At 64.1% G+C, this 54707-nt stretch carries 59 protein-coding genes and 1 tRNA gene (1 of these 60 running past the window's edge); 32 read left to right on the top strand and 28 right to left on the bottom strand.

The features are described from left to right. On the top strand, positions 1-961 hold the 3' portion of the coding sequence (locus ACH488_RS14215) for an MFS transporter (RefSeq protein ID WP_397325140.1). Its footprint begins 338 nt before the window's first position; the window shows 961 of its 1299 coding nt (coding positions 339-1299); its start codon lies beyond the left edge, outside the window; it ends in the stop codon at positions 959-961. Positions 962-1032: 71 nt separating this feature from the next. Further along, positions 1033-1812, top strand: a complete 780-nt coding sequence (locus ACH488_RS14210) for an isocitrate lyase/phosphoenolpyruvate mutase family protein (RefSeq protein WP_397325138.1) — start codon at positions 1033-1035, stop codon at positions 1810-1812. An 84-nt stretch (positions 1813-1896) separates the two neighbouring features. Here the strand turns inward: ACH488_RS14210 and ACH488_RS14205 are convergent, their stop codons facing one another. Then, entirely contained in the window at positions 1897-2820 is a 924-nt protein-coding gene (locus ACH488_RS14205) for a LysR family transcriptional regulator (protein WP_397325137.1), read from the bottom strand. Between the two features lie 152 nt (positions 2821-2972). Between ACH488_RS14205 and ACH488_RS14200 the strand changes: the two genes are divergently transcribed. Beyond that, a complete protein-coding gene (locus ACH488_RS14200; protein ID WP_397325135.1) occupies positions 2973-3311 on the top strand; it encodes a hypothetical protein in 339 nt (112 codons plus the stop codon). Positions 3312-3437: 126 nt separating this feature from the next. Here the strand turns inward: ACH488_RS14200 and ACH488_RS14195 are convergent, their stop codons facing one another. Beyond that, complete coding sequence (locus ACH488_RS14195; RefSeq protein ID WP_397325133.1) at positions 3438-3686, bottom strand: hypothetical protein; 249 nt, start codon at positions 3684-3686, stop codon at positions 3438-3440. A 205-nt stretch (positions 3687-3891) separates the two neighbouring features. Next, complete coding sequence (locus ACH488_RS14190; RefSeq protein WP_397325131.1) at positions 3892-4410, bottom strand: hypothetical protein; 519 nt, start codon at positions 4408-4410, stop codon at positions 3892-3894. Positions 4411-4596: 186 nt separating this feature from the next. On the opposite strand from ACH488_RS14190, the gene ACH488_RS14185 reads away from it, so the two are divergent. Together ACH488_RS14185 and ACH488_RS14180 are read left to right on the top strand one after the other, a co-directional pair. After that, a complete protein-coding gene (locus ACH488_RS14185) occupies positions 4597-5193 on the top strand; it encodes a dihydrofolate reductase family protein (protein ID WP_397325130.1) in 597 nt (198 codons plus the stop codon). 126 nt (positions 5194-5319) lie between these two features. After that, positions 5320-6351 carry an LLM class flavin-dependent oxidoreductase gene (locus ACH488_RS14180; protein ID WP_397325129.1) on the top strand — a complete coding sequence of 344 codons (1032 nt, stop codon included), beginning with the start codon at positions 5320-5322 and terminating at the stop codon, positions 6349-6351. Here ACH488_RS14180 and ACH488_RS14175 read toward each other — a convergent pair whose 3' ends face one another. Further along, on the bottom strand, positions 6352-6552 hold the full coding sequence (locus ACH488_RS14175; protein WP_397325127.1) for a hypothetical protein: 201 nt from the start codon (positions 6550-6552) through the stop codon (positions 6352-6354). Positions 6553-6703: 151 nt separating this feature from the next. Here ACH488_RS14175 and ACH488_RS14170 point away from each other — a divergent pair, with 151 nt between their 5' ends. Together ACH488_RS14170 and ACH488_RS14165 are read left to right on the top strand one after the other, a co-directional pair. Beyond that, positions 6704-9475 (top strand): CHAT domain-containing protein, encoded by a 2772-nt coding sequence (locus ACH488_RS14170; protein WP_397325126.1) that lies wholly within the window; start codon positions 6704-6706, stop codon positions 9473-9475. Next, the gene (locus tag ACH488_RS14165) at positions 9472-9834 is read left to right on the top strand and encodes a CU044_2847 family protein (RefSeq protein WP_397325125.1); all 363 of its coding nucleotides are present in this window, start codon (positions 9472-9474) and stop codon (positions 9832-9834) included. Before ACH488_RS14170 ends, ACH488_RS14165 begins: the two co-directional genes overlap by 4 nt. 72 nt (positions 9835-9906) lie before the next feature. On the opposite strand, the gene ACH488_RS14160 is transcribed toward ACH488_RS14165, so the two are convergent. Further along, entirely contained in the window at positions 9907-10923 is a 1017-nt protein-coding gene (locus ACH488_RS14160; protein WP_397325124.1) for an anion permease, read from the bottom strand. 1 nt (position 10924) lies between these two features. After that, complete coding sequence (locus ACH488_RS14155) at positions 10925-11542, bottom strand: DUF47 domain-containing protein (RefSeq protein WP_397325123.1); 618 nt, start codon at positions 11540-11542, stop codon at positions 10925-10927. Positions 11543-11751: 209 nt separating this feature from the next. Here ACH488_RS14155 and ACH488_RS14150 point away from each other — a divergent pair, with 209 nt between their 5' ends. Further along, entirely contained in the window at positions 11752-12465 is a 714-nt protein-coding gene (locus tag ACH488_RS14150; RefSeq protein ID WP_397325121.1) for a hypothetical protein, read from the top strand. Between the two features lie 189 nt (positions 12466-12654). Here the strand turns inward: ACH488_RS14150 and ACH488_RS14145 are convergent, their stop codons facing one another. Then, positions 12655-13314 carry a hypothetical protein gene (locus ACH488_RS14145; RefSeq protein WP_397325246.1) on the bottom strand — a complete coding sequence of 220 codons (660 nt, stop codon included), beginning with the start codon at positions 13312-13314 and terminating at the stop codon, positions 12655-12657. Between the two features lie 392 nt (positions 13315-13706). Here ACH488_RS14145 and ACH488_RS14140 point away from each other — a divergent pair. Together ACH488_RS14140 and ACH488_RS14135 are read left to right on the top strand one after the other, a co-directional pair. After that, positions 13707-13779: transfer RNA gene (locus ACH488_RS14140), tRNA-Lys, on the top strand. A 152-nt stretch (positions 13780-13931) separates the two neighbouring features. Next, complete coding sequence (locus tag ACH488_RS14135) at positions 13932-15455, top strand: alpha-N-arabinofuranosidase (protein WP_397325120.1); 1524 nt, start codon at positions 13932-13934, stop codon at positions 15453-15455. Between the two features lie 7 nt (positions 15456-15462). On the opposite strand, the gene ACH488_RS14130 is transcribed toward ACH488_RS14135, so the two are convergent. Next, positions 15463-15834 (bottom strand): hypothetical protein, encoded by a 372-nt coding sequence (locus tag ACH488_RS14130; RefSeq protein ID WP_397325119.1) that lies wholly within the window; start codon positions 15832-15834, stop codon positions 15463-15465. A gap of 95 nt (positions 15835-15929) precedes the next feature. Next, positions 15930-16217, bottom strand: a complete 288-nt coding sequence (locus tag ACH488_RS14125) for a hypothetical protein (protein ID WP_397325118.1) — start codon at positions 16215-16217, stop codon at positions 15930-15932. Positions 16218-16372: 155 nt separating this feature from the next. On the opposite strand from ACH488_RS14125, the gene ACH488_RS14120 reads away from it, so the two are divergent. Next, a complete protein-coding gene (locus ACH488_RS14120) occupies positions 16373-17371 on the top strand; it encodes a LacI family DNA-binding transcriptional regulator (RefSeq protein WP_397325116.1) in 999 nt (332 codons plus the stop codon). A gap of 16 nt (positions 17372-17387) precedes the next feature. Further along, positions 17388-18491 carry a D-TA family PLP-dependent enzyme gene (locus ACH488_RS14115; protein WP_397325115.1) on the top strand — a complete coding sequence of 368 codons (1104 nt, stop codon included), beginning with the start codon at positions 17388-17390 and terminating at the stop codon, positions 18489-18491. A gap of 225 nt (positions 18492-18716) precedes the next feature. Here ACH488_RS14115 and ACH488_RS14110 read toward each other — a convergent pair whose 3' ends face one another. The 3 genes from ACH488_RS14110 to ACH488_RS14100 all read right to left on the bottom strand — a co-directional run bounded on the left by ACH488_RS14110 (position 18717) and on the right by ACH488_RS14100 (position 21862). Beyond that, positions 18717-19571, bottom strand: coding sequence for a hypothetical protein (locus tag ACH488_RS14110; RefSeq protein ID WP_397325114.1), 855 nt, complete (start codon positions 19569-19571; stop codon positions 18717-18719). Positions 19572-19706: 135 nt separating this feature from the next. Beyond that, positions 19707-20666, bottom strand: coding sequence for a 2-hydroxyacid dehydrogenase (locus ACH488_RS14105; RefSeq protein WP_397325112.1), 960 nt, complete (start codon positions 20664-20666; stop codon positions 19707-19709). After that, positions 20663-21862, bottom strand: a complete 1200-nt coding sequence (locus ACH488_RS14100) for a pyridoxal phosphate-dependent aminotransferase (RefSeq protein WP_397325111.1) — start codon at positions 21860-21862, stop codon at positions 20663-20665. Before ACH488_RS14100 ends, ACH488_RS14105 begins: the two co-directional genes overlap by 4 nt. A 154-nt stretch (positions 21863-22016) precedes the next feature. Between ACH488_RS14100 and ACH488_RS14095 the strand changes: the two genes are divergently transcribed. The 13 genes from ACH488_RS14095 to ACH488_RS14035 all read left to right on the top strand — a co-directional run bounded on the left by ACH488_RS14095 (position 22017) and on the right by ACH488_RS14035 (position 31409). Then, positions 22017-22646: a DedA family protein gene (locus ACH488_RS14095; RefSeq protein ID WP_397325110.1), complete on the top strand. Its 630-nt coding sequence runs from the start codon at positions 22017-22019 to the stop codon at positions 22644-22646. Positions 22647-22825: 179 nt separating this feature from the next. After that, the gene (locus ACH488_RS14090) at positions 22826-23128 is read left to right on the top strand and encodes an urease subunit gamma (protein ID WP_397325109.1); all 303 of its coding nucleotides are present in this window, start codon (positions 22826-22828) and stop codon (positions 23126-23128) included. Positions 23129-23136: 8 nt separating this feature from the next. Beyond that, positions 23137-23490 (top strand): urease subunit beta, encoded by a 354-nt coding sequence (locus tag ACH488_RS14085; protein ID WP_397325108.1) that lies wholly within the window; start codon positions 23137-23139, stop codon positions 23488-23490. Further along, positions 23487-25217, top strand: a complete 1731-nt coding sequence (gene ureC, locus ACH488_RS14080) for an urease subunit alpha (RefSeq protein ID WP_397325107.1) — start codon at positions 23487-23489, stop codon at positions 25215-25217. The genes ACH488_RS14085 and ureC overlap by 4 nt, the downstream gene beginning before the upstream one ends. A gap of 7 nt (positions 25218-25224) precedes the next feature. Then, positions 25225-25701: an urease accessory protein UreE gene (gene ureE / locus ACH488_RS14075; RefSeq protein WP_397325106.1), complete on the top strand. Its 477-nt coding sequence runs from the start codon at positions 25225-25227 to the stop codon at positions 25699-25701. Continuing rightward, positions 25682-26362: an urease accessory protein UreF gene (locus ACH488_RS14070; protein ID WP_397325104.1), complete on the top strand. Its 681-nt coding sequence runs from the start codon at positions 25682-25684 to the stop codon at positions 26360-26362. The genes ureE and ACH488_RS14070 overlap by 20 nt, the downstream gene beginning before the upstream one ends. Positions 26363-26375: 13 nt before the next feature. Then, complete coding sequence (ureG, locus tag ACH488_RS14065; RefSeq protein ID WP_397325103.1) at positions 26376-26993, top strand: urease accessory protein UreG; 618 nt, start codon at positions 26376-26378, stop codon at positions 26991-26993. Between the two features lie 124 nt (positions 26994-27117). Continuing rightward, positions 27118-28038: an urease accessory protein UreD gene (locus ACH488_RS14060; RefSeq protein WP_397325101.1), complete on the top strand. Its 921-nt coding sequence runs from the start codon at positions 27118-27120 to the stop codon at positions 28036-28038. Further along, entirely contained in the window at positions 28038-29081 is a 1044-nt protein-coding gene (locus ACH488_RS14055) for a HoxN/HupN/NixA family nickel/cobalt transporter (RefSeq protein WP_397325100.1), read from the top strand. Before ACH488_RS14060 ends, ACH488_RS14055 begins: the two co-directional genes overlap by 1 nt. 180 nt (positions 29082-29261) lie before the next feature. Beyond that, positions 29262-29771 carry an RNA polymerase sigma factor gene (locus ACH488_RS14050; RefSeq protein WP_397325098.1) on the top strand — a complete coding sequence of 170 codons (510 nt, stop codon included), beginning with the start codon at positions 29262-29264 and terminating at the stop codon, positions 29769-29771. A 2-nt stretch (positions 29772-29773) separates the two neighbouring features. Beyond that, a complete protein-coding gene (locus tag ACH488_RS14045; RefSeq protein WP_397325097.1) occupies positions 29774-30778 on the top strand; it encodes a hypothetical protein in 1005 nt (334 codons plus the stop codon). Between the two features lie 206 nt (positions 30779-30984). Next, positions 30985-31182, top strand: a complete 198-nt coding sequence (locus ACH488_RS14040; RefSeq protein ID WP_397325095.1) for a hypothetical protein — start codon at positions 30985-30987, stop codon at positions 31180-31182. After that, a complete protein-coding gene (locus ACH488_RS14035; protein ID WP_397325094.1) occupies positions 31179-31409 on the top strand; it encodes a hypothetical protein in 231 nt (76 codons plus the stop codon). Before ACH488_RS14040 ends, ACH488_RS14035 begins: the two co-directional genes overlap by 4 nt. A gap of 68 nt (positions 31410-31477) precedes the next feature. Here ACH488_RS14035 and ACH488_RS14030 read toward each other — a convergent pair whose 3' ends face one another. The 5 genes from ACH488_RS14030 to ACH488_RS14010 are packed head-to-tail and all read right to left on the bottom strand — an operon-like array spanning position 31478 to position 36257. After that, the gene (locus tag ACH488_RS14030; protein ID WP_397325093.1) at positions 31478-32509 is read right to left on the bottom strand and encodes a lactonase family protein; all 1032 of its coding nucleotides are present in this window, start codon (positions 32507-32509) and stop codon (positions 31478-31480) included. A 9-nt stretch (positions 32510-32518) separates the two neighbouring features. Then, a complete protein-coding gene (locus tag ACH488_RS14025) occupies positions 32519-33349 on the bottom strand; it encodes an aldo/keto reductase (RefSeq protein ID WP_397325092.1) in 831 nt (276 codons plus the stop codon). A 46-nt stretch (positions 33350-33395) separates the two neighbouring features. Continuing rightward, entirely contained in the window at positions 33396-34448 is a 1053-nt protein-coding gene (locus ACH488_RS14020; RefSeq protein ID WP_397325091.1) for an NAD-dependent epimerase/dehydratase family protein, read from the bottom strand. Beyond that, entirely contained in the window at positions 34445-35416 is a 972-nt protein-coding gene (locus ACH488_RS14015; protein ID WP_397325089.1) for an aldo/keto reductase, read from the bottom strand. The genes ACH488_RS14020 and ACH488_RS14015 overlap by 4 nt, the downstream gene beginning before the upstream one ends. Positions 35417-35435: 19 nt before the next feature. Further along, on the bottom strand, positions 35436-36257 hold the full coding sequence (locus tag ACH488_RS14010; protein WP_397325087.1) for an aldo/keto reductase: 822 nt from the start codon (positions 36255-36257) through the stop codon (positions 35436-35438). A 186-nt stretch (positions 36258-36443) separates the two neighbouring features. On the opposite strand from ACH488_RS14010, the gene ACH488_RS14005 reads away from it, so the two are divergent. Beyond that, positions 36444-37328, top strand: coding sequence for a helix-turn-helix transcriptional regulator (locus ACH488_RS14005; RefSeq protein WP_397325086.1), 885 nt, complete (start codon positions 36444-36446; stop codon positions 37326-37328). A gap of 52 nt (positions 37329-37380) precedes the next feature. Here the strand turns inward: ACH488_RS14005 and ACH488_RS14000 are convergent, their stop codons facing one another. After that, entirely contained in the window at positions 37381-37590 is a 210-nt protein-coding gene (locus ACH488_RS14000; protein WP_011773002.1) for a dodecin, read from the bottom strand. Positions 37591-37778: 188 nt separating this feature from the next. Between ACH488_RS14000 and ACH488_RS13995 the strand changes: the two genes are divergently transcribed. Beyond that, positions 37779-38210, top strand: a complete 432-nt coding sequence (locus ACH488_RS13995; protein WP_397325084.1) for a universal stress protein — start codon at positions 37779-37781, stop codon at positions 38208-38210. Between the two features lie 81 nt (positions 38211-38291). On the opposite strand, the gene ACH488_RS13990 is transcribed toward ACH488_RS13995, so the two are convergent. From ACH488_RS13990 to ACH488_RS13960, 7 genes are all read right to left on the bottom strand, one after another. Then, complete coding sequence (locus tag ACH488_RS13990; protein WP_397325083.1) at positions 38292-39986, bottom strand: thiamine pyrophosphate-binding protein; 1695 nt, start codon at positions 39984-39986, stop codon at positions 38292-38294. After that, positions 39983-40819: a cyclase family protein gene (locus ACH488_RS13985; RefSeq protein ID WP_397325082.1), complete on the bottom strand. Its 837-nt coding sequence runs from the start codon at positions 40817-40819 to the stop codon at positions 39983-39985. The genes ACH488_RS13990 and ACH488_RS13985 overlap by 4 nt, the downstream gene beginning before the upstream one ends. 9 nt (positions 40820-40828) lie before the next feature. Next, on the bottom strand, positions 40829-42424 hold the full coding sequence (locus ACH488_RS13980; RefSeq protein WP_397325080.1) for a phytoene desaturase family protein: 1596 nt from the start codon (positions 42422-42424) through the stop codon (positions 40829-40831). A gap of 13 nt (positions 42425-42437) precedes the next feature. Further along, a complete protein-coding gene (locus ACH488_RS13975; RefSeq protein WP_397325079.1) occupies positions 42438-44153 on the bottom strand; it encodes a flavin reductase in 1716 nt (571 codons plus the stop codon). A gap of 29 nt (positions 44154-44182) precedes the next feature. Continuing rightward, positions 44183-45418, bottom strand: a complete 1236-nt coding sequence (locus tag ACH488_RS13970) for a styrene monooxygenase/indole monooxygenase family protein (protein WP_397325077.1) — start codon at positions 45416-45418, stop codon at positions 44183-44185. A gap of 59 nt (positions 45419-45477) precedes the next feature. Then, positions 45478-46266, bottom strand: coding sequence for an SDR family oxidoreductase (locus tag ACH488_RS13965; RefSeq protein WP_397325076.1), 789 nt, complete (start codon positions 46264-46266; stop codon positions 45478-45480). Positions 46267-46411: 145 nt separating this feature from the next. After that, positions 46412-46567, bottom strand: a complete 156-nt coding sequence (locus ACH488_RS13960) for a hypothetical protein (protein ID WP_397325075.1) — start codon at positions 46565-46567, stop codon at positions 46412-46414. Between the two features lie 159 nt (positions 46568-46726). Between ACH488_RS13960 and ACH488_RS13955 the strand changes: the two genes are divergently transcribed. Continuing rightward, positions 46727-47704 (top strand): AraC family transcriptional regulator, encoded by a 978-nt coding sequence (locus tag ACH488_RS13955; protein ID WP_397325073.1) that lies wholly within the window; start codon positions 46727-46729, stop codon positions 47702-47704. 221 nt (positions 47705-47925) lie between these two features. On the opposite strand, the gene ACH488_RS13950 is transcribed toward ACH488_RS13955, so the two are convergent. Next, positions 47926-48627 carry a FadR/GntR family transcriptional regulator gene (locus ACH488_RS13950; protein WP_397325072.1) on the bottom strand — a complete coding sequence of 234 codons (702 nt, stop codon included), beginning with the start codon at positions 48625-48627 and terminating at the stop codon, positions 47926-47928. A 74-nt stretch (positions 48628-48701) separates the two neighbouring features. Beyond that, on the bottom strand, positions 48702-49493 hold the full coding sequence (locus tag ACH488_RS13945) for an alpha/beta fold hydrolase (RefSeq protein WP_397325070.1): 792 nt from the start codon (positions 49491-49493) through the stop codon (positions 48702-48704). Between the two features lie 131 nt (positions 49494-49624). On the opposite strand from ACH488_RS13945, the gene ACH488_RS13940 reads away from it, so the two are divergent. The 4 genes from ACH488_RS13940 to ACH488_RS13925 all read left to right on the top strand — a co-directional run bounded on the left by ACH488_RS13940 (position 49625) and on the right by ACH488_RS13925 (position 54528). Next, positions 49625-51124 carry a four-carbon acid sugar kinase family protein gene (locus tag ACH488_RS13940; protein WP_397325069.1) on the top strand — a complete coding sequence of 500 codons (1500 nt, stop codon included), beginning with the start codon at positions 49625-49627 and terminating at the stop codon, positions 51122-51124. Positions 51125-51150: 26 nt separating this feature from the next. Then, positions 51151-52053: an NAD(P)-dependent oxidoreductase gene (locus ACH488_RS13935; RefSeq protein WP_397325067.1), complete on the top strand. Its 903-nt coding sequence runs from the start codon at positions 51151-51153 to the stop codon at positions 52051-52053. A 133-nt stretch (positions 52054-52186) separates the two neighbouring features. Further along, positions 52187-53653, top strand: coding sequence for a GntP family transporter (locus ACH488_RS13930; protein ID WP_397325066.1), 1467 nt, complete (start codon positions 52187-52189; stop codon positions 53651-53653). Continuing rightward, the gene (locus ACH488_RS13925) at positions 53653-54528 is read left to right on the top strand and encodes a class II fructose-bisphosphate aldolase (protein WP_397325065.1); all 876 of its coding nucleotides are present in this window, start codon (positions 53653-53655) and stop codon (positions 54526-54528) included. The genes ACH488_RS13930 and ACH488_RS13925 overlap by 1 nt, the downstream gene beginning before the upstream one ends. Here the strand turns inward: ACH488_RS13925 and ACH488_RS13920 are convergent. Beyond that, positions 54525-54707, bottom strand: a 183-nt coding sequence (locus ACH488_RS13920) for a transposase (protein WP_397325063.1), incomplete at its 5' end; no start/stop codon positions are given. The genes ACH488_RS13925 and ACH488_RS13920 overlap by 4 nt on opposite strands.

Raw genomic sequence — 54707 nt, 5'->3', positions numbered from 1 at the left:
GCCGTTCATGGTGGGTCGCGCCTTCATCGGCGTCGTGATCGGCGGCTTTTGGTCCATGTCCGCAGCCACCGCCATTCGCCTGGTTCCCGCACCCCGCGTTCCCCGCGCCCTGGCCATCGTCAACGGCGGCAACGCCCTGGCCACCGTGCTGGCGGCACCGCTGGGCAGTTACCTTGGCTCACTCATCGGTTGGCGCGGCGCCTTTTTCTGCCTGGTTCCGGTGTCCGTCATTTGCGTGGTGTGGCTCTGGTTCTCGCTGCCGTCCTTGGCGGCACCGTCGGCGACCAGCCCGACGGCGGCAACAGGCCCGACGTCGGACGCTGGGTTTTCGTCGCCGGCACCAAAGGTGCGCAGCATCTTCGCCATCTTCACCGCTTTCCGCCAGCCCGCCGTCGCCTGGGGAATGGCCGCCTGCGGCGCCTTTTTCATGGGGCAGTTCATCCTTTTCACCTACGTCCGGCCTTTCCTTGAAACGGTGACCGGGGCGGATGTGACATCCGTATCGCTGGTCCTGCTGGTCCTTGGGGTGTCCGGCTTCGCGGGTACCGCGCTCATTGGCCGCTTTCTGGGCGCGGGGCTGTACCGGACCCTTATGGTGATTCCGGCCGTCATGGCACTCATTGCGGCGGCCCTCATCCCGTTCGGTGCGGTCTTCGCCGCCGTCGTGGTTCTTCTCGGTCTCTGGGGGCTGCTCGGAACGTCGGCGCCCGTGGGTTGGTGGAGTTGGGTGGCACAAGCCATGCCGCACAATGCCGAACAGGGCGGCGGACTCATGGTGGCCGTGGTGCAGACCTGCATCGCGCTCGGGTCTACGCTGGGCGGCGTTTTGTTCGACTCGCTCGGTTTTGAAAGCACGTTCCTGGCCAGCGCGGTCGTGCTGCTGCTGGCCGCGTTCCTTGCCTGGCAAACCAAGCGCGTCACGGCACAGCGCGTCACGGAGCGAAGCACCACCTTGCATTAGGCGGTGGGCATATGCCTAGGTTGTGCTTGGAATGTGCAAGCCCACTCCCACAAACGGATGACGGAGAAACCATGAGCGAATCAAACACCACCGCACTCGCGCAACAGCTGAAGGCCCTGCACGAGGCACCCGAAATCCTGAGTGTCGTCAATGTGTGGGATGCGGTCAGCGCAACTACGATCGCAGCCCTGCCCGAAACCAAGGCCATCGCTACAGCGGGCCACTCCATCGCAGCGGCCTACGGCTACGCCGACGGAACCATGCCCCTGGACGTGGCGCTCAGCGGCGTGGAGCGGATCGTCAAGGCAGTGGACCTGCCGGTCACCGCAGACCTCGACGACGGCTACGAGGACCCTGCCGAAACCATCCGCCGGGCGATCGGCATCGGAGTTGTGGGCGCCAACGTGGAGGACCGCTTGCGGCCTTTCGACGAGGCAGTAGCCCGTGTGCAGGCCATCATCAAGGCCGCCGACGATGAAGGCATCGCCTTCCAGCTGAATGCCCGCACTGACGCCATCGCCAAGGGTGGCGACCGGCCGATCCAGGAGAGCATCGAGGACGCCATTGCGCGTGGCCGTGCCTTCCTCGACGCCGGTGCTGCGCTGGTTTTCGTGCCTGGCGCGCTCACCCGTGAGGTCATCGAGCCTTTGGTGGCTGGCCTCGGACACGGCAAGCTCTCGGTCATCGGCGCCCCCGGCGCCCTGCCCGCAGCCGAGCTGCAGGAACTCGGCGTGGCCCGGGTTTCCTACGGTCCGTTCACGCAGCGGGTTGCCCTCAGTGCCCTGCAGGACCTGGCCTCCGACCTCTACGGCTCCGGCGTCATCCCCAAGGACACTCCTGCGCTGAACTAACTGTCAGGCATGATGTGGTCCCGTCGCTATCGCAGCGGCGGGGCCATTTTCATGAGCCGGACCGCTTTCATGAGCCGGCCGCTTTTATGAACCGGACCGCGTATCGAATGCGGCCGCCGATTCCCTGAGGAGCCGCGCGACAGTATCCACGGGCAGGCTCGTTGGCCTCCGCCGCTCAAAACGCCGCAAGGCGATGTGCCTGGTTCCCAGGCCGGGAACATCCAGGACATCCACCTGGTCCTGGATCACACCCGTCAGGGCCAACGTCGGCACAATCGCCACACCCTCGCCGGCCGCCACCAACGCGAGCGCCGTCAAAGTATCTGCGTATTGGTGGACGGTCTCGATTCGTACACCTGTTGAATGACGCAGCCGGCCGAGCACCGCGATGTTGGCCGCGGACGGCTCGACTCCCAACCAAGGCAACGGCAAGCGGCTAAGGTCAATGCTTTCCGTAGCCAGCAACGACCCCGCCGGAACCACCAGTTTCCAGGGTTCGTCCAGCAGGGGTTCCTCCACCATTCCCGATGCCAGCGGTTGCTGCTCTGCCGCCGTCGAATCCTTTTCCACCACCACGGCGTCGAGTTGGCGTTGCCGGAGCAGCCGCATCAGGGGCGGGAAGCTGTCCTCGACAATGTCGATCTTCAACTGCGGGTACATGCTGCGCCATTCGGGGAGGCGTGGAATCACCACCGTGCGCATGAAGCTGGTGAAGCCGCCCACCCGGACAACACCGGCCACCTTGGCCTCGCCCTCCATGCGGGTCCGGGCAACGCTGAGTGCCCTTTCAATCTCTTCACCGGCTTCGGCCATGGCCAGGCCGGCAGGCGTGAGCACCGATCCTTTGGGCGTCCGGACCAGGAGCGCTTGGCCCGCTTCGCTCTCGAGTTTGCTCAGCTGCTGGGACACAGCCGAGGGCGTAATCCGCAGTTCGTCGGCCGCCGCGAGGACCCCGCCCGTGCGGGCCACGGCGAGCAAAACGAGGAGTCGGCGCGGGTCCATTTCCATGTTAAGAGATCCTAAATACCGGCTTCAGATAAATGCAATTGAACTAAACAAATATCTCCAGCAAGATCTATCTCAGGGCCACTTCTTCCGGCCCCCATCTCACCAAAATCCGCTTGCCGCTCCGGCCGGCGCCAACTCGTGAAAGGACTGAAATGGAAATGCTGTGGGAAGTTGTTGGATGGACCGGTGCGGCGGCGATGCTTGGCGCTTTCATGTCAGTCTCCATGGGTTGGCTGAAGCCGGGCATCAGCTTCCAGGCCGTGAACCTGTTCGGAGCGTGCGCGTTCATCCTCAATGGCTTGCTTCATGGCGCGTGGCCCTCAGTTGTGACCAACATTGCGTGGTTCCTGATCTCCAGCATCGCGATTTTCCGCATGCGCGCCAAGCAGCGCGCGGCGGCGGAAACCGTCGCGCCCACCGCGGACGTCAGGGAATTTACGACGACGGACACCGGCACCCATGTGGTGGTCCCGGTGGCCAAGTGCGCGTAGGCGGCTCACCCGGCGGTTTCTTGTCTCGTGTGATTCAGGCACGGAAGTGCCCCCATCCTTTGGATGAGGGCACTTCGTATTGTGCTGGTGGTGGCGCTCGGCGCAGCCAGCGAATATAACGTGAAGCTATCCGCGCACAGTGACAGAGAACTTCCATACGACTTTCCCGGTGTCGGTCATGATGAAGCACTGACTCGCTCGGGTCCAGGAGGAGTTCATCGTCAGGCGCTTCGTGTTGCACGCGGACTGGGTGCTGAAGTCAGTCGGGTAAAGGTATGAGTAGCCCGCAGCCTGCGCTGGCGCCGCAACCGCGAGGCCTCCGACGGCAACTGCGATGGCTGCGGTAATACTGGCAATGGTGTTTCTACGCTTCATAGTCTCTCCCCAAATAGGCCTGAACGAATACGGCCAAAGCTACCAGCGAGGACTTGGCACCACGATGGGGAGGAGTGCCCACCACGAGGCACAAGTTGGTCGGCCAAAGGAAACGAATGCCCGACTGTCCCTCACCCCGTGACCCGCGCCCATGTCCCCTGTATCGGCCTGGCTTTGTGGAGCAGGACTTATGGTCGGCCTCATTTCAGTCATCCGAAGCCACAATGACGTGAAGTGTGCGAAGGATCCGATCAATGACGATGAACTCGTGGAAGCCTAGGTTTCCGGTGACGAAGCCGTAGTCATGCTCGGACTCCCGTGGGGGATTGCGTAGCTTCAGTACAGTGCCCGAGCCCATCAGGGTGTAGATGGTTTCCAGCCTTTGAATAACTTCGTGGGGCTGGGAGTATTCCGGGTCCGTCCATTCTTGGTCATTGGCCCAAATGGCGATCTCGGCCTTCGCCGCTTCGGCCGTCGATGGCTCGAACAGACCCGGTTGAATGGCATCAATCACCCACCGACCATGTATTCCCCATGCTCGGACTTCCGTGGCCGAGGGAAAGGGCGAGGCATAGTCGTGCTGGTACCCGGGGCTCTCGATCAGGCTTTCAAGAATAGATTGGTCGTCCTGATCCGGGTCGATGAGGAAACGCGTCAACTGGACCCACATAAACGTGCCGGAATCAAGATGAACAACTTCATCTCCGACGAGAGGCAATGTCATGGCTCAAATCTATTTAGGTCCGACCACTGGACTATGTCGGCGCGCACAAGCGGGCGTTGTCCTATTCAGCAGACGTGAGCACGTCACCACTCTTTTGCTGGGGAAGGCGGCGTGAGTACTCGGGGTTCCGCGTGTCTGCCCTCGCTGCTACTTTGTGACCATCTTGTCGCCAGAGAGGAACGGGTCATGAAGCTTACCGTCAGCCTGCAGGTCACCCTCGACGGTGTCGCCCAAGCCAACGGCGGCAACAATGAGGAAATGGATCCCGGATTCACTCGCGGCGGCTGGGCGATTCCGCTCAACGACGCTGAAGCCGTTCAGTACATCCTCGATACCTGGAGGCGCCCCGACGCATTCCTCCTCGGACGGAAGACCTACGGACTGTTCGAAACCTACTGGGGTGCGCGCAGCGACGACGGCGGCTTCGGCGAGGCAATCAGCTCAAAGCCCAAGTACGTCGTCTCGACCACCCTGGCTGCACCAGGTTGGGAACAGACAACTGTGATCCCAGACGACCTTCCCAGCCGGGTGACAGAACTCAAGGCTCGGCCCGGCGGCGAACTTCTCGTGGTTGGCAGCGTCTCGCTGGCACGATGGCTGCTCGAGAACGAACTGGTGGACGAACTTAATCTGGTCCAGTTTCCCGTTATCGTCGGCGAAGGCGAACGCGTATTTCCGCACCACGGGCTCGACTTCAAACTACAACTGACTGACTCTCGCATCTTTGCGAGCGGAATCGTGGGGCTCACCTACCGAGTGGGCGGCCGCCCCGAGTATGCATGAGACGGGCACACGGTCACTGGCAGCGAAACAGCGGCGGCTCATCACAAAAGGTAACCTCCCGCCGTCGTGATCTCAGCGGGCGCCTATTCTGGGCAGTAGCCGCCGCCCCACCGTGAAGGAACCCGCATGCCCAACCCCGACCGCCCGCTCCGCAAGCTTGGCTTCCTCACCATCGGCCTGTTCGATCCCGCGGATCCGGCGGCGGGGCACCGGTCCACGCTGGAGATCATCGAACTCGGCGAGAAACTCGGCTTCGACAGTGCCTGGCTCAGGCACCGTCACCTGCAATTCGGGATTTCGTCCCCGATCGCCGTGATGGCCGCCGTAAGCCAGCGTACGTCGAGGATCGAGCTCGGGACGGCTGTCACCCCGCTCGGCTGGGAGAACCCGCTGCGTCTGGCCGAGGATCTTGCCACAGTGGATGTGCTCTCCGGTGGACGGATCAACCCGGGACTGAGCGTCGGTGAACCCATGAATTACGACACCGTGAAGCACGAGCTGTACCCGGATTCTGCCGACGCTGAGGACTTCAGCTACGCCCGCGTGGAACGCCTCGCCCGGCTGGTGGCGGGCGAAAAGGTGCGCGAGTTCTCCGGCAAGCAGGGTGTGGTGGAGGAGTTCTCCAACCGCGTGGAACCACACTCCCCCGGTCTGCGGGATCGACTTTGGTATGGCGCCGCCAGCCTCAAGTCGGCCGTCTGGGCGGGGAAGAACGGCTTCAACCTGCTCTCCAGCAGTGTCATTTTTCCGGAGGAAGGCCAGGACCCGGACTTCGCCCAGATCCAGCAAAGCCAGATCAGGGCCTTCCGCGAGGCGGCACCGGCCGGACAGACGGCGAGGGTTTCGCAGGGCCTGGTGGTGATCCCCACCGATTCCGCGTCAAGCGCCCAGAGGGAAAAGTACCAGCGCTACGTCGACGAACGCACACCCCGAACCAAGGCTCCCCAAGGCCCCAAGCGGGTGATGTTCGCGCAGGACCTCATCGGCACCAGCGACCAGATCGCCGAGCAACTGTACGCGAACAAGGGGTTCCAGGAAGTGGACGAGGTGGCGTTCGCGCTTCCGTTCAGCTTCGAGCACGGGGACTACGTGCAGATCCTCACAGATATCGCTGAGAAGCTGGGCCCGGCCTTGGGTTGGTCAGCGCACAGGGATTAGTCAGTCCACGAACTCCGACTGCGTCTCGATGAAGTCCCAGTCCGCCTCCGTAAGCCCACCGCTGAGGTCGTCCTGATGCGGTCCGCCGGCCTCGGCAATGTGCTGCAGGACCTGGAGAGGGAGCTCCTCGGAGCGCAGGTTTTCGCGCAGCCATTCCTTGCTGTCCAGATGAAGATCGAGCCACCACATGAAGATTTCCATCGCACGCCGCCTTCCTTCGGATGAGAGGCCCGGAGGCCACGGATTAACCGTAGGCCGAGGCAGATTCCCCTTCAAGAGCAGAGAACAACCCCTTGTAAGGGACACGGAACAAGGGCCAATCTGTACGTAAGAACCACAGAGGGATCCCGCGATGGACTGTGACATCGAGCTGGAGATCGTTACCGGCTCTGCACGCGGAGAATATACGGTGCACGTGGTCCGTGCGCCGGCGGGAGGACACGCGTCCGGCACCTTCATCCTGGACGTGGATGGCATCCAGGACAGGCTCCCGCAGCTCGAAGCCACCGTCCTTGCCTCGGCCGTCGCGGCCAGGCGAACCCTCCCGGTCGCTGAGGTCGCCGTCCGCGAGGTGGGCCAGGAACTCTTCCAGGCACTCTTCACCCGCGAGGTTTACGGCACCTATCGGGCCAGCCTCGGTGCAGCACAGCACGCTGGCCAACAACTCCGCGTAGTGCTGAGGCTCTCCGCACCCGAGCTCGCGATGATGCCGTGGGAGACCCTGTTCGATCCCGAAACCGAGACCTACCTCTGCCAGACCGAGCCCCTCCTCCGGCATGTCCCCGCCCCCGACTACAACCTCAACCCCCTCGACGTCGCACCGCCGCTGCGGATCCTCGGCATAGTCGCCTCCCCTCGGGACCTTCCGGCCCTGGACATCCAAACCGAGAAGGACCACCTGAGCCGGGCACTGGCGGGACCCGTTGATGAAGGCCGCGTGGAGCTGGTCTGGTCGAAAACGGGCACGTGGGACGACGTCCAGTCGATGCTCCTCGCCGGTCCGTGGCACGTAGTCCACTTCGTGGGGCACGGCGACTACGACTCCCGCACCGACGAAGGCCGCATCGCCTTGGTAGGCCCCGACGGCCGGGCCGCCATGGTCCGCGCCGTCCGGCTCATGGCCCTCCTGAGCGTCGCCTCGCCCCGCCCACGGCTTGTGGTCCTCAACTCGTGCTCGTCCGGCGAAATGGGCCAAGCCGATCTCTTCTCCGGTACCGCATCGGCCCTGGTCAGGAGCGGGATCGGCGCGGTTGCCGCCATGCAGTTCGCCATCAGCGACGCCGCGGCCATCGCCTTCGCGCACGGCTTCTACGCAGCCATCGCCAACGGCCGCACAGTGGACGAGGCCGCGCGTGTCGGCCGCATCTCCGTCATGGCCAGCCCGGACGGCACCCTCGAATGGGTCACCCCCGCCCTCTACGTCCGGGGCGGGTCCACGCAACTGTTCACGCTGAAGGGCCCACCGCGCGCGGCGGTCAAGCAGGAGACCACGGCGCCGGGACGCACCTCGGGCGGCAACGTCCCGGCACTCGATCAAAGCACGACGGCGGTTGTCGCCCAGGGCGGGCAAGCCGCCTACGCCGTGGGGCCGGCCAGCGACACAGGCACCGCCCGCGCGGCGCAAGGCAACGCGGAACTGGCCATGAAGCGCGCGCAGCTCCGGGCCCTCTATGTCCAGGCATCGGCCGAGCTGCGGGCGCGGCGGTACGAGCAGGCCATTGAGCTGTTCACCGACCTCCTGACGCTGGAGCCTGGATACCGGGACGCACCCATGCTTCGGAGCGCGGCCCAGGAACGTTTGGAGATGTCCCGCGCCTACCGTGACGCCGTTGCGGCCGAGGAAGCCGGCGACTGGTTGGCCGCGGCGGACAGTTTTGCCCGCGTGCAGGACGATCCCGCCTACCCTGACGCCACCGCCCGGAAGAAGGATTGCGAGCGACGCCAACGCATCGCCGACCTGCAGGGTGAGCTCCGTTATCACTCGTCGTTGGGCTCGTGGGAAACAGTGCTGGACGTCTCACGGGAACTGGCCACCCTTGACCCGGACCAGGCGGACCCCGATGGCCTGGCCTCGGCTGCCAGGGAAGAGATCGAGAAGGCGAAACCACCCGAGCCCACACCGGTCGAGCCGGCGCAGCCCAACGAGCCCGAGGAACACCACGGGTCATACACGGCCTTCGACCCTCCGCCGGAACCCACCCGGCGGCCAGGCAGCGAACGACCAGCCGGAGAGCGCCGGGCCAGCGAAACAAGCACCCAGAACGCCCCGGCTTCAGGCACAGTCCCCGGCCCGGAACCCGTAAAGCCGCGCGTCACCAGCAGCCCCATCCCCCTCGTCGGCCAACGGACGCACCAAGCGGCCGAACAAACGCAGCCCCCAGCAGTCGAGCAGCCGCAGCGCCAACGCACCCAGCCCGGTCCAAACACGGCCCCAAGCAACCCGGCCACACCCGCAAGCCGCCGCGAGCAACCAAGCCAGGCACCGCCGTCGTACGCTGCACCCAACGCAAGCAAAGCGCAAACCCAAGCCACGGCAGGCAACGCCAAACCGCCCGACTGGATCCCGCTGGCCTGGGGCGCGGCGTCGCTGCTGGTGGCGGGCGTCGTGGGGGCGGGTTACGCCATCAACTTCATCTGGATCGACGAAACCTACTCGTACGAAGCCGGCGGCGAAGGTTTACTGCGGGTGGTGTACGGACTGATCGCGCCGTTTGGGTACCTGATGCTCGCGGTGGCAGGCTTGCCCGACCGCTCCGTCCTGGGCCGCACGGTCATGGCTTGCCTGGTGGCGGCGCACGGAGTCTTTGGCTTGTCCGGCCTGAACTACACCGTGGAAGCCACCACCATCATCGGAAGCCTCGCGGTGGCCGTGCTGGGACTCTGGGCGGGGGTCCTGGCGCTGCGTTCGCAACGGGATCGTGTTCTCGGCTGGCTGTTGCTGCTCGCTACTGTGTCCATTCCGCTCGTGTGGTTCCAGGACAAAGGGGTCTTCATGGAGGCGTGGTACCGGACGCACGCCTACTTTGTCCTCGTTCAACTGATCATTCTGGCAGCGGTGGGCATCGGATACCTGGTGACAGCACGCCGCCTGCGGGCAGCATCGTCGGAGAGGACGGCACCATGACGCGCTTGGTTGAGTTTGCAACGGACGACGGCGGCACCGTGGTTGTGGAGGTGGCGAGCTCTGCCGGGAGCCTGGTCACACGGGGTGGCGACCACTCCGCGGAGCATTCGGGGGTGTTCGCCAGGGCCCAACAGACGTTCCAACGCGCGCTGGAGCACGTCCGGCCGGCGGTGCAGGGCGTGATCGATGAGTTGCTGAGCCTGGAGAACCGGCCGGACGAACTCAGCGTGGAATTCGGGATCGACCTCCATGCGGAAGCGGGTGCATTCATTGCCGCCGCAAGCACCGGATCCAACTTCACGGTGCGCCTCACGTGGAACAAGCCGAGTCCCTCAACCAATCCCACCTCATCCGCCTAGCCCCACCCAAGTGAGTCGCAGTTCGGGTCGTTCCCAGCGCTGGGAACGACCTGAACTGCGACCCAGTTGGGTTTACAGGTCCGCGAGGGGCGAGAAGGCCAGCTCGAGGATGAAAGCCACGGCCGCGGTGATGATCGGGGTGACCAGCCAGAAAAGGAGGATCCGGCGCACCAGCCGGCGGTTGGTCACGTGGAAGCGCTGGTTGGTCCCCGCACCCAGGGCCGAGGCCGTGAGGGTGTGCGTGGTGGACAACGGGAAGTGCAGGCCGATCGCGCCGACGAACAGCATCACCGACGTCAGGGTTTGCGCCACGAAGCCCCGCAGCGGATCGATCCGGATCATCCTGTACCCGAGGTTGTGCGAGATCCGCCAGCCCCCGAACAGTGTTCCGGCCGTCAGCATGAGGGCCGTGACGAAGAGGATCCAAAAGGGTACTCCCGCGCCGGATTCGAGTCCCGCCGCCACCAGCGCCAGGAGGAGTACCGCCGTCGTGCGTTGCCCGTCCTGCAGGCCGTGGCCGAACGCAACCGCCGCAGAGGATACTGCCTGTGCGCGTCGGAACCGCCGGTTGATGACGTTTGGCTGGGCGTAGCGGGCGGCCCAGGTGACCGGCCAAACCAGCAGGTAGGCGGCTACGAACGCCAGCACGGGCGAAACCACCAGGGGCAGCACAACCTGCGTCAACAGCACGGAGTCCACACCATCGATGAAGTTGCCGCCTACCAGGACGCTCGCGGCCCCGGCCCCGATCAAGCCGCCCATGAGCGAGTTCGTGGAAGACAGGGGAATGCCCCGCCACCAGGCATAGACGCCCCAGAGGATTGCTGCGGCCAGGGCGGAAGCGAGCATGGTCAAACCACTGGTGCCGGAGGGCAGGGTGATCCAGTCCTGGGTAAACGAGAGCACGAAGCTGCCGCTCAGCATGGCTCCTACGAAGTTGAAAATGACCGCCAGGAGCACGGCAATGGACGGCGTGAGGGCGCGCGTCCTGGTGGAAAGCGCTACGGCGTTCGAGACGTCACGGAAGCCGTTCAGGAACGCGAATCCTGCGGCCAAGCCCACCACGAGGACCAGGATGGCAGTGGTCACGTCATGATTCCTTGACGATGATGCTGCCTACCTGCGTAGCGATTTTCCGCATGTCCTTGGTGACTTCCACCAGTTCGTTGGCGATGTCCCGGTGCCGGGCGTACTGGGTGGACTTCATGTCCTTGAGCATCTCGGCTACCCAGGTCCGGTGCGTCCGCTCGGCCCGCTTGGCAAGCCGCAGGATTTCGATCCAGTAGTCCTCGAGTTCGTCCAGGTCCTCGAGCTTGCGCATGGCATCAACGGTGAGCTCGGCCTGCCGGCTGATGATTTCCAGCTGGTCGGCGGCCCGCTTGGGCAGGCGGTCCAGTTTGTACAGCGCCACGAGTTCACCGGCAGCGTCAAGCTTTTCCATGGCCTCGTTGAGGTGGCGGGACAGTGTGTACATGTCCTCGCGGGGGAGCGGGTTCACAAAGCTGGTGCGCATGTGCGTCAGGAGCGCAAAGTGCAGGTCCAACGACTTGGACTCGTGCTCGTGCAGTTCCTCACTGAGCCGCTCGTGCTCGCTGGCGGGTGCGCCGAGGATCTCCGAGAGCGTACCCGTTGCCGTCACAATGACACCGGCCATCTGCGCGAGAAGTACCAGCCCGGCAGGCTCCTGGGGGAAAAGGCGCAGCTTCATGTCGCTTCCGGTCGGGGGTCGGATGGGCGGCGGGCAGCTTGACTTGACGCTTCCCGTTTCGGTCACAACTTTACCTGTACGCAGGGCGCTGCCGTGTTACGTGGCTTTCCCGGATTGCCGACACGCGGGCACTTCTCCCCATGGCAACTCCCTCGCGTTTTATGGAAATCTAGTGACGTTACCGAATTAATCAACTCAATGGGGGAATTGTGCGTATCAACAATGTAGTGAAGATCACCGGCATCGCCTTTGCCGGAATGCTGGCCTTGAGTGCCTGCGGCGGCGGTACAAGCACGACGGCGGCAGGTTCTTCAGCGTCCGCGTCCTCCGCGCCGTCGGCTTCTTCGGCCTCGCCGTCCGCCTCTGCTTCCGCTGATGGTTCCTCTTCGGGCGCCTACAAGGCCGCTTCCTGGGCCCTCCCGATTTCCGATGCCGGGGACAAGCTCGGCAGCATCAAGGGCGACAGCTTCAGCGTGGACATCTACCAGGTGGCCACGGACGTTGCCTCCAAGGACAGCATGTTCGTGGACAAGGACACCAAGGAGAACCTGCTCAAGAAGGGCGCTCCCGTGGTTTACGTGAACTACGTAGTGACCAACACTTCCTCGGTGGAGATTCCCCTGAGCCACTCGCTCATCACGCCGAACGCCAAATACACGGACTGGAAGTACCTGGGCGGCATGCCCTCGGATTCCAGCAGCGACCAGTTCAAGAAGCACGGGCTGACCAGCTCGGGCATCAAGCTGAAGGAGGAGGCTCCGTTCAAGCTGGCCCCGGGGGAGTCCTTCAACATTGCCGAGAACTTCGCGTACACGGCGGGCAAGGAAGCTGAGGTCTCAGCAACCATGACGCCGGCGGGTGCTGACGGGAAGCTGGACCACGACAAGAAGGAACAAGCGGAAACGAAGATCACCCTGAAGTAGGGCATAAAAATGGTGCCGAACCGGATACGCCTCTCGGCGGTAGGCCGCTCGAAGCGGCTATAAGTTGAAGCCCGGGGGTTTCGCGGTTCGACACCAACTTCAGTTTTCTACGTAGCCGGAGCTAAGTCAACATTGACAGCAGGGGCCGGAAGTGGGTAACTTCCGGCCCCTGTGTCGGCTGCTTTATCGCTAATCGAGTTCGCCCAAACGCCAAGCATTCGCTGCGTGTTCCAGGTCTTCCGCGGTCTTCACCAATTGGTGGGAATTGCGGGTCAGCTTGCTGGCATGGCCCTCGTTGCTGTGCTCGGCACCATCGGCCAGAGTCGCCTGGCCGAGTGCCACCACCCGGCAAAACGCGGCGGAACGTTCCAGCGCGACGTCGAAATCGCCGTCGAACGCTCCAGACAAAATGGCGTCCGCCATGGTCTTCATTTCATCGGCGCCGGGCGGCTCTGCGGCGCCCGCAACCACGTTGGAAACCTGGGCTGTGTCCCGGCCCGCCCGGAAGTAGACGGAGATCCGTTCTGGATTCTGGATGGTGGCAGCGCGGAGTGCGTAGAGCCGCCACAAGGCGCCGGGGAGCGACCGCGCGGGGCTCTCGGCCCACATCTCGGCGATGGCGTCGAGGCCCTGTTCGTCAGCGAGTTTGACCAGCCTGTGGGTGACCTTGGGATCGTCGCTGTCGCGGCCACGCCTCACCAGCGCCTGGGCCGCGAGGTGTGCGGCTTCGGAGACGCGGGCGGGGTCGGCTCCTCCGGCGAACGGTTCAAAATCTATGGGCGCGAAGGGCTTGGGCTTGTGGTGCCTGTTGGCTCCGCCGTACGCGCGTGGTCCTGGCTGTTCGCTCATGAGTTCACCGTACTCCTGTGCCCTGACGCGGTCGAGTAACGGTTGGCTGGGCTGGGTGGGCTGGGTGGTGCTGGGGCTGCTGGGCTGCCTGGCTGCCTGGGTGTGCCGCCGCGACCTGCTTTGCCGCCGACGGCGTGCCGACACGCCGCCCTGGCTGCGCTCCGCCGTCGTACGCTGCCCAAAGTGGGTCGTCACGGTACGCGAGGTTCCGCAGTTCTGTCTCACTGTCGGGTGGGTGTGCGCCGCGACCCACTTTGCCGCCGACGGCGGGCCGACACGCCGCTGTGGCTGCGCTCCGCCGTCGTACGCTGCTCAAAGTAGGTGGCGGCGGCACGGTTCTGTCGCGCCGCTGGCTGTGATGTACAGTATTCATGGCTGTTTAGACAGCTGGAGGGCCTTTAGCTCAGTTGGTAGAGCATCGGACTTTTAATCCGTGGGTCGTGGGTTCGATCCCCACAGGGCCCACCCTCCGAAAACCCCGGGACCACGGTTCCGGGGTTTTCTCTTGCTCAACAGACCAGCAAACCCTTGACGCGCACCCCAAGGCACCCGCAGCATAGTTTCTACAACGTTGTAAATCAGCAAACAGCAGACCCAGAACACAAAGGACGCCCCGCTTGGAAACCCCAGAAAACCCCACGGCCAAAATCACCATCGACCCCGCGTTCGTCGTGGGCCCCGTCCGCAGGAAGACCTTCGGGGCCTTCGTTGAGCACCTGGGCCGCTGCGTGTACACAGGGATCTTCGAGCCTGAGCACCCCACCGCCGATGAAGACGGGTTCCGCACGGATGTCCTGGAACTCACCAAGGAACTTGGCGTCTCCACGGTGCGCTATCCGGGTGGCAACTTCGTGTCCGGCTACCGCTGGGAGGATGGCGTGGGTCCCAAGGATCAGCGCCCCGCCCGCCTGGATCTCGCCTGGCACTCCACGGACCCCAACCTGGTGGGCGTGGACGAGTTTGCCAAGTGGTCGGAAAAGGCTGGGGTCGAGCCCATGATGGCCGTCAACCTGGGCACGCGGGGAACGCAGGAAGCCCTGGACCTGCTGGAGTACTCCAACATCAAGGGTGGAACGGCCCTTTCCGAACAGCGCAAGGCCAATGGCGCCGTCGAGCCCCACAACATCACCATGTGGTGCCTCGGCAACGAGATGGACGGCTTCTGGCAGATCGGCCACAAGAAGGCTGTGGAGTACGCGCGGGTGGCGGCCGAAACAGCGCGGGCCATGCGCATGGTCAACCCGGACCTGGAACTGGTGGCCTGCGGCAGCTCCGCCCCGAGCATGCCCACCTTCGGCGAATGGGAGCGAGTGGTCCTCAATGAGACCTACGAGCTGGTGGACCTCATCTCCGCCCACCAGTACTTCGAGGACTTCGGCGACCTCCAGGAACACCTCTCCGCGGGCCACCGGATGGAAGCCTTCATCAAGGACCTCACATCCCACATCGACCACGTGAAGTCGGCACTCAAGTCCGAAAAGCAGGTCAACATCTCGTTCGACGAGTGGAACGTGTGGCACATGTCCCGCGACGAATCGAAGGCACCCACCGGCGATGACTGGCCCGTGGCTCCCGTCCTGCTGGAGGACCGCTACACCGTCGCAGATGCCGTGGTGGTGGGCGACCTCCTCGTCACCCTCCTGCGCAACACGGACCGTGTCCACGCGGCCAGCCTCGCGCAGCTGGTCAACGTCATCGCCCCGATCATGACCGAGCCGGGTGGCCGTTCCTGGAAGCAGACCACGTTCCACCCCTTCGCACTCACCTCGCGGCACGCCTCCGGCACCGTGCTGAACCTCGCCGTCGAGTCCCCGCTGCTGGAGAGCGGGAAGACGTCCGGCTTCACGGCGCTTTCGGCCGTGGCGACGTATGACAGCGAGGCCAACGAAGCCGTAGTGTTCGCCGTCAACCGCTCGACGACGGACGCGCTCACCTTGGCAGCCGCCGCCGGAAGCCTCGGCGCAAGCAAGGTCATCGAAGCGGTGACGTACACCAACAAGGACCCGTACTGGCAGGCGACGGCAGACGATTCAACCTCGGTCCTGCCGTCGGAAAACGTCAGTGTAAAGCTCGACGGCGGCAAACTCACCGCGGATCTGCCGGCGGTCAGCTGGAGCATGATCCGCCTGCAACTGGGCTAGGCAGACACTAGGCGATCGCCTGCGAACCGTCCTGGAAAATCGGGAAGAGCGAGATCGGCGTGACGGTGGCCTCGGTGGCCGGTTCCGGTTCCTCAACGGGGACCGGAGCCGGGCTGCCGGCAGGGACCACGTCCATGGACTCGATGTCCAGCAATCGACGGTTCCCGGTCTCATCCTGCAGCCAGAACAGGCCCGTGCCGGCGATGGTTTTTACCACCACACCCCGGTGGAAAAGGCGGCCGTTATGCCAGGCCTCGATGTGTTCGCCTGCGTTCAACGCGTGCGGCTCGGCTTCACTGCCCGGCAACGTGCCGAAAGCCTGCGCCAAGCTGGCCTGTGTCTTCAGCGCCTGGAAAAGGTCTGTGTTTGCGATGCCCATGGTTGCTCCCCCTCGGCTGGCTTCTTTGGCTCTTGGCCCAGCCTCTCGCATTCATGTTGCAGGCTCGTTGCAGGGGTATGAGCGGTGTGTGACAGCTACGGGGCCAGGGGTTCTTCCGGCGTCAAGGGGCCAAGCTCATCGGTGTAGGGGGCGTGTGGTCCCGTGGGGCTGTCCCACAGTTCGTTGGCGGCGAACGCCAGGATGTCGCGCTGGAACGCAGGTATGGAGAGAAGGCCTTGCAGGTACGCCTCGACTTCCAGTTCGCCCATGGACCCGCCGACGCTGACGTAATGCAGCCACAGGGATTCGGTACTGATGCTTCCGGCCGTCAGCACTGCTTGGAGCCCCCGGCTCTGCTCAGGTTCACTGCTGTCGAAGCCCATGTCTTGCGCCTTGACGATCGCCGGTGCCCGGAAATCGCTAGACAGCCGAGCATTTCTTCCAGACTAAACCTTTACGCGCGGGTAGGCGCAGTTTCCTAGGATGTATTCCAAGATTCCCAGCCTGCAACGCTGGAACCCGAACTGAAGGAGTGGCTTTGGCCGTCACCATGAACGACGTCGCGCGGGCCGCCGGTGTTTCCCTGAAGACGGTCTCCAACGTCATCAACAATTACGAGTTCATCCGGCCCACCACCAAGCAACGCGTCCTGGACGCCATCGATGAGCTCGGCTACGAAGCCAACCTGACTGCCCGCAGCCTCCGTTCCGGCAAGACGAGCATGTTGGGCCTGGTCCTGGCCGACCTCAACATTCCGTACTACGCCGAGCTGGCCAGCGACGTCATGAAGGCCGCATGGCAGCGCGGATACAGGGTGCTGGTGGAACAGTCCGGCAACGAGGCCGACCATGAACGGGCGGCGCTCCAGGGCCAGTTCCGCAGCCTCACCGACGGCCTGCTGTTCATCCCGTTGGCCCTGGACGCGGACCAGATCATCGAGGCCGCGGGCAAGAAGCCCTTGGTCCTTCTGGGCGAATTCGTCCAGGATCCCCGGCTGGATATGGTCCTCATCCGGAACCACGACGCGGCAGCGGCGGTCACCACCCACCTGCTCTCGGCCGGCCGCCGTCGTATAGCCGTCCTGGGAGCGCACGACGGCGACACCACCGGTACCAGCGGCCTCCGCCTTACCGGGTACAAGGCTGCGCTCGCTGCCGCGGGAGTGGAGTATGACCCCGCCTTGGTGGTGCCGTGCGATTGGCGGCGGGACGGTGGCGCGGAGGCGATCGGCCGCCTGTTGGAGAGAGGGGTTGGCTTCGACGCCGTTTTCGGTTTGAACGATGCGGTAGCTTTGGGTGCGCTGCACGCCTTACAGATGCGCGGCATGGATGTTCCGGGGGAGATTGCCGTGGCCGGCTTCGATGACATCGATGAGGCCCGCTTCTCCTCGCCCTCCCTCACCACCGTGGCGCCGGGCCGTACGGAAATCGCGGAGCGCGCCGTCGAACTCTTGATCCAGCGGATCGAAGGCAAGGGCAGTGCCGTGGAACAGCCCGAGGCGGCGTTCTCGCTGCGCGTCCGGCAGTCCGCGCCGTAGGCATTACTGTCGAAGGATGAACCACGCAGTTCCCGCTGAAGTTGTCACGCCCGCCATCCTGATTGATGTGGATATCCTCGACCGCAACATCGAGCGAATGTCGCAGAGCATGCTCAAACGCGGTCTGCGTCTCCGGCCGCATGCGAAGACTCACAAGACCTTGGACATCGCGGCAAAGCAGCTCGCTGCCGGCGCTTTTGGCCTGACCGTCGCCACGATCGGCGAGGCTGAGGTCTTTGCCGACGGTGGCGCAACGGACATCTTTATCGCCTACCCGCTGTGGGTGGAGGCTTCTCACGCTGAGCGGTTGCGGAAGCTCGCGTCGAAATGCTCCCTTGCTTTGGGCGTTGATTCTTCGGAAAGCGCCACGCAGCTTGGCAGGCAGTTGGGGGTTGACGCCCATGACATCAACGTCCTGATCGAGGTGGACAGCGGACACCATCGCAGTGGCGTGCTGCCCACGGAAGTGGTGGATGTGGCGGAAGCTGCCGCGCGAGCCGGGCTTTCCGTCGCCGGAGTTTTCACCTTCCCGGGACACAGCTATAAGCCAGGAATGCCCACCGGCGCAGCCAGCAACGAAAACGAAGCCCTTGGCGTGGCCGCTACGGCCTTGGCTGATGCCGGCTTCGAGGTGCGGATCAACAGCGGGGGATCCACTCCGACCGCCCTCATCGACTCGGAGACCGTCGCCACTGAACTACGGCCCGGCGTCTACGTTTTCGGCGACGCCCAGCAGTTGGAACTGGAGCGGTGTGCTTGGGAGGACATCGCCCTTACCGTGGCGGCCACCGTGGTCAGCCGGCACGAGGCAAGCGGCGGCAACGTTCGCCGGATAGTGGTGGATGCCGGAAGCAAGATCCTTGGCAGCGACCGGCCGGATTGGGCAACGGGTTACGGGCGGTTGCCGGAGTATCCAGAGGCACGGATCACGGCTCTTTCCGAGCACCACGCGACTGTTGTGTGGCCTGAATCGGAGCAGCTTCCGGAACTGGGCCAGCGCCTCCGGGTGATCCCCAACCACGTGTGCCTGGCGATGAACTTGGTGGACGAGGTTTCTGTTGTCCGCGGCGGCGCCGTGGTGGACACGTGGAAGGTCGCGGCCCGGGGGAAGAACAACTAAGCCCCGATGAGGTGACCTGTGAAGTAGCGCGAGTGCGTCTTCTCGACGGTTTCGAGGGAATCGCTGTTGAGGGATACGATCTCCCACTCGCGGCTTTCACGCTCCCGTTCGAGCTGCAGACGGAGTTTAAGGGCCTCCCTATGCCCGAGCCGCCCAGGGAACTCTGTGACGATCCGATCGCCAGTACGTCTGTTGTATTTGATTACGAAACCAGCCAACTGATCATCACCTTCCTGTCTCTCGGATCGTATCAAAGGTAGCTTTGAGCGAGTCCATTTGCCCCCGGATACTCTTTTCGGACGCCAAGACAACGTTGCGTAGTTCTTCAAGTTGGATTGCCTGCCTGGCCGCATGCTGATCGTGGAAGTCGTAGTCGCGTGTTCCTGGATCGTATTGAGCCACCACACTGCGGGTGGTCGCCAACGACGATTCGAGGGGAAGCAGTCCGTTGCGGGCAGACTCAAGTTGTCGAATCCCGTCTACAGAAATTTCTTGAAGGTCCGTGACAAATTTCTTCAAGCTGGGATCATCGGGAAACGCTCCGTACCTTATGTCCCGTCCCAAGACGTCCGCGGCGGACTCATACATGTTTGCCCAGGAGCTCTGCATGTGGGTTCTGATTTGAACCTCAACCCGCACAGGCAACCTCAGCCAAAGGTGAACTGCGCGGTAGCCACTGTGCGGCTGTGTCCTGAGATCGTGCATGCAACGTTCCGGGCTGTGCCCGAAAAGGCCTGATATCGCCGTGGCTACGGCATCCTGTTCATCAAGGCTCATTTCAGCCTCGAATCGTACCCCCGCAATGTCTTGGACATTGGAGAGCGGCGTGTTTCGGTCTCTGACCAATTTCTGCCGAAGAGTGTCGATTGTTTTGGGCCTGGACGTGACCTCGAATGGCCGACGGTCCAACAGCGTGGTCCAGTCCAAACCGGCAATTAGCTCTTGAGTTTCGGCGGCGACGTCGTTGTAGTACAGCATGACATCGTCGTAGGACGGCAGTCCGGGCTTTGCAGTTAAGCCGTCCCTTATCGATTCCCCCAGCTTTCTCAGCTGCTTCGCCGACCACGGGGGAATTTCCATGTCTGAAGTCTATGTCGGGAACTTTTCCGGGCTAAGCACAGTGGTGTTGCCTGTGGATAGATGGACGCTGCACTGGTGGGCGCACGAAAAAGCGGCGGGTGGGAAATCCCACCCGCCGCTTCGTGTGTTCGCCCGTTAGTTGATGGGTGTGGGTGGTTGTTCGCCGCCGAGTACGGCGAGGGTGTTGGTGGCTGCGAGGACTGCCATGGCGGTGCGGGTTTCGACGGTGGCGGAGCCCAGGTGGGGGACGAGGGCTACGTTTTCCAACTCGAGGAGCCAGGGGTGGACTTTGGGTTCTTGTTCGAAGACGTCCAGGCCTGCGCCGGCGATCTGGCCTTCGCGCAGGGCCAGGGCGAGGGCGGCTTCGTCGATGATGGGTCCGCGTGCGGTGTTGACCAGGTACGCGGTGTCCTTCATGGCCGCGAGTTGCTCGGCGCCGATCAGGTGGTGGGTGTTCGGTCCGTACGGGCAGTGCAGGGACACGACGTCGGAGATCGCCAGGAGTTCGTCGAGTTCCACGCGGCGGGCGCCGAGTTCGGCTGCGATGGTGGGGTCGATTTCGCTGCGGGACTGGTAGACGACTTCCATGCCGAAGGCCTTGGCGCGGCGTGCGGTGGCGATACCGATGCCGCCCATGCCCACGACGCCCAGGGTTTTGCCTTGCAGGCTGGAGCCGAGCAGGAAGAACATGCCCCATTTCCAGGATTTTCCGGCGCGGATGAGCCGTTCGCCTTCGCCGAGGCGCCGGGTGGCCATGAGGATGAGCCCGAACGCGATGTCCGCGGTGGCTTCGGTGAGCACGCCGGGGGTGTTGGTGGCGGTGATCCCGCGTTCGGTGCAGGCCGGGACGTCGATGTTGTCATAGCCCACGGCGACGTTGGAGACGACCTTCAGTTGCGGGCCGGCGGCGTCGAGCAGTTCGGCGTCGACGCGTTCGGTGAGCAGGCTGACGATCGCGTCGGCTCCGGCCACGCGGCGGAGGAGTTCCTCGCGGCTGATGGACCCTTCACCTTCCCAGGCCAGGACATCGTGGTGGGCGCGGAGGTTTTCGAGGGCGGCTTCGGGGATGCGTCCCGTGACGACGACGCGGCTCATGCGCTTGCGATCCATTCACGCAGCCGGCCCAGGCCTTCCTGGATGGCCGGTGTTTCAATACCGGAGTAGGCCAGGCGGATGTACTGGCGTTCCTCGCCGGGGAGGCGCCGGCCGAAGTGCTCGCGGGTGCAGAAGGACACGCCGGTCTTGTACAGGGCGTCGGAGGCGAAATCGCCCACAGCCGTGTAGCCCAGGCGGGCCATGGCTTCGGTGACGTCGGGGAAGAGGTAGAACGTGGACTGCGGAACAGCGACGCTCATGCCGGGGATGCTGTTGACGATCTCGCAGGCGGCGTCGCGGCGGCCCTTGAGGATGTCCAGCATGTCCTGGACGGGTTCCTGGGGTCCGCGGAGCGCTTCGATGCCTGCCCACTGGACGTAGTGGGTGGTGCAGGACTCATCGTTGGTGTTCAACGTGGACAGCACCTGGGCGATCTCCTTGGGGGCCACGGCGCAGCCCAGGCGGGAGCCGGTCATGGCGAACTTCTTGGAGAACGTGTACAGGATCACGGTGCGCTCGGCCATGCCCGGGATGGAGGTGATGGAGGAAGATTCGCCTTCGTAGCGGGTTTCGAAGTAGGCCTCGTCGGAGAGGACCCAGAGATCGTGCTCGATCGCGATCTGGGCGATCGCTTCACGCTCGGCGGCGGTGGACTCGGCCGAGATCGGGTTCTGCAGGTCGTTGTAGATGATCGCGGTGGTGTTCGGGGTGATCGAGGCCCGGACCTGGTCCAGGTCGATCGCGAAGCCCTTGGACGTGGGCACGTAACGGTAAGGAACCGCGGTGCCGCCGAGGTATTCGATCTGGGATTCGTAGATCGGGAAGCCGGGGTTGGGGTAGAGGACTTCCTCGCCGGGGTTCATCACGGCTTGGAGGAATTTGGTGATGACGGGCTTGCCGCCGGTCATGACCACCACGTTCTCCGGGGAGAATTCGATGCCGCGGCGGGATCCGATGTCCTCGGCCAGGGCTTCGCGCAGCTGCGGGATGCCCGGGCCCGGGCAGTAACCGGTGTACCCATCGGCGATGGCCTTGTTCATCGCTTCAATGATGTGCGGGGCTGTCGGGATGTTGATGTCACCCAAGTGGAAGGGGTAGACGAGGTTGCCCTTCGCCTTCCAGGCAGCGGCGGCCTGCGCGACGCTGAAAGCAGTTTCGGTGCCCAGGCGTTCAAGCCGGTGTGCGAGTTTCTGCATGTGCGGTATAACTCCTCATCGAGCTGGTCACGCTTGTAGCGTGAAGTACGCAACTAGTATATTAGTGATGTATCAGGCTGTCTATGGGTTGCCGGAGAATTTCCTGCTGCCCGCCGCCTCCCTGCGGCATCAGTTTTCTGACACACTCAGAGCCATGCAGTCGCTGCTTGAGGGGCTCCTCCACGCCAGTCCCCTGGTGGTGGCCTGCATAGTTTTCGCGCTGGTCTTTGCCGAGGATGCGCTCTTCATCGGTTTCGTTATCCCCGGGGAAACGGCGGCGGTCATCGGCGGAGTCTTCGCCAGCCAAGGTGACCTCCCGCTCTGGGTCATGATCCTGGTGGTGGTAGCTGCCGCCATCCTCGGTGACACCGTGGGATACGAAATCGGAAAACACCTGGGCCCGCGGATCATGCGGATGAAGATCCTCGACAAGCGACGTGCCCGACTGCAAAAAGCCGAGGACTTCCTCGCCCGGCGGGGCGGCCTGGCCGTTTTCCTCGGACGATTCACGGCGTTCTTCCGTGCCGTCATGCCCGCTCTCGCCGGCTTGAGCCAAATGCCCTACCGCCGCTTCGCCGCGTGGAACTTCACCGGCGGCATTGTTTGGGGCAGCCTGTTCGTCACCATCGGCTTCCTTGCGGGGAGTTCCTACGAGGAAGTTGCCCGCACCTTCGGCCGCGGCGCCGCGCTGGTAGTCGCGGGCATCGCCGTCGTACTTCTCTTGATCTGGCAGGTACGGAAGCACCGCGCGGAGGGGAAATCGAAGGCCGGTCCGCAGGACTAGGAAACGCGGACGAAACTTTGCAAGTCATACGCTGGTCGCAATTCGTTGGCGGGTATCTCAAGTAGATATGTCAGACGTTTGGGGCTATAAGAGAAGTAGCGCCCGACGTCCTCGGCTGTTCCAGCCTCGAGTGATCAGACGTCCGTCTGCGCAGCACCAGGAAGTTTGAAGGAGAACCTATGCATCTTTTGCCGCGTGAGCAGGAAAAACTCATGATCGTGGTGGCGGCTGACCTTGCCCGGCGCAGACAGGCCCGCGGGTTGAAACTGAACTACCCGGAGGCAGTCGCGATCATCAGCTACGAGCTCATCGAAGGTGCCCGCGACGGCAAAACCGTTGCTGAACTGATGAGCTATGGAACCACGCTCCTCCGGCGCGAAGACGTGATGGAAGGCATCCCGGAGATGATCCACGACGTCCAGATCGAAGCCACTTTCCCCGACGGCACCAAGCTCGTCACCGTCCACGACCCCATCCGCTAGGAGCCCGCATGATCCCCGGAGAGTACCGGCTCCAACCCGGAGCCATCGTCTGCAACAGCGGCCGTGATGCGATCGCCGTCGAGGTGGTGAACCGCGGCGACCGTCCCGTCCAGATCGGTTCGCACTACCACTTCGCCGAAGCGAATGGCGCCCTCGAGTTCGACCGCGAAGCCGCGTACGGCCGCCGCCTGGACATCCCGGCCGGCACCGCCGCACGCTTCGAACCCGGCGACACCAAGACCGTCCACTTGATCGATTTGGCGGGTACGCGCGAAGTCTTCGGGCTGCGCAACGCAGTTAATGGAAAGCTCGACGGCGGCACGCGCCCGGGTGCGCCCGTCACCGAAGGAGACGCCGAATGAGCTTCGAGATTTCACGCAAGCAATACTCCCAGCTGTACGGACCCACCACCGGCGACGCCATCCGCTTGGCGGACACGGAACTGTTCCTCGAAATCGAGAAGGATTACACAGCGTACGGCGAAGAAGTGGTGTTCGGCGGCGGCAAGGTGATCCGGGACGGCATGGGCCAGAACGGCCAGGTCACCCGGGAACAGGCCGTGCCGGATACGGTGATCACCAACGTGATCGTGCTGGACTACACCGGTATCTACAAGGCCGATGTTGCGCTCAAGGACGGCCACATCTTCAAGATCGGGAAGGCCGGCAACCCGCAGATCACCGACGGCGTGGACATCGTGATTGGCTCCAGCACGGAGATCATCGCAGGCGAGCGGAAGATTCTCACGGCTGGCGGCATCGATACCCACATCCACTACATCTCCCCGGAGCAGGTCCCCACGGCTCTCTGCAACGGCGTGACCACCATGGTGGGCGGTGGAACCGGCCCAGCGGAAGGCACCAAAGCCACCACCATCACGCCCGGTCCTTGGCACATCTCCCGCATGCTGCAGGCTGTTGAGGGACTGCCCATCAACATCGGCATCTTTGGGAAGGGACACGCATCCGCCGTCGAGCCCCTCGCAGAGCAGATCCGCGCGGGCGCCGTCGGCCTCAAAGTCCATGAGGACTGGGGCGCCACCACCTCGTCGATCGATATGTCCCTGCGTGTGGCTGACGAATACGACGTCCAGGTGGCCATCCACACGGACACCCTGAATGAGTGCGGCTTCGTGGAAGACACCATTGCCGCGATTGACGGACGCGTCATCCACACCTTCCACACCGAAGGTGCCGGTGGCGGCCATGCTCCGGACATCATCAAGATCGCCGGGCTGCCCAACGTCCTTCCGGCCTCAACCAACCCCACCCTGCCGTATACGAAGAACACCATCGAAGAGCACCTGGACATGCTCATGGTGTGCCACCACCTCAACCCGGACATTCCCGAGGACGTGGCATTCGCCGACTCCCGCATCCGGGCTGAAACCATCGCCGCCGAGGACGTGCTCCACGATCTGGGCGTCTTCGCGATCACCTCCTCCGACTCCCAGGCCATGGGCCGCGTGGGTGAAGTGGTGACGCGTACTTGGCAGGTGGCTGACGCCATGAAACGCCAACGCGGAGTTCTGCACGATCCCAGCGGTGCCTTGCACGGCTCACCGGACAGCGACAACTTCCGGCTCAAGCGGTACGTGGCCAAATACACCATCAACCCGGCCATCGCGCAGGGCATGGCGGACAGTATCGGCTCAGTGGAACCCGGTAAGTTCGCCGACCTGGTGCTGTGGGACCCGGCGTTCTTCGGTGTGAAGCCGGAGGTGGTGATCAAGGGCGGCCAGATCGCCTACGCCCTCATGGGCGATTCCAACGGTTCCATCCCTACACCCCAGCCACGCACCATGCGGCCCATGTTCGCTACGTACGGCAAGGCGCTCCAACGGTCGTCCATCACGTTCCTGTCCAAGGCCGCCATTGAGGCCGGAGTGCCCGGCGAACTTGGCCTGGAACGGGTCATCCGTCCCGTCAGCGGAATCCGGGACGTACGCAAGGCGGACCTGAAGCACAACGGCGAAACCCCGGACATCGTGGTGGATCCCGAAACCTACAAGGTCACCGTGGACGGCGTCGAAGCAAGCTGCGAACCCTCAGACGTGCTGCCCATGGCGCAGCGCTACTTCCTCTTCTAGGACAACCATGATCATCGAAAAAATCCTGGGCAACCTGCACGAGCTGCCCCAAGAAACCTACGCGGGACACCACAAAGAGAAAGTGGTGCTGCCTAGCGCTTTGCTGGTTAAACGCATCCAAAGAGTCACCACGGACCACGGCAAGGAACTCGGCATCCGCCTCCCTTCGGGCACCGGCGATCTCCGCGACGGCGACATCCTGGCCATTGAGGACGCCAACCTGATTGTGGTCTCCGTGCTGCCCACCGATGTCCTGGTCATCGCGCCCCGGACCATCCACGAAATGGGCGTCGTGGCGCACTCCCTGGGCAACCGGCACCTGCAGGCACAGTTCTTCGACGCATCTTCCGAGTACGGTGCCGAAGTCATGGTGTGCCAGTACGACCACACCGTAGAGGACTATCTCAGGCATGTTGGCGTGCCCTATGAGAGGCAGGAGCGGGTGATGCCGGTGCCATTCCGCCATGCAGAACACACGCACTGATTACCAGCTGGCGCTGCAGCAACTGACCGACTCCGCCTTGCCTACGGGCGCGTTCGCTCATTCCTTGGGCTTCGAGGGCTACATCGAACGGGATCTCGTGACGGACGAGGCTTCCTTCGGTCGGTGGCTTGACGCTTTCATCGGGCAGCAGCTGACGTACTCGGATGGATTGGCAATCCGTTTCCTCTACGAAGGGATCAGCCTGGTTGAACTGGACGAGGTTTTGACAGGGTGCTTGCTGGCCCGGGAAGTACGCGAAGCTTCCGTAAAAATGGGTGGCCGGCTCCTGGAAATCGGGGGCGAGGTGTTCCCCTCTCCCGAGCTCGACGCTTACCGCACCTTGGTGACCGAAGGCCGCGCCGCAGGTCACCAGCCGCTGGCGTTCGCCGTCGTCGCACGTTCCCTGGGGGTCCCGCTCGGCGAGGCGCTGGCCGCCTACTTCTTCGCGACCGTCACCTCACTGACGCAAAACGCGGTACGCGCCATCCCGCTCGGCCAGAACGCCGGGCAACGGGTGCTGCGGAAGGCGCACGACGCCGTTGCTGCCGCCGTCGATTCTGTCCCGCACCTCAGCTGGGACGACTTCGGCGCGGTGAGCCCCGGACTGGAAATTTCACAAATGCGGCACGAGCGGCAACGCGCCCGCATGTTCATGAGCTAACCAAGGAGGACACATGACTGAGCCCATCATCATCGGCATCGGCGGACCCGTCGGAGCAGGAAAAACCCAGCTCGTGGAGCGGATTACCCGCCACATGAGCGGCGACATCTCCATGGCCGCCATCACCAACGACATCTACACGATCGAGGACGCCAAAATCCTCGCTGCCAACGGAATCCTGCCCGAGGACCGGATCATCGGCGTCGAAACCGGCGGCTGCCCGCATACGGCTATCCGCGAAGACACGTCCATGAACACGGCCGCGATCGAGCAGCTCAAGCAAAGGCACCCGGACCTGCAGGTGATCTTCGTCGAATCCGGCGGTGACAACCTCTCCGCGACGTTCAGTCCCGAACTGGTGGACTTCTCCATCTACATCATCGACGTAGCCCAGGGAGAGAAGATTCCCCGGAAGGCCGGGCAGGGCATGATCAAGTCCGATCTGTTCATCATCAACAAGACAGACCTGGCCCCGCATGTGGGCGCGGACCTGTCCATCATGGAACGGGACTCCAAGGAATTCCGTGGGAACAAGCCGTTTTGTTTCACGAACCTGAAGAGTGATGAGGGGCTGGAGGAGGTCCTGGACTGGATTCGCCGCGATGTCTTGATGCTCGACTTGGCACAGTGAGTTTGCTCGTCGCCGCTACGGCGTGGATAAGGGGCCGTGCCCGCTTCGCGATGCCCGCCACGCCGCGGCCCCTTATCCACGCCTTCGCCGGCTCGGCGGTTGGGTCACCGCGCGGGATGTGCCCATGAGCACGCCGTCGCAGATCCTGTCCGTGTCCGATTCTTTGGGGAACGTAGAGTCACTCGCGAGGTTGGCTGCTGCGGGTCGGCCTGTGCGGGGGCGGTTGGAGCTTGGCGTCAGTGTCCGGGGTGGGCGGTCGGTCGCAGTGCATCAATTCCACGAGGGGGCTTTGCGGGTGCTCCGGCCGCATTACTTGGACCAGAGTGGACAGGTTTGCTATGTCATGGTCAATCCTGGTGGGGCTTATTTGGGGGCGGACCTGTTCCTTATTGAGGTGGAGGTGGAGGCCGGGGCCGACCTGCTCCTCACTACGCAGTCGGCCACCAAGATTTACCGGACACCGGGGTCGTTTGCCGAGCAGCGCATGGCTCTGCGGCTGGGGGAGGGCGCGCGGTTGGAGCTGGTTCCGGACCAGCTCATCGCGTACCGGGAGGCCAGCTACAGGCAGGTTTCGCACATCAGTGTCCACCCGACGTCGAGCCTGGTCATGGCGGAAGTCATCACGCCGGGCTGGTCGCCCGACGGCGCCAGCTTCCGCTACGAGGAGCTACGGCTGCGCAACCAGATCCGGGTGGAAACCGCGGACGGTGCCAAGCTCCTGGCCCTCGACAACCTCCTCATCCGTCCACCGCTCGGGGACGTGACGGGCATGGGGTTCATGGAGGGCTACAGCCATCTTGGCTCGCTCATTGTGGTGGACCCGAGGGTGGACCAGGATCTCGCGGACCAGCTGGACCAGGAAACCCGTGACTACAGCGCACATTCGGGTGTTTCATTGACCATCAGCGTTGGCGGGACCTCCGGCCTGATATTGCGCTCGTTGTCCAACAGCACCCAGGAACTCAACGAATTGCTGGGCGCCTGCACAGGCCTGCTGCGGAAGCAGTGGTTTGGGCAGGAGCCCTTGAACCTAAGGAAGTACTAATGACAACACTGACTGAGTTCGCCACTATGTATCGGGAGCGGGACGCGCTGTCCTTGCGAACCCGGCTGCTTTTCACGTTCGGTGCCGTGGCCGCATTGCACATTGCCGCCGTCGTGCTTTTGCTGGTGGGCTCGGCCGGAAGCGCGCAACCGCTGGCCTTGGGCCTGGTGGTCACCGCGTACGTGGCTGGCATCAAGCACAGTTACGACTGGGACCACATTGCCGCGATCGACAACTCCACGCGGAAGTTCGTTGCGCAGCGCAAGGACCCGGTGAGCGTGGGCTTCGCTTTCAGCCTGGGCCACAGCTCCGTGGTGGTCCTGGCCGGTTTGCTGGTGGTGGCGGGCGCCACGATGATCGGGCAGTTCATGGAGGACGGCACCACCGGCAACAAGGTCCTGGGCCTGATCGGCAGCGGCGTTTCGGGCTTGTTCCTGCTGGTCATGGGCTTGTTCAACGGATCGGCGTTCGTGCGCGCCACGCAGGTGTACCGCAACGTCCAGTCCGGAGGTGAAGTCCGCCCCGAGGATCTCGAAGCGAAGGGCTTCGTGGCCCGCCTCCTTGCCAAGCCGTTGTCCAAGGTGGAGCGGCCGCGGAACATCTACGTCATCGGCTTCCTGTTCGGCCTGGGCTTCGATACCGCCACCACCATCGGACTGCTGGTCATCACCACCACGGCGTCACTCGCCGGAGTCTCACCCCTCGCACTGATGGCCCTCCCGCTCGCGTTCACCGCAGCGATGACCCTGTGCGACTCCGCGAACGGGGTGGCCATGATGAAGATGTACAAATCTGCCATCCACAACCCGCAGCGCAAGCTCGGGTTCAACGCCGTGATCACCGGCATCTCTGCGGTTTCGGCCCTGTTCATCTCAGTGATTACGCTCGGCGGGTTCCTGAACGCCGCCTTTGACCTCGAAGATCCCGTGACCACGTGGCTCGGTGAGATCGACCTCGGCGACGCCGGACTGATCCTCGTGGCCTTGCTCCTGCTCGTCTGGGCCGTCTCCGCCTTGCGTGGGCGGGCCACCTTGCGCGGCTAGAACTTCTTTTGCTGGATCATTCGCCTGGCTCCGCTCAGTAAGCCGCGCAAGTCCGGGCTTCCTTCGGCTGCGGTTGCGAATGATCCAGCAGAATCTTCGCGCAGACTGTAACCCGGTGGCGGCGGCCGGAAACTATATGGGTATCCTGCAGTTCCGGGCACTAAATATCAGGGGGAAATCGTGCTTTCCGAGCGCGAATTGGCGTTTATCGCCATTCATAAAGACAGCTACCCAGCCGTCTTCAGGTTTGTTGGCCGACGCGTCGAGTCGGTGGAGGTGGCAGAGGAAATCGCCGCCGATGTCTTCCGTGTGGTGTGGCAGAAATGGTCCGATGACAGTCGGCCCGAGCTCCCCTATTTGTTGAGCATCGCCCGCAACCTGGTGGGTAATGCCTACCGCAGCCGCGACCGCCAGCAGGCACTCCAGGAAAAGCTGCGCACGACGGCGGTACAGCGCTTCGGTGATGACACCGGCAACGTCGCGGTACAGGACGCGATGGCGCGGTTGCGCGAGAAGGACCGCGACATCCTCCAGCTGGCCTACTGGGATGGATTGGGCACCACCGAGATCGCCGGCGTGCTCCAGTGCAGCGAATCGGCTGCAAAGGTCCGGCTGCACCGCGCCCGGACCGCTTTCCGGAAACAACTGCCTGCAGGTTCCGAGACGACTACAGAAAAGTTGGGGGTCTGACAATGGATCCGATCAAGAACCAGATTGCCGCAATCGACCCGTTCGATCCCGCTATGGAGCCAAACGGAGAAGAGGCCCTGCACAAGATGCTCTCCGGTTCCACCGTTTACAGCGACACCAACCCGCTGAAGACCGTCCCGTCGCTGGAGGAACGCCGACTCCGCAAAGCGCGGATTGCCGGCGGCCTGCTTTTGGGGGCGGCAGCAGTCACGGCCGGTGTGTTGGTGGCCTCGAACTTCGGCCCGGCCAGCTCCATGCCTGCGCCGGCGGTAACCGTGGATACGCCCACTCCCACCGCTTCAGCTACGGCATCGGCCACACCCACACCATCCGCGACGCCTTCGGCAACCCCGACGGCGGCAAGCACCCAAGTGCCGACGCCCACCACCCCTGCCGCGGCCACGGCTCCGGTGGTCCCGCCGGTGCAGGCTCCAACACTCAAGACGTTCACCTTCCCCGACGGGCATATTTCCTTCAAGCATCCCGCCGACTGGACCGTTCGTACGGAGCAGGCCCCATACCTGTCAGAGGAAACAAAGGCTGGGGCAGTGGATGCCACAATCCTTGACGCCAATGGCTCCGAGATTGCCTACGTATCAAGCGGCTCCTACGGGGGCGGCACGGGTGGGTGGGTGCGACGCACCGTTTACGATACGGCCGCCGTCCCTGGCATTACTGACATATCGGGCCAGTCTACTGAATTTGGCTTTGCCTCTGACCTGATCTTGCCGACTCCGGTGGAAGGGGCTGTTACACCCGCTGAGCCCGCGCCGGACATTCGGCCCTACTACTTCATGGATGTGCGCGTTGCCGGGGAGTTCAAGAATGGGGAGATGGGGTCCGGAGCGCGGCTAGTGAGAATGCCTAATCTGTTCATGATCGCTGCCGTCAACTTCGACATCAACAAGCAACCAACCTTCGCCACCCCCGCCGCAGCGAAGGCCTGGATGGGCACCCAGCAGTACGCGCAGCTCAAGGCGATGCTGCTCAGCCTCAGCTACAAGTAGAGGCAGAAAGAAGGCCCGCAGGACCCCGGTTTGGGGACCTGCGGGCCTTTTGGCGCTTCAAGCGCTCCATTGTGCTGGTCAAGTGCACGGCACTGTGCACAAACCTTATGCATTTGCCCATAACAAAGGGCTTCCAAGTTTCATAGGGTTGAGGAGATCTGCTTCACACTGCACAATACCCCAGCTACCAAGGATGAGATTCAACGATGAAGAGCATCGCCCTCCTGCGCGAACGAGCCACCCGCGTCATGCCCACAGGTTCCCACTGCCCGGCGTCGGGCTTGTGGAGCCCGGATTCCGAGCCGGATGCCGTCCAGGTTTTCCCGGAAGGGCACGTCCTGCCGGCGCACAACGGGGTTGCCACGGTGTGGCGGCGCCGTTCCGCCGCCGATATCTCGGCATGAGCAGGAGCATCCTCAGTCGCCCGGAAGACTACAGGCACGTCCCGGCAGCGGAATGGACCGGACTCGCGGCCGGCGATCCCGTCTGGATCTACGACGCCGCCAAGGGTGCAGGAGCCGGCCGGGTAGACGAGATTTCCCAGCACCAGGAACTCCTATGGGTTGTCCTGGAGCCGGGTGGTCGGAAGCTCATCTGTGGCACGGACGATGTTGAGGTCTGGGCCGCCTGAAGTTCACCGAGATGGTTTTAGGTGCCAATGTTTGAGCGGAGCATTGGCACTCAAAACCATCTCGGCGTTTAAGGGACGGCTGGGATCAGCGCACTTGGCGAGCCGGTCTCCACGCGGCTGACAGGGCCGTCCGGCAGTCCGGTGTTCGGGTCCAGGCTGAAACTTACGACGTCGTTGGAGCCTTCGTGCGCCACGTACAGCCAGCCGTCGCGGACCAGGTGATGCCGTGGCCGGTCACCGCCGCTGGGCACATCGGCCATGGGTGCCAGGCGGCCGTCGCCGCCAACCTGTAGGACGCAGATCCGGTTGGAGCCGCGCACTCCAACGTAGGCGAAGCGGCCGTCCGGCGAGAGGGCAATCTCAGCCGCCGAGTCGCCGTCGTACGCCTTGTTCACGCTGGCGGGAATCACATCGGCGAGCTCAAGGATTCCCTGGGGCCCCGGCCGGATCGCGGCCACCTCGATGGAGTATTCGGTGTCCACGAAAACCGTGCCGCTTGAGTGCCTGGCCATGTGCCGTGGGCCGGAGCCCTTGGGCAACACAACGTGGTGGTCGGAACTGAGCCCCTCGCCGGGCCGGTAAGTCCAGGCGCGGACCAGGTCATGCCCCAGATCGGTTGTGAGGATCCGGCCGTCGGGAAGCATCAGTGACGAATGTGCGCGGCTGGGCCGCGGCTCGTCCCCATCGGTGCGGTGGGGGTCGACGGCGGCCTCCGCGCTGGCACGCGAGGTGATGGCACCGTCGTCGTCCAGTTCGTAAAGGATCACTTGCCCGTCACCCCAGCAGGTGACGACGATGAAGCGGCCCTGGGGATCCACGGCAACGTGGCACGCCGCCTCCCCGGCAGGCCAAGGTTCGCCGAACGGCTCCAGCTCAGCCACCCCGGTCCGCCGGAAGGCCCGCACCATCTTGCCCTCCTCGGCAACCGCGTAGACCACGGGTTGGCTGGGATGCACGGCCAGGAAAGATGGCGAATTGGCGGTAACGGCCAGGCCCAGGTGAGTGAGTCCGCCCTTGTCATCGGCGGTCAGCGCGCCGATTCCTTCGCCGTTGCCGTCGCGGTCCGCGGTGTAGCAACCGGTCCAAAGCACAGTGGTCATCAGCGGCGCTCAGTGTCCCTGGACGTCCGAGTCGACGCCCGCATCCGGGCCGCCGTCGAGCGTTTGCAGGCCAGCAAGATCGTCCTGGTCCAGCTCGAAGCCAAAGACGTCCAGGTTCTCCTGCATGCGCTGCGGATTGGAGGTCTTCGGTATCGCCACCAGGCCTTGCTGAACGTGCCAGCGGAGAACCACCTGGCCAGGGGTCTTGCCGTGCTTCTCGCCGATCCTGGCCAGCACGGGTGCGTTCAGCAAATCGCTGCTGGCACCCAGCGGGCTGTAAGACTCCGTGACGATGCCGTGGCTCTGGTTGAACTCGCGGGCCAGGGTGCGGGGGATCGACGGGCTCACCTGGATCTGGTTGACCGCCGGGATGATTTCCGTCTCTGCGAAGAGCCGGTCCAAATGCGCAGGCTTGAAGTTGGAAACCCCGATCGAGCGGACCTTGCCGGACGCCTGGAGTTCCTCGAACGTCTTCCACGTTGAGACAAACTCGCCACGCCGTGGAAGGGGCCAATGGATCAGGAGCAGGTCAACGTAGTCCAGGCCCAGCCGCTTGAGGGAACCGTCCAGGCCCGCAACGGCCTTGCCTGAGCCCTGGAATTCACCGTCGAGTTTGGTGGTGATGAAGAGTTCGTCCCGGCCGACTCCGCTCCTCCGGATGCCATCGCCAACGCCGCTCTCGTTCCCGTACTTCACGGCGGTGTCGATGTGCTGGTAGCCGCGGGAGACGGCCTCCACAACGGCATCCGCAACCTGGGTATCGTTCAGTGGCCACGTGCCAAGGCCCAGCTGAGGGATCTTGAAGCCATCGTTGAGTTCGATGAGCGGGGCAGCGGCCATGGGCACGATCTCCTTAGCTGTAACGAAAAGAAAGGTTACTTGTTTTCTACGCTGGTGAAGCAGTTGTTGGCAACAAGCTACGGCGCGACCAGTCATGGAGCCTGTCAGTCAACTCCATGAAACCCTGGTTCACCACCTGCAGATCCGGGTGCCTGTCATGCCAGTCCACGATCTCCCTGGCGCCGTCGGCGAAGGGAATGGTTGCCGTGTAATCCGGAACCAATGCCTTGATCTTGCTGTTGTCGAACACCACGGAATGGGACCGGTCGCCCAGCAGGTTCGGCCCGAGTTCAGGGCTGTGGGCAGCAATCGTCTCCGAGGAAACGTGGAACAACTCCGGCTCGGGAACCCCCGCGGCCCGCGCAAACAAGCGGTACACCTGGTTCCAGGGAAGGAACTCGTCCGAGGTGATGGTGTAGCTTTCGCCGATTGCCTGCGGCCGGCCAAGGAGTCCAACAAAGGCCTTGGCGAAGTCGCGGCTGTGGGTCAGGGTCCAGAGCGACGTGCCATCCCCATGCACCATGACCGGAAGGCCGGCACGCATCCGGTGGATGTCCGTCCAGCCGCCCACCATTGCGATTTTGGTGCGGTCATAAGTGTGCGAAGGACGTACCACCGTCACCGGGAAATCCTGCTCCCGGTAGGCCTCGAAGAGGATCTCCTCGCAGGCAATCTTGTCCCTTGAGTACTGCCAGAAAGGGTTCTTCAGGGGCGTGGACTCCCGGATCGGCAGGGTAGTGGGCGGCTTCTGGTAGGCGGAAGCGGAACTGATGAAGACGTACTGGCCCGTCCGCCCCCGGAACAAGTCCAAGCCCGCCCGCGCCTGATCGGGAGTGTAGGAGATAAAGTCCGCAACGGCGTCGTACTCCCGTCCGGCAAGTACCTCCCGCACGGCCGCGGGGTCGCGGACATCCGCATGGAGAACCTCGGCGCCCTCGGGAACCGGCCGCCCGGCTGACCGTCCGCGGTTGAGGATGGTCAGCCGGTGGCCCAGTGCGACGGCGCGTTCAGCCGCAGCCGCACTGATGACGCCGGTCCCGCCGATGAACAGGATGTTCCGCGGCGGGACGGTGCCCGTTTCGGGGAGGATGCTGCTCACCAGGCATAGTCCTCGGGTGCGGTGCGGTGGCCCGGGAAGATGTCATCCAGGCGCTTAAGGGCGTCGTCGTTGAGGGTGACATCAAGGGCGCGGATTGCCGAGTCCAACTGCTCCTGCGTGCGCGGACCCACGATCGGTGCAGTCACGGCCGGCTGGTGGAGCAGCCAGGCCAAAGCAACATCGCCGGGTGCGTGTCCCAGTTCATCGGCGAAGTCTTCATACTGGCGGATCTGGTCCTCGTGCTTCTTCAGCGTCTCAAGGGCCCGTCCCTCGGAGCGGCGAACGCCCTGTTCCTGCTGCTTCAGCACACCGCCCAGGAGGCCACCCTGCAAGGGAGACCAAGGAATGAGGCCCAGCCCGTACTGCTGGGCCGCGGGGATGACTTCGAGTTCAAGCTCCCGGCGGAACAGATTGTAGATGGACTGTTCGCTGACCAGGCCGGTGTAGTTGCGGCGGCGCGCGGCTTCCTGGGCCTGCGCGATGTGCCAACCGGCAAAGTTGCTGCTGCCGGAGTACAGGATCTTGCCCTGCTGGACGGCTACCTCAATGGCCTGCCAGATCTCGTCCCACGGAGTATCGCGGTCGATGTGGTGGAACTGGTAGATATCGATGTAGTCCGTCTGCAGCCGCTTCAGGCTGGCATCGAGGGCCCGCCGGATATTGAGCGCGGACAGCTTCGATTCATTCGGCCGGTCGGTCATGGTGCCGTACAGCTTGGTGGCGATCACGGTCCGTTCGCGGCGCTCGCCGCCCTGGGCGAACCAGCGGCCAATGATCTCCTCGGTCCAGCCGCGGTGCTCGGCGCCACCGTAGACGTTGGCGGTATCGAAGAAGTTGATGCCGGAGTCCAGGGCGGAGTCCATGATCGAGTGCGAGGCCGCCTCTTCGGTTTTGGGGCCGAAGTTCATGGTGCCGAGGCACAGGCGGGAAACTTTGAGGCCGGAGCGGCCAAGGTGCGTGTACTGCATGTCAGTTGCGTCCTTCTCTCTAGAACTGTGTGAAAGCGGCGACGGCGGGATCGGAACCGATGCGGGCGCCCGCCTCCAGTGCGGTGACTGCGGCAAGTTCGGATTCGGTGAGGCTCAGGTCTGCTGCCCCAAGGTTCTCGCGCATGCGGTTCGAGTCCGCTGACTTGGGGATCACTATGGTGCCTTGGGCGAGGTGCCACGCCAGGATGACCTGTGCCGGGGTGGTCTCATGGGCGGCCGCAACCAGGGCCACCTGCTCGGCGTTCAGGTCCTTGCCCTGGCCCAGCGGGCTGTAGGCTTCCACGGCGATGCCCAGGCCGCGGCACTTCATTGCCAGATCGGCCTGCTGGAACGTTGGGTGGAGTTCGATCTGGTTCACTGCAGGAACCACATCGGCTTCCTTGAGCAGGGAGTCTACGTGGTCTGCAAGGAAGTTGGAGATACCGATGGCGCGGATCTGCTTGTCCTGGTGGAGCTTCTCCATCTCCTTCCATGCCTGGGTGAACAGCCCCTGCGACGGGACCGGCCAGTGGATGAGGTACAGGTCCACCACTTCCAGGCCCAATGCGTCCCGGCTTCGCTGGAAAGCGTCGTAGGCTTCGCCTTGCTCGCCGTTGCGGAGCTTGGTGGTGATGAAGAGTTCCTCGCGGGAAATGCCGGAGGCCGCGATAGCCGCGCCGACGCCCGCCTCGTTCCGGTACGCGGCGGCCGTATCGATGTGGCGGTACCCGGCCTCAAGCGCGTCTTCCACCACCTTCTGCGTTTCTCCGGGAGGAACCTGGAAGACGCCGAATCCGAGCTGTGGGATGGTGACGCCGTTGTTCAAGGTCAGCTCTGGCATGAAAGTCTCCTTCGAATGATTCAGGTAAAGCCGCGATTCCAGAAAGCGTTTTCAATGGGCTCTGTACTGAGCCTATGCAGATTTCATCCGTGAGTCAGCCCCGCTGCGTGATCCTGTTTTTCCTAGGTCTGGCAGTCCTACCCAAAGTGGTGGCTTCACGGGCGGGGGCGCGGGCAGAATGGAGGGATGGGTCAAAGCGCCGAGTTCGGAAAATTCCTCAAAGTCATGCGTGCGCGCCTGTCCCCGGAGGACGCCGGTGCCTTGGGTTCCACAGGCTCCCGCAGGGTTCCGGGCCTTCGCCGCGAGGAAGTTGCCAGGTTGTCCGGGGTCAGCACCGACTACTACACGCGCCTGGAACAGGGCCGGAACATCCATCCGTCCAAGGCTGTCCTCGATTCCGTGGCCCGCGCCCTTCGCCTGGATGCAGGGGAGCAGGCGCACATGATGGACCTGTTGGCCCACTGTGCTAATTCTGCAGCTGGCCCGGGGCCGGTGCAGAAGGTACGTCCTGCGATCCGGCAACTGCTCGATGCCGTGGGCGATGTCCCGGCCATGGTCCTGGGCCGCAGGACGGATGTCCTGGCTGCCAACCGCATGGCAAACCTGCTGTTTACGGATTTCACTTCCTTGCCTTCCGCCGAGCGCAACCTGACGCGTTGGCTGCTCCTCGACACGCGGGCAGGGACGTTGTTCCGTGATTGGAAGACCGTGGCTGCCGAGGCTGTGGGTTCACTGCGGATGGATGTGGGACGCCACCCCAACGATCCACAGACCAACCAGCTCGTGGGTGAACTCGCCGTCCACAGCGAACATTTCCGCCAGTGGTGGGCAGGGCACCGCGTTGCCACGCGCTCGGCCGGAACCATCAGGCTGCACCACCCACTGGTGGGCGACCTCGAACTGAACTTTGAAACCCTGGGTCTCCCGGACGACGCCGACCAGCACCTGAGGGTGTATTCCGCGAAGGCCGGTTCGCCGTCGTCGGACGCTTTGACACTGTTGAGCAGCTTTGGCGAGGCCGGGCCCGCGGAGGTGCTCCAACCCGAACCCGCCCGCCGGGATGACAGTTAGTGCCAATGTCCGCGTGAAACATTGGCACTAACCGGCAACCCGCGGAGGTGGCTCAGCGTTCCAAACGGAAGCCCAGCTTGATGGTGACCTGCCAGTCGGCCACGGCACCGTCCTCGAGGTGGCCGCGGATTTCCTTGACCTCGAACCAATCCAGGTTCCGGAGGGTCTGGGAGGCGGTTGCGATGCCGTTCTTGATGGCGTCGTCAACGCCCTCGGTGGAAGTTCCTACAATTTCGGAAACGCTGTATGTGTGGCCAGCCATGGTGCTCCTCATCATCGTCACTGAATCCTTCGGAAAATCGGGCCCGCCAGGCAGGCCGTTCATGCAGACTAGCCCACGGATCTTCGTGCGGCCAGAACCTCTTTCCTGCTCGGTCATTGCTCGTCCCTGCCGGTGATGACGTGTAGATTTTCTTGCAGCACCACCCAACCGATCTATGAGGAGCACTCATGTCAGAAGTGATCGTTGTCGGCGTTGACAACAGCGAAACGGCCAAGCGGGCGGCCATTGCCGCAGCCAAGATGGCTACCGCGCTCGGAGGCGAGCTGCATGTGGTCAGCGGGTTCTCCGATGACCGCATCGAGGAATTCGGCAGCGGCAGCGACCGGATCACCGTTTCCTCGGCCGACTCCGCCGAGTATGTTGCCCGCAAGGTCTCCGAGGAACTCGATGTTCCGGAAGGCAAGGTCAAGTACTTCGCTGCCCGCGGCAACCCGGCCAGCGCGCTGATCAACTACGCCGAGACGAACAAGGCAACCCTGATCGTAGTGGGCAACAAGCGCATGAAGGGCCTGGGCCGCGTCCTGGGCAGCATCGCGAACAGCGTTGCCCACGGCGCTCCGTGCGACGTTTACATCGTGAACACGGAAGTGGACGCGTAACGAACCCAAGTAGGGGACAGCGCACGTCGCTATGAGTGCCCATAGCGACAGGTGCTGTCCCCCAGTTGGGTGCCCGGGGCGTTAGTGGCCTTGGAACGCCTCGGCCAGCCACCAGGATCCGCCGTCTGAGGCGATTTTGGCGTCGATGACGAGCGGTTTGGTTTGCGTTCCGGCACGGTAGGCGGCCAGCCAGGGCTCGACGGCGGCCAGGTCACCTGCGGTTTGGACGGTCACCCCGTCCGCTCCGAAACCACGGGCGATAGCGGCGATGTCCGTTTCGGGGAAGACCACGCTGGCCAGGTTTTCTTCCGGCGCCAAGGGTGCGAAGTGGTGCACCTCGGCGCCATACGCGGCGTCGTTGTAGACGATGCACACCAGTGGCAGCTTCATCCGCACGGCGGTTTCGAGTTCGCTGATGCCCATCAGGAACCCGCCGTCGCCCGCGCCGAGCACAGGAAGCCGGTCCGGTTGCGCCACCGCGGCACCGATTGCTGTGTAGAGGCCAAGCCCGATTGCCTGGAATGCTTGCGTGAAGCAGAACCCGAACTCGTCCGGCACGGCAAGGTATTGGCTGGGGTAGCCCATGAAGTTGCCCGAATCAACGGACACGATCCGCTCAGCAGGCAGCAACGAATCCAGTTCGCGGCTCAGGACCCTCGGGTCGATCCTCGTGGGAGTGGACAGGTCCGGGGTTTCCACGTCCCGCCACCGTGAGCCTTCCTTGATGGCCAGGGCGTTTGCCTCGGTGCGGTACTTCTCCACCGGCTCCGGTTGGACGGACTGCAAGACCGCCAGCGCGTCGGCCGCGGTCAGCGCGGAATCGCCGAGCACGCCCAGCGTGATGGGCCGGTTGGCGCCCAGCGAGGCGTCCTCGACGTCGACCTGGACCACCTTGGTGCCCGGCGAAATCAGCCTCCCGTGCCGCATGGTCCACATGTTCAGCGTGCACCCCCAACCAACTATGAGGTCCGCGCCGCTGATCAGTTCGGCCGTGAGCGGCGAGGAGAAGCCGCCGGAAATCCCAACGTTGTGCGGATCGCCGTTGAACAGGCCGCTTGCCACCGCGGACGTCGCCACCAGAGCACCCGCGTGCTGCGCCAAGGCGAGGATCTCCTCGCGTGCACCCCGCCCGCCACGGCCGGCCACGAACACGGGCCTGTCTGCCGCAGCGATCAATCCCACCAGTTCCTGGATCCGGGAAGCGTCCGGCCGCACCTTGAGCGGTTGGGGTACGACGACGGCACCCACCTCGTCAGCGGCGGTGGCACTTTGGACGTCCAGCGGCAAGCTCAGGACCACCGTGCGCCGCTCGTTGACGGCGGTCCGGAACGCCCTGACCGTATCCGCAATCGCGGAAGCAGGGGAGTGGATCCGTTCGGCGACGGCACCGACGCTGCGGGCGAGAGCATCCTGGTCGATCTTGAAATTGGACCTCGTGGCCGCGGCCTGGGTATCCGCGGTGAGCACGATCATGGGCGTGCGGCTCTTCGCCGCTTCTCCCACACCCGTGATGGCGTTGGTCAGCCCGCAGCCCTGATGCGTGGTGACCACACCAACCTTCCCGGACATCCGCCCATACGCATCGGCCATCGTCGCGGCACCGCCCTCGTGCCGTGCCGCCGTGAACGGGACGCCCTCGGCCATGAGGGTGCCGGTGACATCGAAGTTGCCGCTGCCCACCACCCCGAAGACATGCCCGACGTCGAGCTCCGCCAGCGTCCGCCCCACGAGCGTGGAAACCCGTACCTCCCCGGTCACGTCCGGCCCGCCGCTCATGCGCGCTCCACCGTGCCCTCTTCGCCGGTGCCCTTTTCCACTGAGCCGTTTTCCGCTGTCCCCTTTTCCACCAGCGCGTACACCCGGCTCGGGCTGCCCGTGCCGCCAACAATGGGCAAGGGAGCCACCACCAGCGTGGCACCGGTAACCGGCAGGCGGTCTACGTTCCGGAGCGAGGTCACACCGTACTTGTCCGCGCCCAGGAGGAACGAATGGACCGGGAACATCGGGTCCAAGGAACCTGCCTGGCCCGCGTCGATGCCCACAGTTTCAACACCGAAACCGCTGATCGAAGCGTTGCCTGCAAGCCACTTGGCACCTGCCGCGGAGACCCCCGGAGTGTGGGGACCGGCGTCGTCCGCGTTGACGAAAGCCGCAGCGTCTGAACCCCGGGCCGCCCAACCGGTCCGGAAAATCACCCAGCAGTTCTCCGGGAAGAGCCCATGCTCTGCCTGCCACTGCTCAAAGTGCTCAGGTTCCAGGAGGAAGTCCGGATCAGCGGCCGCCTCCGCGGTCTTGTCGATCACCACCAGCGGTCCCACCAGGCGGTGCGGTTCGATCTGATCCACGGACTTTCCGTCCTTGCCCGTGATCCAGTGGACCGGGGCATCCAGGTGCGTCCCGGCGTGCTCGCCCACAGTGACGTCGTTCCACGCCCAGGCCGGGCCGGCGTCGTCGAAATTGCTCACCGGAGAAACCGACAAACCGACAGTGTTCGCGAAGGGGTGCGGCAGGTTCAGGATGGGTGTTTCGGAGCTGAGCGGGGTGGTGAGGTCGATGATTTCCACCGAACCCTGGGAAAGGGCTGCAGTGAGCCCGGCCAGAACAGACATTGTTCTCTCCTATCGCGTGGTGTTCTTGGAAGATTTGGACTTCAGGCGTTGGGCAACCAGATGCCCCGAACCGCCGGACAGGCCGGGGCCGGGATGCGTCGAAGCCCCGATGTGCCAGAGTCCTTTGATATGGGTGTGGTGCCCGGCTGCCTGCGGGAACGGGCGCCAGAGCAGGTTCTGGAAGAGCTCTGCAGAGCCGCCGTACGGGTCCCCGTTCACGGCGTTCGGGTTGCCCATCTCGAGGTCCGTGGGAGCGATGACGTCGGAGGCGAGGACCGTGGCGCTGAGACCCGGGGCGAACTCCTCCAGGCGCTGCAGGACCCGGCGGAGGTAGCCGGCTTTGAGTTCCGGAGTCCAGCCCTCTGCTACGGTCAGCTCTCCGGCCGCATCACCGACCGGCGAGTACGGAACCTCCTGGAGCTGCAGCCACAACGTTGCCTTGCCCTCGGGGGCCCTGGACGGATCCAGGACGCACTGCTGGCCGACCACGATGGTGGGCTCGGACGGCAACAGGCCCGCCTCCGCCTGTGCACACGCAATGCCAGTACTGTCCGAGCCGGTGCTTACATGGACCAGCGGAACCTCATTCAACCGTGGATCCAGCCAAGTCACTGGCTTGTCCAAGGCAAGGTGGATCTGCATGGCGCCGCGGCCGTTCTGGTACCTGCGGGCAGCCGCGGCGAGGTCTTCGGGGGCGCTGGGCAGGAGTCGAGTGTAGAGGGCCTGGGGTGACACGTTGGCCAGCACAGTCGAGGCGGCTACGATTCCTTGCGAGGTCCGCACCCCTGTCACCGAGCCGGAGACCGAGAGGATTTCCTGCGCCTCGGCACCCAGCATGATCCGGACGCCGTTGTCCCGCAGCAGGGATTCGAAGGCCGCAACGAACCGTGAGGCGCCGCACTTCACCACGGGCAACCCGAAGCCGTGCATGCTCATCGCCATGACGGGCAGCATGACACCTCCCGTGGCCTGGTCCGGACCGAGCCCCGCGTGCAGCAGCCAGGGGGCCCAGAGCTGGTCGGTCTCCCAGCCATCGAACCGGCTGCGGACGTAGTTCCGGCCGCTCATCACAGAGTCCCTTACGAACGCTTCGTTGGCCTTGATCCGGCCACTCCGCCACGCGCCGAACGCCAGTTTCGCCAGGTCCTTGAAGGAACGGAGCTCGGCCCCGAAGGCCCCAAAAACAGTGCCGGAGTGCTGGCCCAGGTCATCCAACATGGCCAGGTAGGCAGCTTGGTCCCGCGGTTCCTTGAACGCTTTCGCTGTCTCGGCAGGATCCCTGTGGGCGATGACTACACGGTGTTCTCCGGAGGCGGGATCCGCGGCGACGGAGGCCGTCACCGCGCCATCGGTGTTGCAGTACTCCAACCCGCGCTGGTGCAGCTCAGCACCCAAGGCGGCGTACGCACCGCCGGAGACGAACAACGGATGCCACGAGGAAAAGGAATCGTGGATGAACCCGGGTAGCGTCCGTTCACCGGAGTGGATGAAGCCTCCAAGACGGTCGGCCTGTTCGATCAGGCAGACCTTCTTGCCGTCCAGTGCCAGTTCCGCGGCGGCCACCAGGGAATTGATGCCGGAGCCGATGATGGCAACGTCGTTCATGGATCAACGCCTCTCAGAAATCGGGGTGGCTGGCGGTGGCGTGGTACTTGCCGCTGTGGAACACCAGGGGAGCGCCGCCGTCGTTGTTGTATCTCTCTACTTCGCCAACGTAGATCACATGGTCGCCGGCGTCGTGGCGCGACACCGTGCGGCACTGGAATGTTGCTACCGCTCCGTCAAGCAACGGCACCCCCGCGATGCCCTCGGAGGTAGACGCGCCTTCGAACTTGTCCGTGGCGGGCGTGGCGAACTGCCGCGAGAGGACGTGCTGGTCGCTGGCCAGGATGTTGATGGCGAAGTGCGAGGCTTCCTCGAAGTCGGTGAGACTGGGAGCCCGCTTGCTGGGGCACCACAGGACCAGCGGCGGTTCCATGGAAACAGACGTGAACGAGTTGGCTGTCATGCCCACTTTGCGGCCGTCGGGCGACACGGTGGTGACCACGGTGACACCCGTTGCGAACTGCCCCAGCGCACTCCGGAAGTCACGGACATCGAAAACGGCCGAGTCTTCTTCCTTGCGTGCCTGCATGAAGTCGGCGGCAGCCGTCGGATCGAACCACCATGGGTAGGAGGTTCGCGGATCGTCGAAGCCGGCCACGATGCTGGCGGCCAGGGCCGGATGCTCCGCGGCCTCGCGCAGGAGGGTTACTTGGTGGTCGCGTCGCGGCTTGAGGAGATCGTTGGTCCAGGCCACCGACCATTGGCCCCAGCCCCGCCAGAACTCGTCGAACGTCCGCTCCATCCATTCCCTGTCGAACGGCTGCTGTCCGCGGCGCACGATCGAATCGAGGTAATACTTGGCCGCCAGCGTTGCGTTGTTGGAGCCCTGGCCCGTCAGGGGATCGTTGAGGACTACGGCGTCGCCCAGTCCGAAGACCAGGCTGCCGTTCGGCAGTTCCCCGACGGCGGAGCGAACCGTAGGTGTGATACGGCCCAGGAGCGTGGCGCCGTCGTCGGTCAGCTTGGCGTCCTGGAACGCGGCGGCCTCATGCGGGAAATAGTCGCGCAGGATCTGCAGCGAACGCTCAAGCTGCTCTTCCGGACTTACGACGCCGGTCCAACAGTCCAGGGGGCCGCCCACCACGCCCTCGAACACCATCATGCGGCAGGGGCCGGATACCGTGAGGCCCGGGAAGGTGAAGAACTCACCCACTCCCGGCGCCATGGACATCCGGATGGCGGCAGCACCGCCGTCGTCCGTTCCATCAGCGGTGACGTAGTTTAGCGCGAGGACCCGCTGCGGGCGGTCGAACGGCGACTTCGCCTTGTCCCGCGGGAAGATCTGGCCGATCTCGCCCTTTCCCGTGCTGACGATGACCAGCTCATAATCCCGGGACAGCTCCTCGAGCATGCGCGGCGTGACCTTTTCGATGCGGAAGTCGCCTCCATTGGCCACGAACCGCTCGATCCAGTGGGCACTTTTGATGCGCTGGTCGATGGAACGGGCCGGTCCGTCCAGCGGAGCCTCCCACTCGATGGAGTCGCCGCCTTCCACCCGGAAGCGGATCGAGCCGATCCTCGGCGCTTCGGAGCCCTGGATCGCCGTGCCCATCTGCGCCTCGGCGTCGAGTGCGGTGGAGAACATGCACTGGCTGGACATGACCTTTCCGGTGCGGATTTGGGCCGCCAAACGGTCCGAGTACAGCGAGACGGAGTAGCCTTCCCGCTGCAGGCCCAAAGCCAGTTGGGCGCCGGATTCGCCGGCCCCGATGATTGCAATAGTGCGCATGGTGAGTCCTTGTTAGCAGGGGCGTGCTATTAAACTTTTGCCGCTTGCAGGCTCGCGAGGTAGTCCGCGGCCTTATCCGGGTACATGAACCACTCTTGGAACTCCGGCGGGTGGTTGAAGCCGTTGGCGAAGCGGTGGGCTATTTCCGGGGCCTGGTTGGCTGCGCCCAGGAGTTCCAGGACGTGCGGCGGGGGAGGAGCCAGCAAGGCGTTGGTCCACTGGGCAACGTGCTGCGCATAATCCCAGTACCGCTCGAACGTGGCCTGCATGAACGCGGCATCATAGGCGCCCGCGTGCTTGACGATGCTGTCCAGATACGACGCCGCGCACTTGCTCGCGTTGTTGGAACCCTGACCGGTGATGGGATCGTTCAAAACCACGACGTCGGCCAGGCCCAGTACCTGCCTCCCGCTGGGGAGCGTGGCAATCGGGTGGCGGACGGTGGGGGCAAAACGGCCCTGCAGGACGCCGTTGGGGTCGGTCAGTTCCGCGTCCGTGGCGCGTTCGGCCTCCCACGGGAGGAAGGTCTTCAGGATGTTCTTGGAGTTCTCCAAGTGCTCTTCCGGCGAGAGCCCCTTCCAGGAGTCCATAGGGCCGCCGGGCACACCTTCGAACACCATGATCTCGCAGGGGCCGGTGGTGGTGAGAGCCGGGAACACGAAGTATTCGCCTACGCCAGGGATGAGGTTGAAGGAAACGGCGGAGTACTCTTCGCGGGGCTTCAGTCCTGTGACATAGGTCAGGGCCAGCGCGCGCTGCGGGGCGTCATAGGTGCTGCGCTCGGCGTCGCGGGTAAAGAGCTGGGCGATTTCACCCTTGCCCGCGGCCACGATGACCAGCTCGGAGTTCAGCGCGTAACGTTCCAGGTCCTCAACGCCGGCATCCTCGAACACCAATTCGCCCCCGCGCTTGGTGAACTCCTCCATGAACCGGGGGAACTTGACGCGCTGGTCGATGGACTTGGCGTGGTTGTCCAGGCGGGAGGCCCAGCTGATGGCCTTCTCACCCGGCAATTCAGGGTGCGGGATGGTGAAGGAGATGCCGTCCACTGTGGGTGCGTCCGGCCAGAAGTCGAGGCCCAGGGCCCGCTCGTGCTCCAGGGCATTGTGGAAGATGCACTGGCTGGAGGCCACTCTGCCGTCCCGGATCTCTTCCGGCGTGCGGTTGGAAATGGTGGTCACGGCGAATCCGGCGTCCAGCAGGCCGATGCCGAGCTGAAGACCGGACTGGCCCGCGCCGACGATGGTGATGTGGCGTTGTGTCATGATTCTTGTCCTTCTGTGTAGTGGGACGTTCTTTGAAGCTATCCGGTGAGGTTTGGTGTTCAGTTGGCCGCGAGGAGGGGAATGGTTTCTTCGGCCCGCTCGGGGCCCAGGGCCGAGTAGCCGCCGTCAACCGCCCAATCGGCTCCGGTCACGAAGCTGGCTTGGTCGCCCGCAAGGAAGGCGACGACGTCACCCACCTCGTGAGGCCGGCCCACCCGCTTGAGGGCGTGGAAGGGGGCCGCGACGGAGTCTGTCTTTTCGAGGTTCCCGTTGGTGAGGGAATCCATGATGTTGCTCCATACCCAGCCCGGGCTAACCGAGTTGACCCGGATGTTGTCGGGTGCGAAGTCCACGGCCATGCTGCGCGTGACCTGGACGAGTGCGGCTTTGCTGGCCGGGTAGAGCCAGCGGCCGGTTTGGGCAACTGAGCTGGAGATGGATGTGAAGTTGATGATTACGCCGTGGCCGGACTTCTTGAGGTGCGGGCGGGCAGCGTTGCCCGCCATCACTGCGCTGACCAGGTTGACGTTGAGGGCCTCGAGCCAGTCGGCCCGCCCGGAGCCTGCGCCGTCGTCTTTGTACGTGCAGGCGAGGTTCACCAGGATGTCCAGGCTTCCGTGCATCGCCACGGTCTCTTCGATGAGCTCCTGGATGGCGGCGTCGTCGGTGATGTCCGTGTGGGAGTAGTGAATGCGGTCGCCCAGCTGTTTGGTGAGCGTGCCGCCGTCGGGGTCGATGTCGGCAACCACCACCGTGGCTCCTGCATCCCGCAGCGAGGTGACCACGCCTTGGCCCACCTTCGTTGCTCCGCCGGTGACGATCGCCGTCCTGCCTTCGAGTCCTGACATGGCCAAACCCTCTCCTTTGTGGATTGTGCTGATGCGGGACTATGACGTGGGTCATATCCGCCCTGAAAGAGACTCTAGGGAGCCGATGCGGCCCGGGAATATCCTCGATGCGCGGGGATCATCCGGAATGCGCAGGGTTGTGGAATCAGTCGCCTGGATACTGTTCGTCGGTCTCTTCAACCCATCCCACCCACGGTGCCGCCGTCAGTCGCGTGTCCGGCTGGTGGAGCTGGCGTTCCCACTCCTCGAAGTGCCGTTCCCACTCCTGGCGCCGATCGTGGACCAATTTGATGTTCTTCACGGGTCTCACCTCCCTCCGGTGCTGTTGCGGAAATATGACGTACGTCATACTTGTCCTAAGAGCGACTTTAGGCAGCGGCTGACAGAAGGAATATCCACTAGGCGTGGGGATCATCCGGAAAGCGAAAAGCTGCGAAAAGACCCCGTAAGTAGGTGCCACATGGTGAGGATCCTTCCCCGCGACGTCCTGCGCGGGCGGCCGACGACGGCCATCACGGACGTCGACGAGGCGCACCAGAAAATCGCGGAACTTTTCTGCGGCCATGAGCTCGCGCCCCGGACCAGGAAGTCTGCCGTGGATATGAAGCTGCGCTCCCTGCATCGAGGGGACGTGGGGATCGAGTTCCTGGACTACGGCGCTGATGTGCGGATTGAGCCCGAAGGCCTGCAGGACTTCCATCTGGTCCAGATTCCCCTGGCGGGGCATGCGTCCATGCAGGTGGGAGCCATCAACGTGGACTCCAGTCCCAGGATGGCCACTGTCCCGCCGATCGATCGGCCCTTCTCCATGTCCTGGGATAACGGAAGTCCGCACCTGATCGTTTATGTACGTCGGACCGCACTGCAACGGGTGGCACTGTCGCTCAATGGCGGCGCGGAACCGCAAGGCGGGCTCGGCTACGGCATGGACCTCACAACCGCAGCCGGCAGGGCCTTCCTGAGGTCCGTCGTCGAACTTCACGACGACCTCATCAGTAAGCCACAGGCCGCGGCGCCCGTGTTTGTGCAGGGCTTGCTGGCCGACAGCATGATGTCGCGGTTGCTGATGGCCATGGAGCCGCCCGCTGAACCCGCGGTAAGGGATGTTGAGTCCGAAAGCCGGCTCGTCCGTGAGTGCCGGGAGCTCCTGGAGCGCCACGCGTTCGAGGAACTGACTGTGCCGGACATCGCCGAGTGCCTGGGTGTTTCAGTGCGCACGCTGCAGACTGCCCTGCGCACGGAAACCGGCGCCTCGCCGTCGGAGTTGCTGCGGTCAATCCGGCTGGACCGTGCCCGCGAAATGCTCCTGGAATCCGACCCGCGGGAGCAGACGGTCACGGCAATCGCTGAACTGTGCGGCTTCACGCATCAGGGCCGGTTCTCGGCGCTGTACCTGCAGACATTCGGCGAGCTGCCCTCGGAGAGCCTGCGCCGCTGACCTGCGATACCGAGGAACACTATTGTGTGCTCACGTGCACAATAGTGCAGCTGAATGGAACCCGGGAAACTCAAGGGGTCTCAAGCGCAAGACTTTCGGAAGAGCTCTCCAACAATTAAGTACATGACTCGATTCGGCCCTAGAAATCAGGGATTCCGCGAGTCCCTTCTTCCGCCGGATTTAAATCTTCAGCACCCAACAATTAAGGCGACCTGTGGGTCCTACGCCTCCAGCACGTACGTTTTCAGGTCGTCCAGGGTCTGCTGCATGTGGGCGTCCATGGCCAGGCGGGCGTCGTTCGGGTTCCGGGAGCCAAGGGCGGACGCGATCTTCCGGTGGTGGCCGATTGCGTGCTTCTGGATCTCCGGGACCGCGGACGTCTCCGTGCGGCGGGCTTCCAGGACACGGTGCAGGGGTTCAAATAACACGGCGACGAAGACATTCCCGGAGGCGTGCAGGATGACGTCGTGGAATGCCAAGTCGGCCTCCACGAAGCCGGCGACGTCGTTGACTTCGTGCGCGGCCTGCATCTTCTCCACATGTGCTTCGAGGATGGCCAGGTCTTGGTCAGAGATTCGCTCGGCAGCAAGTTCGCAGGCGCCGGTTTCCAGCATGCGGCGGAGCTCGATGAGCTGGACCGCTGCTTCCGCGTCCTTGGTTCCTTCAGATGCAGCCCTAAGGACGGCTTCCAGCGAGGCCCACTGGTTGAGTGGGTTGACGAACGTTCCGCGGCCCCGCTCGACGCTGAGGATGCGCTGCGCTTCCAAGGTTTTCATGGCCTCGCGCACGGTCATGCGGCTCACCTCATGCTTGGCGCTGAGCTCAAGCTCGCCCGGGACCAGGGTCCCCGGCGGAAATTCGCCCGCAACGATCCTGTCCAGCAGCTCATCAGCAACGACGCCGACCAGCGACTTGCGCGCCATGTAGTCCCCATTTCTGTACTCCAGACCGTCCGCCCGAAGGATCTTCCTTCCCGGCGGAATGGTTGTCAGACATATTACGCTGGCGGTGGCCAGCTTGTTCTCCAAAATTCATTCAAAGTCGTTGCGCACTCACCCGGCTGCTCCCAGTGAACGTTGTGGCCCGCCCCCGGAATCGGCTTCAGTCGCCGTTTGGGCCCCTCTGCTACGAACGCCTGCATCTGCCCCATGGACCGCACGCGGTCGCCGGTTCCGGCTATCACCAGCAGTGGCGCCTGCACCCGCCCGGGTACTGAAGGTTCGACGCCGGTCATGGCCGCCTTCGCGCTCGCGGCCAGCACCGGGAAGGGAATATCGAATCCTCTGCCGAGTAACTCCCTGTCCTCCGCGGCAAGCTCCCCGTACCAGGCGTCCATGAGCTTGGCGCGGGTTCTTTCGTCAAAAAAGCCCTGTTCCAGTTGTGACTCGAGGAGCTGCCGAAAGCCCTCGTTTTGGGGCGCCGGGACCATTCCAACCAAGGTCACTGTCGCTACCAGTTCCGGCCTGGCCGCAGCCAACGTCAAAGAGACGCTTCCACCCATCGAGTGGCCCACCAGGTGCACACGCCCGGGTGGGTTGGCCTCGACCAGTGCGACCACGGAGGCCACAGCGGAGTCAAGGGTCCACTCGAATCCGGCGGGCAATGCGTCCCCCGAGCGGTACCCAGGCAGGTCGACGATCCAGACCGTCCGCCCGGCGTCGAGCAGTAACGACGCCAGTGGTTCCCAGTAGACCGAACCGGAGGCCCAGCCGTGGATCAGCACCACGGGAGTCTGATCCGGCGCGGGATGGTCCGGCGTCCGCACGTCCACAAAGCAGGATGCAGCCATGGTTCCAGCGTAGTGACGCGAGGCACCTTGCGCAGTCAGTAGCCGTGTGTCACACTAGCATTCAAATGTTAGATGTCTGACATCTTACATTCACAAATTTGCCACACAGATTTCCCACGATGGAGTGTCCCGTGATCCTTGAAGCCGATGTTCTGGCCGCTTTTCCGGCGGAAGTCCAGATCCCCGCGCAGCTCGTGGCCGACGCCGTTGCAGCGTCCTCTGCCGAAACACCAAAAGTCCTGGTGGTCCTGGATGACGACCCCACCGGCACGCAGTCTGTCGCCGACCTCGCGGTGCTGACCCGTTGGGACGTTGAGGACTTCACGTGGGCCTTCACCCACATCCGCGAACAGCAGACCAAGCCGGCCGTGTACGTGCTGACCAACACCCGCAGCCTGGACCCGGCAGAGGCAGCCGCCCGGAACGAGGAAATCGTCCGCAACGCCCTCGCCGCAGCCGCCGGGACCGTGAAGCTGGGCTTCGTGAGCCGCAGCGACTCCACCCTTCGCGGCCACTACCCGTTGGAACCGGATGTCATCGCCGCCACCGTCGCCAGGGAAACCGGTGAAAGCACCGACGGTGTGGTGATCGTTCCGGCTTTCCCCGACGCCGGTCGCGTCACCATCGGCGGGGTGCACTACATGCGGGCCTCCGGAGAAGATTCCGGTTCCCTCACCCCGGTGGCTGAGACGGAGTTCGCCAAGGACGCGTCCTTCGGCTTCGCCAATTCCGAGATGGCCAAGTATGTGGAGGAGAAGTCGCAAGGACGCTTCTCCGCGGAGAACGTCATTGTCCTGGACCTGAACATCATCCGCGCCGGTGCCTCGGCGCAGGATCCTGCCATTTCGGCCAAGGCCATCGCCGACGCCATCGAGTCCGCCACCGATTCCACCCCGATCGTGGCCGACATCGTCACGGAGAACGACTTCCGTGCGCTGGCCCTGGGCCTGGAAGAAGCAGAACGCCGCGGTAAGAACCTTCTCTACCGTGTGGGTCCGCCGTTCGTCCGCGGCCGCATCGGCCAGGACATCCGCGAAGCCCTCACCGGCGAAGAGGCCTACGCGGGCAACACCCCCTCCACAGCCGGCGGGCTCATTGTTGTGGGCTCCCACGTGGGCCTGACCACCCGCCAGCTCAACGTCCTCACAGCCGAGCACGGCAGCGCCCGGATCATCGAGATCGACGTCGAACAACTCCTCGCCGCCGAAACCGAGGCAGCAGCCGACGCGTTCATCGGCACCGTCGTGTCCGACGTCGTCGACGCCCTCCGCGAAGGAGACGTGATCGTCCACACCAGCCGCCTACTCATCAAGACCGACGACCCCGCAGCGAGCCTGCAGATCGCCCGCACCGTCTCGGCCGCCGTCGTATCCGTGGTGAACCGGACCCTGAAGACCTTCCCGCCGCGGTTCGTCATCGCCAAGGGCGGCATCACGTCCTCCGACGTAGCCGCGCACGGCCTGGAAATCCGCCACGCAATCGTCCGCGGCCCCATGCTCCCGGGCATCGTCTCCCTCTGGGAACCGGTGGACGGCCCCGCGAAGGGCATCCCCTACATCGTTTTCGCGGGCAACGTGGGCGACGACCGGTCCCTCGCCCAGGTCACCCGCAAACTCAGCAACACGTTCTAACAGCCAGAAATTCAATGGAGAACACCATGACCAGCAGCAACTACACCATCACCGTCCTGGGCCTCGGCGCCATGGGCCTGCCCATGGCTACCCGCCTCGCATCAGAGCTGACCGTGCATGGCTTCGACATCGCCGAGCCCCGCTTGGAGCTCGCCGCCGCAGAAGGCATCAAAACCTTCGCTTCCGCCCGCGAAGCCTCGCAGGACGCTGACGCGCTGCTCCTCGCTGTCCGCAACGGCGAGCAGCTCAACGATGTCCTCTTCGGCGAGAACGGCGTCGCTTCGGTCCTGAAGCCGGGCGCCGTCGTGATCCTGGGCAGCACGGTTGGCACGGAAGCCATCCCGGCCACGGTCGCGAAGCTCGCCGAGTACGGTGTGGCACTCGTGGACGCCCCTCTCTCCGGCGGTCCGAAGCGCGCCGGCGAAGGCGACCTGCTGATCGTGGTCGGCGCAGAGCCCGAAGCACTGGAGAAGGCCCGCCCCGCGCTGGAGCTCCTGGCCTCCACCCTGAGCATCGTTGGCGACAAGCCCGGCGACGGCCAGGCCCTCAAGACCGTCAACCAGCTCCTGTGCGGTGTGCACATCGCCGCCGCCGCCGAAGCCATGGCCCTCGCCGACGCCCTCGGCCTGGACCAGGCGAAGACCCTGGCCGCACTCGAAGCCGGTGCCGCAGGCTCGTTCATGCTCTCCAACCGCGGCCCCCGCATCCTGGAGGCCTACACCGAGGACGGTGCCGAGGTCCTTAGCCGCCTGGACATCTTCGTGAAGGACATGGGCATCGTGGGCAAGGCAACCCGCGCCGCCGGTCTCGCTGCACCTGTGGCCGCCGCAGCTGAACAGCTTTACCTCCTCGGCCAGGCCCAGGGCCTCGCCGCCGCCGACGACTCCGCCGTCATCAAGGTCGTCGCGCCCGCCAAGCGCACCGCCTAAGCACCACCGCTTTCCCGCACCCCAGCGTTAAGCACCCCCAGTAAAACCCGCGACGACGGCGGTCCCCCCTTCGCCGTCGCCGCCCCCTTTCGCCGGTCTTCTAGACTGGTATGTCAAAGGAGACACTCCCCAAATGAATCCCCTCATTAACTCGTTGATGGTTCGTGCGGCCGACGCGCCCGCCATCAAGCCCGCAGTGGAGCTGGGTACTCCGCTGCTGCTGACCATCGCCGCCGCAGGCATCGCCTTGCTGCTGGTGCTGATCATCCGCTTCAAGATCCAGGCCTTCGTGGCCCTCCTTGCCGTGAGCATCCTGGTTGGCGTTGCCGCGCAGATCCCGCTCAAGGACATCTTCACTGTGGTGACCAACGGTGTGGGCAGCACCATGGGCAAGGTCGCCTTGCTCATTGCCCTCGGCGCCATCCTTGGCCGCATGATCGAGGTTTCGGGCGGCGTCCAGTCGCTGGCCACGCACTTCACCGAGAAGCTCGGGGCCAAGCGCGTCGCCATTGCCCTCACCGCTGTCGGCTTCCTCGTAGCGATTCCTGTCTTCTTCGAAGTGGGCGTCATCGTCCTGGTTCCGATCGTGTATGCCTTTGCCAAGATCGCGAACGTCCACCCCATCAAGTTCGGCCTGCCCATGGCCGGCATCATGCTGTCCATCCACGTGGCTGTTCCGCCGCACCCGGGCATCGTTGCCGGCGCAGGCGTTTTCGGTGCCGACATTGGACTCATCACGCTGATCTCCCTGATCATCTGCATCCCGCTCGGCTTCCTGTCCTACTGGGTTGCCAGCATCATGAACCGCAAGGATTACGAGCTCCTTCCCGGCGTCAAGCAGCAGGTTGACGAGTTCGGCTCCGACTCCCTGGTCCACGTAGGCCACGACGGTCCCGGCGCCCGCGCCATCGCTCCGCCGCGCCCCGGCCTCATCATGTTCCTGATCGCCGCTCCGATCGTCCAGATCCTCCTCGGCACCGTCGGCACGCTGACCATTGCCAAGGACAACTACTGGTACGGCGTCGCCTCGTTCATCGGCAACCCGTTCTTCGCACTCCTGGTTGCCGTGGCGCTCTCCTTCTTCCTGCTGGCCGTCCGCCGCAACTGGTCCCTCAAGGAAACCGGCGAAATCTTCGAAGGCGCGCTGCCTCCCATCGCGTCGATCCTGATGGTGGTTGCAGCCGGTGGCGTCTTCGGTGAAGTCCTCCGTACGTCAGGCATCGGCGCCGCCCTGTCCCACACCCTGGACAGCCTTGGCCTGCCGGTCATCGTGCTCGGCTTCATCATCTCCCTCGCCCTCCGCGCCGCCCAGGGTTCGGCCACCGTGGCCATCGTGACCACCACGGGCCTGCTCACTTCCGCCGTCATGGAAGGTGGCTACTCGCCCGCCCAGATCGCCGTGATCGTCATCGCCATCGGCTTCGGCTCACTGGGCCTGTCCCACGTGACCGACGCCGGCTTCTGGACAGTGATCCGCTACTACGGCCTCACCGTTTCCGACGGCCTCAAGACCTGGACCGTCCTGACCACCATCCTGGGCCTGGCAGGCTTCGTACTCACCTACGTTGCATGGATCCTGGTGGGAGGCCTGGCCCACTGATGCGTGTTGCACTCGATCAGCTGGTCAGCTCCGCCCTTTCCTCCGGCTCGGCAGTCCCGGCGTTCACTTGCTACGACTTCACCACTGCGCTGGCCGTTGTGTCCGCGGCGGAGGAAGCCCGGCTTGGCGTCATCCTGCTGGTGGCCCCGAAGACCGCATCCACCCCTAACGGCCTGCGGCTCATCGCGGCCCTCCGCGGTTTGGCTGATTCCGCCAGCGTCCCGGTCTCGGTCCAGCTGGACCACGCCTCGGACCTTGCCGTGATTCGTGAAGCCGTCGCTGCTGGTGCCGACGCGGTCCTCGCCGACGGTTCGTCACTGGCTTACGAGGACAATATCGCCTTGGTTCGCGAAGTCCGTGCGATGCTGGACGCTTCCGGTCACACCGCCGTCGTGCTTGAAGCGGAACTGGGCGGCCTGGCTGGCGACGAGGACAAGGCGTTCGGCGCCTCGGTGGACACGCACGACGCCGGCACTTCCGTTGCGGGGCTGACTGACCCGGCGCAGGTGGCTGACTTCGTTGAGCGCACCGGCGCGCAGTTGCTGGCTGTTGCGGTGGGCAACGTGCATGGGAAGTACAAGGGCGAGCCCAACATCCGGTGGGACGTTCTGCAGGACGTAGCGTCCCGGACGGACGTCCCGCTGGTGCTCCACGGTGCTTCCGGGATCCCGGCCGATGAGCTGGCCAAGGCTCCGTCCCTGCGCGTGGGCAAGGTGAACTTCAACACCGAACTCCGCACGGGCATCCTCGCCACGCTCGAGTCCGAAACCGCAGGCCACCGTGCTGACGGCGAGAACCTGCAGGGCCTGCTGGCGCGTTGGAATTCCTCGGCCGCGGGCTTCGCGGGCGCCACGCTGGAGTTGCTCAGCGCCTAGGGCGTGTCTCCTAAAGATGTCAGCCAGATGCTGATGGCTCGCAGGACGGCTCCACCGCGGTACGTGAGGGCGAGTTTGTCGTAACGGGTTGCCAGGGCTCGCCACTGCTTGAAGATGTTGAAGTTTCGTTCGACGACGTTGCGGCCTTTGTAGTCTTCCTTGTCGAAGGCCGGGGGTCG

The sequence above is a fragment of the Paenarthrobacter sp. NPDC018779 genome (assembly GCF_044391085.1).
Classification (GTDB): domain Bacteria; phylum Actinomycetota; class Actinomycetes; order Actinomycetales; family Micrococcaceae; genus Arthrobacter.
This window is presented reverse-complemented; position numbering and strand designations above follow the sequence as displayed.

Excerpts from the sequence above, each read along its gene's own strand:
- ACH488_RS14210 (WP_397325138.1), top strand. The coding sequence starts at position 1,033 with ATGAGCGAATCAAACACCACCGCACTCGCGCAACAGCTGAAGGCCCTG.
- ACH488_RS14205 (WP_397325137.1), bottom strand. The coding sequence starts at position 2,820 with ATGGAAATGGACCCGCGCCGACTCCTCGTTTTGCTCGCCGTGGCCCGC.
- ACH488_RS14200 (WP_397325135.1), top strand. The coding sequence starts at position 2,973 with ATGGAAATGCTGTGGGAAGTTGTTGGATGGACCGGTGCGGCGGCGATG.
- ACH488_RS14195 (WP_397325133.1), bottom strand. The coding sequence starts at position 3,686 with ATGAAGCGTAGAAACACCATTGCCAGTATTACCGCAGCCATCGCAGTT.
- ACH488_RS14190 (WP_397325131.1), bottom strand. The coding sequence starts at position 4,410 with ATGACATTGCCTCTCGTCGGAGATGAAGTTGTTCATCTTGATTCCGGC.
- ACH488_RS14185 (WP_397325130.1), top strand. The coding sequence starts at position 4,597 with ATGAAGCTTACCGTCAGCCTGCAGGTCACCCTCGACGGTGTCGCCCAA.
- ACH488_RS14180 (WP_397325129.1), top strand. The coding sequence starts at position 5,320 with ATGCCCAACCCCGACCGCCCGCTCCGCAAGCTTGGCTTCCTCACCATC.
- ACH488_RS14175 (WP_397325127.1), bottom strand. The coding sequence starts at position 6,552 with ATGGAAATCTTCATGTGGTGGCTCGATCTTCATCTGGACAGCAAGGAA.
- ACH488_RS14170 (WP_397325126.1), top strand. The coding sequence starts at position 6,704 with ATGGACTGTGACATCGAGCTGGAGATCGTTACCGGCTCTGCACGCGGA.
- ACH488_RS14165 (WP_397325125.1), top strand. The coding sequence starts at position 9,472 with ATGACGCGCTTGGTTGAGTTTGCAACGGACGACGGCGGCACCGTGGTT.
- ACH488_RS14155 (WP_397325123.1), bottom strand. The coding sequence starts at position 11,542 with ATGAAGCTGCGCCTTTTCCCCCAGGAGCCTGCCGGGCTGGTACTTCTC.
- ACH488_RS14145 (WP_397325246.1), bottom strand. The coding sequence starts at position 13,314 with ATGAGCGAACAGCCAGGACCACGCGCGTACGGCGGAGCCAACAGGCAC.
- ACH488_RS14130 (WP_397325119.1), bottom strand. The coding sequence starts at position 15,834 with ATGGGCATCGCAAACACAGACCTTTTCCAGGCGCTGAAGACACAGGCC.
- ACH488_RS14125 (WP_397325118.1), bottom strand. The coding sequence starts at position 16,217 with ATGGGCTTCGACAGCAGTGAACCTGAGCAGAGCCGGGGGCTCCAAGCA.
- ACH488_RS14115 (WP_397325115.1), top strand. The coding sequence starts at position 17,388 with ATGAACCACGCAGTTCCCGCTGAAGTTGTCACGCCCGCCATCCTGATT.
- ACH488_RS14110 (WP_397325114.1), bottom strand. The coding sequence starts at position 19,571 with ATGGAAATTCCCCCGTGGTCGGCGAAGCAGCTGAGAAAGCTGGGGGAA.
- ACH488_RS14105 (WP_397325112.1), bottom strand. The coding sequence starts at position 20,666 with ATGAGCCGCGTCGTCGTCACGGGACGCATCCCCGAAGCCGCCCTCGAA.
- ACH488_RS14100 (WP_397325111.1), bottom strand. The coding sequence starts at position 21,862 with ATGCAGAAACTCGCACACCGGCTTGAACGCCTGGGCACCGAAACTGCT.
- ACH488_RS14095 (WP_397325110.1), top strand. The coding sequence starts at position 22,017 with ATGCAGTCGCTGCTTGAGGGGCTCCTCCACGCCAGTCCCCTGGTGGTG.
- ACH488_RS14090 (WP_397325109.1), top strand. The coding sequence starts at position 22,826 with ATGCATCTTTTGCCGCGTGAGCAGGAAAAACTCATGATCGTGGTGGCG.
- ACH488_RS14085 (WP_397325108.1), top strand. The coding sequence starts at position 23,137 with ATGATCCCCGGAGAGTACCGGCTCCAACCCGGAGCCATCGTCTGCAAC.
- ureC (WP_397325107.1), top strand. The coding sequence starts at position 23,487 with ATGAGCTTCGAGATTTCACGCAAGCAATACTCCCAGCTGTACGGACCC.
- ureE (WP_397325106.1), top strand. The coding sequence starts at position 25,225 with ATGATCATCGAAAAAATCCTGGGCAACCTGCACGAGCTGCCCCAAGAA.
- ACH488_RS14070 (WP_397325104.1), top strand. The coding sequence starts at position 25,682 with ATGCAGAACACACGCACTGATTACCAGCTGGCGCTGCAGCAACTGACC.
- ureG (WP_397325103.1), top strand. The coding sequence starts at position 26,376 with ATGACTGAGCCCATCATCATCGGCATCGGCGGACCCGTCGGAGCAGGA.
- ACH488_RS14060 (WP_397325101.1), top strand. The coding sequence starts at position 27,118 with ATGAGCACGCCGTCGCAGATCCTGTCCGTGTCCGATTCTTTGGGGAAC.
- ACH488_RS14055 (WP_397325100.1), top strand. The coding sequence starts at position 28,038 with ATGACAACACTGACTGAGTTCGCCACTATGTATCGGGAGCGGGACGCG.
- ACH488_RS14045 (WP_397325097.1), top strand. The coding sequence starts at position 29,774 with ATGGATCCGATCAAGAACCAGATTGCCGCAATCGACCCGTTCGATCCC.
- ACH488_RS14040 (WP_397325095.1), top strand. The coding sequence starts at position 30,985 with ATGAAGAGCATCGCCCTCCTGCGCGAACGAGCCACCCGCGTCATGCCC.
- ACH488_RS14035 (WP_397325094.1), top strand. The coding sequence starts at position 31,179 with ATGAGCAGGAGCATCCTCAGTCGCCCGGAAGACTACAGGCACGTCCCG.
- ACH488_RS14030 (WP_397325093.1), bottom strand. The coding sequence starts at position 32,509 with ATGACCACTGTGCTTTGGACCGGTTGCTACACCGCGGACCGCGACGGC.
- ACH488_RS14025 (WP_397325092.1), bottom strand. The coding sequence starts at position 33,349 with ATGGCCGCTGCCCCGCTCATCGAACTCAACGATGGCTTCAAGATCCCT.
- ACH488_RS14015 (WP_397325089.1), bottom strand. The coding sequence starts at position 35,416 with ATGCAGTACACGCACCTTGGCCGCTCCGGCCTCAAAGTTTCCCGCCTG.
- ACH488_RS14010 (WP_397325087.1), bottom strand. The coding sequence starts at position 36,257 with ATGCCAGAGCTGACCTTGAACAACGGCGTCACCATCCCACAGCTCGGA.
- ACH488_RS14005 (WP_397325086.1), top strand. The coding sequence starts at position 36,444 with ATGGGTCAAAGCGCCGAGTTCGGAAAATTCCTCAAAGTCATGCGTGCG.
- ACH488_RS14000 (WP_011773002.1), bottom strand. The coding sequence starts at position 37,590 with ATGGCTGGCCACACATACAGCGTTTCCGAAATTGTAGGAACTTCCACC.
- ACH488_RS13995 (WP_397325084.1), top strand. The coding sequence starts at position 37,779 with ATGTCAGAAGTGATCGTTGTCGGCGTTGACAACAGCGAAACGGCCAAG.
- ACH488_RS13990 (WP_397325083.1), bottom strand. The coding sequence starts at position 39,986 with ATGAGCGGCGGGCCGGACGTGACCGGGGAGGTACGGGTTTCCACGCTC.
- ACH488_RS13985 (WP_397325082.1), bottom strand. The coding sequence starts at position 40,819 with ATGTCTGTTCTGGCCGGGCTCACTGCAGCCCTTTCCCAGGGTTCGGTG.
- ACH488_RS13980 (WP_397325080.1), bottom strand. The coding sequence starts at position 42,424 with ATGAACGACGTTGCCATCATCGGCTCCGGCATCAATTCCCTGGTGGCC.
- ACH488_RS13975 (WP_397325079.1), bottom strand. The coding sequence starts at position 44,153 with ATGCGCACTATTGCAATCATCGGGGCCGGCGAATCCGGCGCCCAACTG.
- ACH488_RS13970 (WP_397325077.1), bottom strand. The coding sequence starts at position 45,418 with ATGACACAACGCCACATCACCATCGTCGGCGCGGGCCAGTCCGGTCTT.
- ACH488_RS13965 (WP_397325076.1), bottom strand. The coding sequence starts at position 46,266 with ATGTCAGGACTCGAAGGCAGGACGGCGATCGTCACCGGCGGAGCAACG.
- ACH488_RS13955 (WP_397325073.1), top strand. The coding sequence starts at position 46,727 with ATGGTGAGGATCCTTCCCCGCGACGTCCTGCGCGGGCGGCCGACGACG.
- ACH488_RS13950 (WP_397325072.1), bottom strand. The coding sequence starts at position 48,627 with ATGGCGCGCAAGTCGCTGGTCGGCGTCGTTGCTGATGAGCTGCTGGAC.
- ACH488_RS13945 (WP_397325070.1), bottom strand. The coding sequence starts at position 49,493 with ATGGCTGCATCCTGCTTTGTGGACGTGCGGACGCCGGACCATCCCGCG.
- ACH488_RS13935 (WP_397325067.1), top strand. The coding sequence starts at position 51,151 with ATGACCAGCAGCAACTACACCATCACCGTCCTGGGCCTCGGCGCCATG.
- ACH488_RS13930 (WP_397325066.1), top strand. The coding sequence starts at position 52,187 with ATGAATCCCCTCATTAACTCGTTGATGGTTCGTGCGGCCGACGCGCCC.
- ACH488_RS13925 (WP_397325065.1), top strand. The coding sequence starts at position 53,653 with ATGCGTGTTGCACTCGATCAGCTGGTCAGCTCCGCCCTTTCCTCCGGC.